This window comes from Dyadobacter sp. BE31 (assembly GCF_031457695.1).
GTDB lineage: Bacteria > Bacteroidota > Bacteroidia > Cytophagales > Spirosomataceae > Dyadobacter.
Genome location: NZ_JAVDXA010000001.1, coordinates 2,014,964 through 2,072,634, shown reverse-complemented (window position 1 = coordinate 2,072,634; position 57,671 = coordinate 2,014,964). Strand labels below are relative to the sequence as shown.

The window sequence follows — 57,671 nt, the reverse complement described above, 5'->3', positions numbered from 1 at the left end:
CTGTATGGACGAGGAATGGCGTGAGGACGGCCTGCGCCGCATGAAGAAAATGGCCGAAAGTATCGCCGAAGGCATGGGCGGAAGTTGTGAATTTGAGATTGTGAAAGGGTATCCATTCCTGAAAAACCATCCGGAGCTTACCCGTCGTACCAGAACAGCCGCAGTGGGTTATGTAGGAGCCGAAAACGTGATTGACCTCGACCTGTGGATGGCCGGCGAAGATTTCGCATTCTACTCACAGGTAGTCGACTCGTGCTTCTACCGCCTCGGAACGCGTAATGAGGCGCGCGGAATTATTTCCGGCGTGCACACACCTACATTCGATATCGACGAAAGCGCGCTCGAAATTTCGACCGGCCTTATGAGTTGGCTGGCAATTTCTGAGCTGAATGCTTAGGAATATACCTTTTGAAATAACTATTGAGTTTCAAAGTGATCACACCAAAGATGGCTTCCTTGAAAATGCCTTTCGACATTTTTGAGGCGCCTTTGGTGCGGTCGGTGAAGATGATAGGCACCTCGGTAATGCTGAAACCGTATTTCCACGAGTTGAACTTCATCTCGATCTGGAATGCGTAACCGATAAACCGGATATTGTCGAGGTTGATCGTGTTCAGCACTTTGGCCGTGTAGCAAATGAAGCCGGCGGTAGGGTCCATGATCGGCATTCCGGTGATCATCCGCACATAATAGCCCGCGAAATAGGACATCAGTACGCGGTTAATCGGCCAGTTGACCACGTTTACCCCGGTAATATAGCGGGAACCGACTGCTACGTCGTGGCCTTCGTTCGCACATGCATTGTAGAGGCGCACCAGGTCCTCGGGCGGATGCGAGAAGTCGGCATCCATTTCAAAAATATAATTATACCCTTTTTCGAGCGCCCATTTGAAGCCGTGGATGTAAGCGGTACCCAGGCCCAGTTTTCCCTTTCTTTCTTCGAGGTGAAGGCCCGAAAACTCCTTCATTAACTCCTTGACAACCCCTGCGGTGCCATCCGGCGACCCGTCGTCTATGATCAACAGATCAAACGGATGATTCAGGCTAAAAACCTTCCGGATGATGGCTTCAACATTTTCAAGTTCGTTGTAGGTAGGGATAACTACAATGCAATCGTTCACAGAAATTGTCCAGTTTAGAAGTTAAATGCGTAGTATAGAGCGCGATACAAAAATTTCAGAGCTTAATATTGTTATTTTTCTCCCGATCCTCAATTTTCTTGTTCACTTTTTCGTAAATGGTTGTCATGCGTTCGGGGTGGCTCATGTAGTAAGCGTAGCTTTCGCGGTAGGCCGTGGTATCAACTTTGTGTTTTTTCCAGATATCACTTTTCAAACGGTTGAAAATCATGAGCGACGAATCGAGCGATTTCAGCTGCAAACGGTTCACGCGCGACTCGGCCAGGTGGATGTCTGTCAGGATTACAGCCATTTTTTCTTCGGACAATGTCCCTTCCGGCGGCGTTTCATCCTCGGAACAGGCCGAAAACAGAAGCATAAAAAGGGCCAGGAGGCTTATACCGGTCGTGAATTTCATCGCAGGGCGTAGCTTACTATCAAAATACCTATCTTTGTTTTAGGTACACCAGACGACAAAGGTGGTGATTTTTTTGCAAAACTTATGTTTGAGCAGTTTCTGGGAAAGTTAAGGAAGTATGAAATCCGAATGCGGAAAGCGGTGACCAGCGAGCGTCACGGCAATTTCCACTCGGTCTTCAAAGGGTCCGGCCTGGAATTCGACGACCTGCGCTTGTACCAGTACGGCGACGACGTGCGGGCGATCGACTGGAACACTTCTGCGAAAGGCCACGGTACGTTTGTCAAGATTTTCAAAGAGGACAAGGAGCAAACGGCCTTCTTCATGCTCGACGTAAGCGCGTCGCAGCAGGTAGGGGAGATCAAGAAGCTTAAAATCGATATTGCGAAGGAAATATGCGGGGTGCTCACGCTCTCGGCCATTCAGGAAGCGAGCCGCGTGGGTTTGCTCTGCTTTTCGGATAAAAACGAGCGGTATATCCGCCCGTCCGACGGTATGAAGCACGGTTACGGCCTCATTTCGGAGCTTTATAAACTTGTTCCCGAATCGACGAAGACCAATATCGCCGAGGCCATTCTCGTGGCATTGAATGTACTCCGCCGCCGCAGCCTGATATTTCTGATCTCCGATTTTATCGATAGTAATTACCAGCACAACCTCAAAGCCCTCGCCCGTAAGCACGATCTCATCGTGATCCATTTGTACGATTCGAGGGAGGTAAATCTGCCCGGGCTGGGCATTATCCCGCTTTACGACGCCGAAAAGAAGACTACCGTGTGGGTGAATACTTCTTCGCGCCAGTACCGGGAGGAAATGGCCAACCGCTTCGGAAAAAGAAGTGCCGAGCTGCAACGGCTGTGCCACCAGAACCGCGCCGACTACATTTCCATCAATACCCAGGAGGATTATGTGCCGGCACTGATCCATTTGTTTAAGGTGAGGCGTTATACTAAAAGTTCGGCACCATCCAATGGCTAGGGTTTTTCAGGTATTCTTTTCGGTAGCAATAGGCTTTTTGCTTTGCTTTACGGGCATTGCAAGAGACGCGCACAAACAGCGGATCGCGCCCAAGGGGGTTTTCCAGACCGACAGCGTGGAAGTGGGTAAGCCTGTTTATTTCTCCCTAAGCGTACGCCACAGCCCCGAATCCGAGATTTTTTTTCCTGACAGCACCTACGATTTCTCGCCTTTTGAACTGGTGTCCCAAAGAACTTACGTGTCCAGCACCGACGCCCGCGGGACGCTCGATAGCGCGGTTTACCACCTCATTTCTTTCGACGTATCCAAGGTGCAGAAGCTGCGGTTACCTGTTTTTGTATTCCAAAAAAAGGATTGCACGGCCGTTTTCACGACAGCTGACTCGGTTTTGCTCATCAAAAGCAACAATATCGATCTCAGTAAAAAACCAGCACTGAAAGAAGAAACCCGGCTTGCTGCCCTGAGCCGGGAGTTTAACTTCTCGATGCTGATCGGCTCCGTCGCGTTGATTATCGGCGTGGTGGGAAGCATTTACTGGGTCTTTGGTCGCGATATTTACAAACAATGGCAACTGCTCAAATTGCAGCGCCGGCACCTGGAATACGTGCGATCTTTTAACCGTCTCATGCGTAGCGCGCGCGAAAAAGGGAATATCAAGGACGCCGAAAAGGCGATCATTATCTGGAAAAACTACCTCGAAAGGTTGGAGAAAAAGCCATTTGCGACTTACACCACAAGAGAAATTATTGATAACATGCCCGACGACGAACTGGCTGACGCATTGAAAAACATGGACAGTATTGTGTACGGGCAAGGGCGGTCGGGGAATATGGAAAGGTATCTCGAAGTGCTTAAAACGGGAGCTACACGCTTGTACAGGGCCAAAAGGAAGTTTGTATTAGACAGCCCCGTCGCATAATCCGGACATTGAATGGAAAACTGGTTTTCACTGGAATGGTTTGGATACAGCACGCTGAGGTCGTATGAATGGGTATATCCCTATTTCCTCTATTTGCTGCCGTTGGTCCCCTTCTTGTTTTGGTTGAGAAATGCATTACACCGCAAGCACAAGCAGCGGCTCACGATCACCTACACGTCGGTCACGGGTTTTCGTAGTTGGCTTACATTGCTGCGGTTTGTCCAGCCTATTTGCGTAGGCCTTGCGATATGCCTTATTCTGTTGGCGTTGGCACGGCCGCAGGTGGTTTCGGAGCGGAAAGACCAGTATTCCGAAGGTATTGATATTGTGCTGCTGCTGGATATTTCGGATTCGATGATCGAAAAGGATCTGAGCCCTAATCGCCTGGAAGCTGCCAAGCGCATGGCGCGGCAGTTTATCAAAGGCCGGTTGCAGGACCGCATCGGGTTGATCGTTTTTGCGGGAGAAGCGGTGTCGCTCTGCCCGCTTACGACCGATTATGAATTACTTTATGGCTTCCTGGACGAGGTGAATCCGAGCCTCATTCCCACGCCCGGAACGGCTATCGGTAGTGCACTGGCTGTGGCCGTAAACCGCATGCGTGATACGCCTGGGGAGAGCAAGGTAGCAATCCTGATCAGCGACGGCGATAATACTTCCGGTAACCTCGGCCCGACGACTTCCGCCCAGCTCGCGAATGCGTTTGGGGTGAAAGTTTATACGATTTCGGTGGGTCGGCCCAAAAAAATGTCGAAAGCAGACACCACAGCCCATGCAGGTGCATTAATGGATGAAGGTGAGCTGCAAAATATTGCTGGAATCGGTAATGGGAAGTATTTTCGTGCTACCGATAACACGACGCTGGAAACGGTTTTCAAACAGATCGACCAGCTCGAAAAAGTGAAGTCGCGGGACGTACTGTCGCGCGACGTGAAGGATTACTACCGCGTTTACCTCTATTGGGCGGTTACATTGCTGCTTGTGGCGATCGGGACGAAAAGTACATTTATGGCCAATATTCTGGAAGATTAATGCTGAAAGCTTATTACAATATCGACGCCATCGAGGCTGGGCTGGATGAAGTGGGGAGGGGCTGCCTGGCGGGACCGGTAGTGGCTGCGGCCGTGATTTTGCCGCGCGATTATAAGCATTCATTCCTCAACGATTCCAAGCAGCTCACGAAGGCGCAGCGTCTGGAACTGGAAAAGGAAATCATCCGCGAATCGGTTTCCTGGGCGGTGGCTGAGGTGGATAATGTTGAAATTGATAAAATCAATATCCTGAAAGCGAGTTTCCTGGCTATGCACCGGGCGGTAGACAAGCTGCGGGTGCGCCCCGAGCATTTACTGGTGGATGGAAACCGTTTTACGCCTTATCCGATGATCCCGCACACCTGCATTATCAAAGGCGATGCGCATTACCTTTCCATTGCGGCGGCTTCGGTTTTGGCAAAAAATTACCGGGACGAGCTGATGAGCAACCTGTCCCGGCAATTCCCGCATTATGGCTGGGAGCAAAACGTAGGGTATCCCACAATTCACCATCGCAAAGCGATTGTGCTCCACGGCCCTTGTTCCTATCACCGGATGACGTTCAAGCTGATTAAGGAAGAAGGCGATCAGTCGGTGGAAGAAACCGAAGATTTAGGCTTTTTGTAAAGTGGCACCGTGCTGCAAGGTTCGCCGAACATGAGGCTTTGCACGACGGGTTTCAAAAGTTTGCTTACCGCTACGTAAGCGGATACCGGCACATCTACCTTGCTACATCCTTTTACAACCACGCGTTTTCCCGCAAAGTCATTTGCATTCAGCTTGCCAATGGCGTCGGCGAAGAGTTTGTCTTCCAATGCATTCAAATCACCGAAAACAAATGCATTCGCGTACGGTTCGAGCTGCACGGCCAGGAGCATATAGGCCCAGGTGGGTACTATGGCGTCTTCAGAACAGATAATAGCCACATTTTTGCCCTGGTACTGTGCCCAGTCGTGGCTTTTGAGAAAGTCGCGGAAATCCTTTTCACGCAGGATCATGCCCTGCCAGAGGTTGTCTTTGATATCGTAAACAATGCGTTCGCCGGGGTGGTAGAGCTCTTCCAGGTCCAGTGAGATAATGCCGCTGGTAGCAACCCGGTTTACTATTTCGTCAGTTTCCATGCTAAAAATCCATTTACAAAAAGGCTAACAACAAAATGTGGCCGATTGTTTGGCAAACCTCCTAAAATCCGCAGTTCACTGTACCAATGTGCTGGCTTTCCGCGGCGCGGGAGACATGAAATCTTTCAGGTAGTAAGGCTCAAAGGACGCGACGTCCTCGAATTGGCCATTTTGGAATGCAATCGTGCCCAGCTGACCGACGGTTCGCGCAGATGGCTTAATATCGATCGCAGGGAAGACCGCATTGGAATGCTTTTCCAAAATCGGCTTGCATTTCGCAGCGCCATCTCCAAAGAACACGACCTGGCGCTTCGCCAGCAGGTCTTCAAATGAAGTTTCATTCATAATCACTGCCTGTGTTTCCTGCACAAATGCATTGTTTTCATCCAGAACCGCGGCGTAAACCTCCATTCGGCGCGCGTCGATCATCGGGCAGAACAAATGTCCCGGGTAGAACGGCGCGAGCTGTAAAGCCATTGCCTGCAATGTATTGATGGCGATCAGCGGCTTTTCGAGCGCGTAGCACAGGCCTTTGGCCGTGGATACGCCCACGCGCAGGCCCGTATACGAGCCGGGGCCTTTGGCGACCACGATCGCGTCGATGTCCGAAAGTCCGAATCCCGCGTGCGTAACGCTGTCACGCATGAGCGTGGTGAGCATGGCCGACGAGGATTTATCCGTAAAAAGATCGTAGGCAGCCAGCAAGCCGGTGTCGCTGTGAACGGCCACTGAGCATCCGCGGATCGAGGTGTCGATACTGAGTAAGAGCATATAAAAACAAAAAGCCCGCCGCGAGCGACGGGCCGGATGGTATTATTTCTTTTTCAAAATCTGGCTGTAACGCGCCGGGTCTTTGAAGAGTGCCAGCGCCGCTTTTACTTCGGGGTCTTCATTGAAAGATGCTTCCCGCATGCCTTTTTCCAGATAGTAATGCTTGATGATCTCTTCTTCCAGGATCTTTTTGATCTCCGGTTTGAAGATTTGCAGGTCATTATCCTTGCTGTGTGACAGTTTGGATTTCAATGCTTTCAGTTGATCCTCAATTACTTCCAGTGATTTCTCCTTTTTGGCAGAAGCTTCCAGGTCTTTCAGGTCGCGTTCTACCTGGGTGGTATAGTCGTATTCCTTGTCGCCCAGCCATTTCGTGAATGCGGCATAGTCTGCGTCTGTCAGTTGGAATTCCTTCGCGGATTTAATGGTCGGGTGCTCGAAATGGTATTTCACCGCATAATCGAAGAACAACCGGTTGCGACCCAGTGAAACGGCCAACGGAGAAAAGTTTTCCTTTTCCGTAATGATATCAGGCAAGATACCGCCGCCGTCGAATACCACGCGACCATTGCGCGTTTTGAACTCGGTCATGAGCGAATCGGGAATCTTGCCCACGCTGCCGTCGTCGTTGCGGTGGCTGTAATCGATCGCCTGGATACACCGGCCGCTTGGAATGTAATATTTGGCGGTAGTGATCTTCATTTTGGTATTGAATGAAAGGTCGCGTGTGGTTTGCACGAGGCCTTTTCCGTAAGTTCTCTGGCCGATCAGTACGCCACGATCATAATCCTGAATGACGCCCGAAACGATTTCCGCTGCCGAGGCACTGCGGTTATTGGTCAGCACGACAACGGGTATTTCGGTATCCAGTGCCGGGTTGTAAGCCGTGTAGGTTTTGTTCCACTCGCTCACTTTTCCTTTGGTCGAAACCACTTCTTCGCCCTTGGGAATGAATATATTCGAGATTTCTATCGCCATATTCAGCAATCCGCCCGGGTTATCGCGCAGGTCGAGCACGACGGATTTCATGCCCTTCCCTTTCAGCTCCTGGAATGCATTGCGGACTTCGCGAGAAGCGGTTGCTGTGAAGTCTTTCAAATCGATATAACCCACATCCTCGTTCAGCATCCCGTAGTAAGGCACGTTGGTCACCTTCACGATATCGCGGTTCAGCGTGATTTCGAGTGGTTTGGTAATACCGTAGCGTTTTACAGTAAGTTTAACGGCAGTTTGGGTCTGGCCTTTAAGCAGTTTGCCGGTATCAAAGTCTTCGCGAGTAGACAGGTCGATATCGTTGATTTTCGTAATCTCGTCGCCGAGCTGCAATCCTGCTTTTTGCGCGGGGGTGTCTTCGTACACCATCATCACGGTATGCTTGCCATCGGCGGAATTGACCATCGCCCCAATGCCGTTGTATTTGCCGGTGGTCATGGTCATGTAATCCTCGATGTCGTCCTCGGCATAATATACGGTGTACGGGTCGAGGGAACGCAGCATATTGTCGATGCTGGTCTTGATCAGCTGGTTGGGATTGATCTCATCGACATAGTACGCGTTCAATTCCTTGAAAAGCGTGGCATAGATGTCCAGATTTCGCGCGATTTCGAAAAGGCGGTCGTCCTGACGGAACGAAACGAATGCCAGCCCGCCTACGACAGGAGCTGCCAGCAAAATGGAACGAAGATACTTTTTCATCTATGTTCAGGAATTGGATTGTTCTTTGAGAAAGGCAGGCGGCAGCTTTTCAAGCTTTTTGAGTGACTGCTTCATGGCCGTTTCAATAACGTCGTACGAGGTTATTTCTTTTGCAAGATACAAAAAAGCAATGTAGGAAGGGCGCGTTTCGGCGGGTAATGCCACGAGCGCGGATTTGTGCAGCCGGTAAGTTTCACGGCAGCGTCTGCGGATCAGATTGCGGTCAACCGCTTTCTTGAAATTCCTTTTGGAAATGGAGAAAAGTACTTGTGGAAGCGGAGGGGGGGCTTCGGGGGCGTAGATATACAGCACCCTGAATGGATAAAGGTAGAACGTTTGAACCTCCGGGCTGCCCTTTTTGAAAAGCCTGCCGATGATACGGAGGTTACACAGCCGCTCGTTCTTACCAAATGTTTGTTTCAAGTTCTTGTAGAAAAAAATGTCTGATAAGTTCGTGATTTACAAACTTATCAGACTATGAAGACTATGTGTCCCAGACTCCCGTCCTCTACTCAAACCTTCAAGCGTGGCTTATTGCTTGTGACGTTTTTCGTCAGAAACAGTCAGTTTCCAACGGCCTTTTTTACGACGGCCAGCAACTACTTTGCGTCCGTTTGCCGTGGACATTCTTTCACGGAATCCGTGCTTGTTTCTCCTCTTGCGATTCGATGGTTGAAAGGTACGTTTCATCTCAGTATCAAATTATTGCGATATAAATCTCTGTCTACCCGTAATTTTGGCTTGCAAAGGTAGATAAAAAAATTAATCAAGTCAAAATTTCTGTATTTTTTTCAGAAATAGTCTGTTAGCGAGACTGTTTCTGACGGAACTTCTTCCTCAAAACGGTTCAAAAAACCAGTATTGGCATCGGTGGAAACCCCGGTGTCGGCACATTCCGTCGTTCATGCAAAGATACAACCAGGCACATTTTCAACACGGGCGGCGCGTGGCCGGTGGCAGGAATGCGGGAAAAGAAATTGTCAGGAATGAGAAGGGTGAGGCAACAAATGCCGGAATGGGGAACTGTCTGCAAAGGGCGGGACTGTCCTAGGCCGACATCAAATTATAGGCCGAATAGTTTTTAGTAAACGATTCGCGCACGTCTTCAATCTGATGCGTCAGAAGCCAGGTCCTGAAACGGATGGCATCCTCCGCCTCGTGGTGAACGATGCGTCCTCCCGAGAGCAAAAGCGTGAAAGTTTTGTGTGTTTGCAGAAAGCGGCGAATTTGCGCTGCACTATGGTCGAAGCCGGAGAAATAAGGGTTTGTCATAATCATATTCGCATGGCATCATGAATAAATCAACGGCAAGATACAAAAGTGTAGGTTTTGTTTTATAAAAATGTAGAATAAATTTAATACACACCCTTAATTCTTTCAAAAGTAACGAAAAAAGTGTAAAATAATATGTCACCGATGATAAATAGATTTTTATCTAACTGTTTATTGCAGAAAAGTAAATGATTGATAATGATAGGAATACGGCGAAATTCAGAAAGGGTGCTATTGTAGCTGCTCGCGGGAAGCGAGCGTGTCGAATACGAGATGAAATTCGCAGCCGTTGTGGTTGTCTACAAAAACAGAAAGGCCGATCAGTCGCGCCACTTCCTTGACGATCACAAGGCCGAAACCTTTCGGGGATGCATTGCCGTATGATTCGGAATGCGCAGAATCCGGGTTGTTGAACCATTCGCGGATTTCCTCATCGATGCCTTTGCCCGAATCCGCTATGACGAGGTGCACCGCATGGCCCGAAACATTCGAAAATATGCGGATCTGACCATTGCGGGCATATTTGCTCGCATTGTCGATGAGATTGTGGATCACTACCGACAGCAATTCCGGGTTGGAGCGGACGGTGAGGCCGGGCGGCACGTCGGTTGCCACATCGTTATTATAGAGCAGAAATACCTTTTCAAACAATTCCAGTTTCCGGGCAATCAACTCTGAAAGGTCTGTCTCTGACATTTCCACTTTATTGTGGTAAAGTGTCGTCCGCACATAGCTTAGCAGGTTGTCGAGGAAATTGGTCATCTGCACGAGGCTTTGCTCCAACGCATTGCCTACCTGGTTCAGCATTTCGCGTTGGCCCAATTCGTTGAGTTTGGGAATCTGCCGCGATGCCTGCGTAACATATTTCAGCGGCGCGCGCACGTCATGCGTAATGGATGCGATCAGGTGCGCCTGAATGTTCAATTGGCGGCTCAGCTCGGTTTGCGATGCTTTCAGGGCGGAGGTGCGCTCGGTAACTGCGCGTTCCAGGTCCTCATTTTGCCGTTGGATTGTATCAGTCCGCCATTTGGAAAAAGCGTAAGTCCCCAGCAGCAGCACGCACAGAAGCACTATCCGGAACCACCAGGTTTCAAACCATTTCGGCGCGACGATCAGAACCAGCTGTTTCGTGGTATAATTGTTCGGGCCAAATCCATTTGGTTTGCGGATCGAGAGCGTGTACCTCCCGCTGCTAAGGCCGTTGAATGCGACCTCTCCTGTCTCGGCGACTGGTAGCCACGAGCCGGTTTGACGGCTGTTCGATAGTTGATAATCGATCTGCGCGTTGTCGGCGGTCCCGAAATAAGGGGTTGACACCGAAAGTTTAATGAATTCAAAATTTTCGTCGAGCCTTAGGGTGTCCGAGTAGTCGAGCCGTTTTCCATTGTATTCTACCCCATCGATGAGCAATGTTTTGTTGGGCAGCTCGGGGCGGATCGCGGAAGGGTTGAAGTATACCAGTCCGTTGATGGAGGGAAGTGAGAAGAACCCATTGGGCAACGTAAGCGAGCAGGGGGTGCACCCGCCGTTGAACTCATTGGTGGGAAAGCCGTTTTTATAATCATAATACATATAGTACGGACTCCGCGAAATGTGCTGTGAATAGGCACGCAAGTCACTGATGCTGACCTGAAACAAACCCTTGTTGGTAGGTACCCAGAAAAACCCGTTTTTATCTTCTATAATGCAATGCGCCGATGCCAGATGCCTTTTTCTGTCGAGCGGGAACGTAGTAATACGGTTGTTTCTGAGCAGAAAAAGGCCTTTCTCCCACGTTGTTCCCCAAATTTCCGTCGTGTCGGCCACCCTTCGCACCATAAGCGAGCGAATGTGCCGGCCGGCGAAGTTTTTGATTTTTTCGGCACGGTACCCCGGAATCGAAAGGCGGTACAGGCCGTTGTGTGTCCCGACCCAGAAAACTTTTTCACGTAAGTCCCGCCTTTTTTCCTGCTGGATGTAGGAAATGGGAGCAGTGAGCCCGGCAATGCGGACGCTTGTCCATTTGAACGTCCGGATATCGAATTTCCGCAATTCTCCATGCCGGAAACCCGACCAGAGGTTCCCGTCGAGGTCGGCATAGGAAATGGTGACCTCTTTCCCGAAATACCATTTTCCCAGACTCCTCGACCCGTCCCGATCGAACAAGTGGCGGGTTCCGCCGCGTAGGCTGGTCCACAAATAGCCGTTTTTCATCAGGAATGGGTTCAGGCTGCTTATTTTTTGGATAGAAGGGAGTGTTGCAGCAGCTTTTGAGAAAATGTCGAACGTGCCCGAGCTGGTCAGGATGTAACGGTCTTTGTAGAGGCTCTGCTCGTGAAAGGAAAAGCCCTCGCTGCCCTTGAAAGCGGCAAAATGCTTTTTTGTAAAAAGGAATAGCCCTTTGGTATGGCTGCCGAGCATCAGCAGCCCGGTGTTTTTGTCGTAAAAAGAACTGATAATATTTTGCTTGCCGGTATCAAAACCTTCAATCAACATCCTGGTCGTAAAAAGGTCCTTTCCCAGCACGGACACGTCGTAGATTTTGTCTCCGAAAGCGATCAGCGGTGACTGGGCGAAGGTATTCCACAGGAGCTCAATGCCTGGGTAGTGCATTGTACTTCGGGCGGTTCCTGCCATATCACCGGAAATAGTAATGGGGTGTGGGCCTGCCTTGTCGATGCGCGAAATGCTTCCCTGCGACCGGTTTAACAGGTACAGCTCCTGCCCGACGGTAAAGTAATCGAGGACCTTTTGTGCAGCGTTGCGAACCCTGTATACTTGTTTGCCATGGTTAAAATAGGCCACTTCACTCGTGTCGCAGCGGAAATAGCGGTTTGGGCCTACTGTAAAAACGGCATTCTTCCAGTGGTCGTTGTAAATATGCCGGTTGGACAGCTCGAATGCCATGATCGTGCCCTTCTCGGGAGCATTGTACATGTCTGTGGCGCCGAATTTCTTTTGATAGGGGATGGTTTCGGTTATCTTGCCGTTCGCTATCTGGTGTGCGGTGTTGGTCTCGTCAAGAAAATAGAGTTTAAAATCTGACGGGCCTCGAAAGCTTTGAAAGAGATGGTTAGAAGCTAGTTTTGAGTTGGAATTCGTAAAAGTGTGAAAATGCCTTCCATCAAACCGCACCAGTCCGTCTTCTGTGGCCAGCCAAAAAAAACCAGCCTCGTCGCGTGCGATGGATTTGATGCTGTTTTGAGGTAAACCGGTTTCGGCGGTATAATGCGTAAGCCAGTAGTTGTCCGATTTAAATGCGATTTCCTGCGCTTTGGCAGGGGGAAGCAGGTAGTTTAAAGAAAGGATAATGCACAGCAATTGCAGCGCAAAGAAAATGCCGTTGAGAAATTTCAGGCGGAAATTGCGGCTCATCAATTCTTTATTGTGCAGGGATGGTGCAAAGTGCAAATAAATATCACAAACACAAAAAAGCCACCTTCTTTCGAAAGTGGCTTTGGCCTAGTAGCGGGAGCTGGACTCGAACCAGCGACCTTTGGGTTATGAGCCCAACGAGCTACCAACTGCTCCATCCCGCGGTGTCGTTGAATTGGAGTGCAAACATACAACAAATGTTTTACAGAAAACAACTATTTTTGTGAAAACTTTTTAAAAAAGTTTGCCTCTAACGTTCTGACATCGATTTTATGAGTTCATATTCAGTCGCTTCCGGTTTCGGATGGCGCATTCATCAGGTGCTGCTGATCAGGTTGCTCGGCATCATGATCCTGTTTACCGTTTGCCGGATTCTCTTTTATTTCTTCAATCAATCGTTTTTTCCGGATGTTTCGCTGGCATTAGCGCCGCGTTTATTCCTCGGCGGATTGCGTTTTGACCTCGTGGCGGTGCTTTATACGAATATTCTTTACGTGTTCCTGACGCTCATTCCTGTCACATTCAAGTACCGGCCCGCGTTCCAGAAGTTTCTGGATTACCTTTTTATCTTCACCAACAGCATTGCCCTGCTCGCTAACTGCGCCGATTTCATTTACTACCGTTTCACGATCAAAAGGAGCACGTGGTCGGTTTTGCAGGAGTTTTCGCATGAAAACAACATGCATAAGCTGTTCGGCGGCTTTCTGGTGAATTACTGGTATGTGGCGCTCGTATGGGTGCTGTTGGTGATGGCAGTAGTGTACCTTACGCGGCGCTGGCGGATTGGCGCTAAACCCTTGCGCCCGGCCTGGCAGATATTCCTCGTTCACAGTGTATTGATGACCGTTGCGGTTTTCCTTTTTATCGGAGGGGTGAAGGGTGGCTTCCGGCACAGTACCCGCCCGATCACATTGAGCAATGCGGGCGAATACGTCGACAAGCCGAAGGAGATGTTCATCGTGCTGAACACACCTTTCTGCATTTACAAAACCCTGAAAAGCTCCGATTACCAGCGGGCGGACTTTTTTAAATCGGAGCAGGAAATGAATGCGGTTTACTCACCGATCCACCATCCCGACCCGAATGCGCCCGCATTTCGTCCGAAAAATGTCGTGATCCTGATCTGGGAAAGTTTTGGAAAGGAAATGGTAGGGACATTTAACCGCGACCTGGAAAACGGTACCTACAAAGGCTACACGCCATTTATCGACTCCCTCATGCAGCACAGCAAAGTGCATTGGTATTCATTCGCGAATGGCGCCAAGTCGATCGAGGCGATTCCGTCGGTGCTTACGAGCATTCCGGGCATTATGGAGCCGTTCATTCTGACGCGCTACACGGATAACAAGCTTCCCAGCCTGCCCGAAATGCTGCAAGCGAAGGGCTACCACACCTCATTTTTCCACGGAGCGCCCAACGGTTCGATGGGTTTCAAGGCATTTACCAACCTGATCGGTATCAAAGACTATTATGGTAAAACCGAATACAACAACGATGCCGATTACGACGGTATCTGGGGCATTTGGGACGAAGAATTCTTGCAGTTCTGGTCCAAAAAGCTGGATACTTTTCAGCAGCCGTTCATGAGCACGTTGTTCACGGTTTCCTCGCACGACCCATACAAGGTGCCTGCGCGCTACCAGGGCAAGTTCCCGAAAGGCCCACTGCCGATTTATGAATGCATGGGTTATACCGACAATGCGTTACGCCGGTTCTTCGAATCAGCAAAAAATAAGCCCTGGTTCAAGAATACATTATTTGTGATTACCGCCGACCACGCGGCCACATTTGCGCATTACCCTAAGTACCAGACCTCGGTCGGAAACTTCTCGATCCCGATTCTTTTTTATGCGCCGGATGACGACACGATGACAGGAACGGACAGTTCCCGGCTCGTGCAGCAAATCGACGTTATGCCTTCGGTATTGAGTTATCTGCATTACGACAAACCTTATTTCAGTTTTGGAAAAAATGTCTTCGGGAACCCTCCGCTCAACTTCGCTGTCAACTATGATGGCGCCTATCAATGGTTCAATGGGCCATATGTTTTGCAATTTGATGGCCGGAAAACCGTAGGTTTGTATAAATATCAGGAAGACAAGCTTTTGAAAAATAACCTTGCAGGCCGGGTTCCGGAGGTTCAAGGGCCTATGGAATTGCAGGTTAAGGCATTTATCCAGCAATATTCGAACCGGATGCTGGACGACCGGCTGACGGTAACACCCTAGGTGCCACGTTTTTGGGAAGCTGAAAAAAGTGAAGAAGTAATTTTTATGGAAGAAAAAGCCGAAAATAATACCGAATTGCGAAACCACCGGGCTGGTTTCGTAAGCATTATCGGAAAGCCCAACGTAGGGAAATCGACGCTGATGAACGTGCTCGTGGGCGAAAGAATGTCGATCATCACCTCTAAGGCGCAAACGACCCGCCACCGCATTATCGGGATTTTGAATGGGAAGCACGAGGATATCCCGTTCCAGCTCGTGTACTCCGATACACCGGGGGTAATCAAGCCGTCGTACAAGCTGCACGACTCGATGATGACTTTTGTGAAAGGGTCGCTCGAAGATGCCGACGTGGTACTTTTTGTCGTAGAAATAGGGGAGAAAGCCGCCGAGCACGAGGTGTTGCCGCTGCTGAAACGTACCGAATCACCGGTGGTTTTGGTGTTGAACAAAATCGACTTGTCGAACGACGAGGAGGTGAAGCAGAAAATGGCTGAATGGGAGAACGAAATCCATCCCGCGGCTATTATCCCGATCTCCGCATTGGAGAAAGCGAATATCGGCACGTTGTTCGACGCCGTGGTGACGCGCCTGCCTTTCCACCCGCCTTATTTCGATGAGGATGAACTAACCGACAAGCCGGAGCGTTTCTTTGCTTCGGAAATCATCCGCGAAAAGATCTTCTTGAATTACCGCCAGGAAATTCCATACAGCTCCGAAGTAGTAATCACTGAATTTAAGGACAAGGACGACATCATTGTGATCCGCGCAGAAATTCTGGTCGAACGCAAAAGCCAGAAAGGGATCATTATTGGTGAAAAAGGGGAAATGCTGAAAAAAGTCGGTACGCAGGCCCGTCAAGACCTCGAAGACTTCTTTGGCAAGAAAGTTTTCCTCGAACAACACGTAAAAGTAGAGCCGGATTGGAGAAGTAAGGAGAATAAGCTGCGCCAGCTCGGTTATCAGGAATAAATTTTAAATAAAACGAATGAAGAGCAGGTGCCAGACCGGCTCGGATCATATTAATAGTAAGAAAATGGCAAATGTAATATCGATTGTTGGTCGTCCGAACGTGGGCAAATCCACTTTGTTCAACCGCCTTACTGAAAGCCGGAAGGCCATTATGGACAACCAGAGCGGCGTAACCCGCGACAGGCACTACGGTTACGGCGAATGGACCGACCAATATTTCACAGTAATTGATACAGGAGGTTATGTGGTAGGCTCGGAAGATATTTTCGAAGGCGCTATCCGCGATCAGGTGGAGCTCGCGATCGAGGAATCGACCGTGGTACTTTTTATGGTAGACACCATGACCGGCCTCACCGACCTCGATAAAGACTTCGCAAATGTGCTCCGCCGCTTCAATAAGCCGGTTTACCTCGTAGCCAATAAAGCCGAAACGACCGAGCGTTACCAATCAGCCGGTGAATTTTATGAACTAGGCTTAGGGGATGAAATTTTTGCGATTTCCGCACAAACCGGCTTCGGTACGGGTGAACTGCTTGATAAGGTAGTAACGCATTTTGAAACCGCAGGTATCGAAAACCCGGAAGAAGGCATTCCCCGCATTGCCATCATGGGACGCCCGAATGTAGGTAAATCCTCGTTCCTGAATGTACTTACCGGCACTGATCGCAGCATCGTTACCGACATCGCAGGCACTACGCGCGACGCAATCCACACGCATTACAATGCATTCGGAATGAATTTCATTCTGACCGACACTGCCGGGATCCGAAGAAAATCACGTGTGAAGGAAGATATCGAATTCTATTCGACCCTCCGCTCGGTGAAAGCGATGGAGGAATCGGATGTCTGCATTGTCCTGCTCGACGCTACATTGGGGCTTGAAGGCCAGGATATGAACATCATCGGCCAGGCTGACAAGGCCAAGAAAGGCATTGTGATCATGGTCAATAAGTGGGACTTGGTTGAAAAGGATTCCAAGACGGCCGATCAGTACAAAAAAGCATTGCTCGAAAAGCTCGCACCGATGAACTACATGCCGATCATCTTCGCGTCGGTTGTGGAGAAGCAGCGCATTCACCAGGTAATGGAGAAGGCAATGGAAGTTTATCAGAACAAAACCAAAAAAATCTCGACTTCGAAACTGAATGAGGTAATGCAGGCGGAGATCGAGAAATATCCGCCACCGGCACACCGCGGCAAGTATATCAATATCAAATACATGATTCAGCTGCCGACGCCTTCGCCGACATTCGTGTTTTTCAGCAGCCATCCCAAACACGTGAAAGAGCCGTATTTGCGCTATCTGGAAAACCGTTTGCGCGAGAACTTCGATTTTTCGGGTGTACCGATCACGATATTCTTCCGCGAGAAATAGGAGGGAAATGAGACAAGCAAGAAAGCGCCGGCGGGATTTTTTCCCGTCGGCGCTTTTGCAATTTATCCGTAACCAGCTACTGTTCAGCCGGAAATTTCTACGGTTCGTCTTTTTTAGCAAATCTCGAGCAACCTTTTATATTACTTTTACATCTGTTATCCGGCCAGCCACGGTACTTTGAGAGACTTCTGAAAGAATTTTCGAAAAAAATGTTAAAAACAAGGTACTATGTATTGCAAGATACCTAATGAAACATATATATTTGTAAGGTCAATTAGTTACACATAATTCCGCTGAATTCTTAACGATTGCATACAAGCCATGAAAACACTCAGAATCTTAATATTACTTACAATCATCAGCCTGCAAGCCAGCGCAACAGGCTATGTACACAACATGTTTGTAGCGCACAGAAAGTTGCAATCAGGCAAGGAATGTGTAACCGAAAGAGCAATAGCAAGGAAGGCCAAGCCTGCTTTGAAAGCGAAAGCACCCGTACAGGTGAAGCACGCCGGAGTGATCAAAAACACCAGCGCGGGCGCACCGGCTTCTCAAATCATGACATTGAATGCCCGCATTCTGGAAGCAGGACCCGCGGCATTATTTGAAAATGAATCCGAAGAAAATGAAGGTGAATCGATGGTAAGCAAGCTGGTGGGCGCGGTGAGATGTGTGATCTACACCTTTATCCCTAAGCTGGGCCATTCGTAAGCGATACTGTTATTTAGTGAAAGCAAAAAGCTGCGGGATCAACTCCCGCAGCTTTTTGCTTATTAGCCTACTGTATTGGTGAGTGTTCCAATCGGCTCGATGGTAATATGCACCACGTCGCCGGCTTGCAATGTGAAATCCGATGATGGCACGATGCCTGTTCCTGTCATGAGATAGGCGCCTTGCGGAAACGACATTTCGCGGTAAAGGAAATGCAGCAGTTCCTCGGGTTTGCGCTTCATTTGAGATAATGAAACTTCTCCATTAAATACTTCTTCGCCCGCCCGCACGATCGAAAGATCGATCACCGTGTCGGCCCCCAGCTTTTCTTTAAATACATAAAGACAAGGTCCTAATGCCGCGCTGCCGGTGTAGGATTTGGCCTGAGGCAAATACAGCGGATTTTCGCCTTCGATGCTTCGGGAACTCATATCGTTGCCGATGGTATAACCTACCAATGCACCTTCCGAAGTAGCGAAAAGAGTCAATTCCGGTTCGGGAACGTCCCAGGTTGAATCCTTACGAATGCGTACCGTACCGTGGTGGCCTACTACCCGCCATGCGGTCGATTTGAAGAACAATTCGGGACGTTCGGCTTCATACACGCGGTCGTAGAAACTGCCGCCTCCTGCTTTTTCGGATTCTTCCATCCGCGCCGTGCGGCTTTTGAAATACGTCACACCCGATGCCCACACTTCCTGGGTACCGATAGGCGCCAGCGCCTCGGGCATGGGGAAATCATCGCTGAATGTCAGGGGGATAAGGCTTTGCGTCTGGCCTTCGAGCCATTCGTACAGGTTATTCCTGTTCACCACGACATCCCAGTCGGTTTCGTGGAGGCGGTAGAAAATGTCCTCGTTTTCAAGGAGGATGCCATTTTCGGTCTTATATAATTTCATGAAATGCAGATTTTGGTTTTGCCTGAATAAGTCCCCCACGGGGCGTCTTTACTGATGAATACGGACAGGAAAGTGTTTCAGGCCACTGAAATTTGCGGGAAAATGAAGTGCAGGAATGGCTAGCTGCGCCACAGGCGCCGGTCAATTGGAATGCGCTCCTGAGCCATAAGCTTGATATCCGAAAACAGCGGGTGCTCGGGATGTAGAATAATATTGGAGGAAAACGGCACGATCACCGACGGAATGCCGATGGCCAGCACGTCGGGTTTGATGAGCCAGTCTTTCAGCCAGAATTGCGTCCGGCCATAGGTTTTGTCCTGCCAGAAGTCGGGCAGGTCTTTTCGTGCGTAATGCCTGATGTTGTCGGGTATTTCGATAGACGAAAGCCAGTATTTGGGGAGATCCTCGTAGCGTACGCCGGGTGCGTGTGCGAGGGTCTCTACCAACCCAAGCTCGGGAGTGGATGTAGTGTAAAGTACGCCAATACCTTTTGGGTTCCACCGCGCACCGAATAACCTGGCCCCTTCGGTAGAAAGCGCCTCATGCCGGTATTTTTCGCGTGTGATCCTGTATACCAATGGCATGGGTGACGCGATCAGGCGGGTAAACCATAATCGAGGCGGCCAAGCACATTATCCACCAGCCCGAAACCTGTAACGGTATCCATCATTTGCAATGGCGACTGCTCATTCAGCTCGACGATTGGCGTCCGCAGCCAATGCCTCACCACATGCTCCTTGCCTTCAAAGGTGTCCAGCGCATGAATAAGCACATTCCGGAGGAGCAAAAGGCGCTCTGATGCATCGGTACCAAGCCGCTTTTCCCCTTGAATGCGATGCAAATTACGCGGTGTCATGCCCAATGCATAAGCAATCTCATTGTCAGTCAGTCCCACGAGATCAGAAACTTCATCAGCAACGGAACGCAAAATTCCCTCCCGTGACGTTTTCACCACTGCATACTCAGAAGCGGGCTGTTTGCCGTAGGGGACAAATTCTTCCTCAAAAAACCGAACAGGTGTTGACATAACAATTTCAAGTGAAGTATGTCACTAAGTTAAGTGACATACTTTAAATTATCAAATCTTTTCTTTCAAAAACTCCGCAGTGTAATTCCCTTCGAGTTTCACCATTTCCTCGGGTGTGCCGGCAAAGGTGAGCTGGCCGCCATTTTCGCCGCCTTCGGGGCCTAGGTCGATGATCCAGTCGGCGCTTTTGATGACTTCCATGTTATGCTCGATGATGATCACGCTGTCGCCTTGCTCTACGAGTGCATTAATGGCTTTGAGGAGCTTTTTAATGTCGTGAAAATGCAAACCGGTGGTCGGCTCGTCGAAGATGAAGAGCGTTTTGCCTTTGTTGGACGAGCCTTTGCCGAGGAATGAGGCCAGTTTCACACGTTGCGCTTCCCCGCCCGACAATGTATTCGAAGATTGTCCAAGCCCCACATAACCCAGTCCTACTTCTTGCAATGGCAGCAGTTTATCCGCCAGTTTCGGCTCCGACTCCCTGAAAAATTCGATCGCTTCATCCACGGTCATATCGAGGATTTCGGCAACGTCCTTGTCCTGGTATTTCACTTCCTGCACTTCCTGTTTGAAACGCTTGCCATTACAGCCCTCGCAAGTGAGGTAAATATCGGCCATAAACTGCATTTCGATCTTCACCTGGCCCTCGCCCTGGCAAATCTCGCAGCGACCGCCGTCGACGTTAAAGGAGAAATGCGAAGGTTTGTAGCCCCGCGCCTTCGAAAGCGGCTGTTCCGACATCATCTGCCGGATATAGTCGTAGGCTTTAATGTAAGTAACCGGGTTCGAGCGCGACGACTTCCCGATCGGGTTCTGGTCGATCATTTCAACGGCTTCAATGCGATCGATGCTGCCTGTGAGCTCGTCGAAACGCCCTACGTCCTCGCTGAACTCGCCTTTGAGGCGCATTAATGCAGGGTAAAGTATCTTCCGGATCAATGTAGATTTCCCCGAACCACTCACGCCGGTCACAACGGTAAGGTTATTCAAAGGGATTCTGACGTCCAGCTCTTTTAAATTATTCTCCCGCGCCCCTTTGATTTCCAGGAAATGCAAAGACTTCCTGCGAACCGAAGGCACCGGAATAGAATCATTCCCCAACAAAAAGTCCAAAGTATGCGACTGCACATTCCCTTCAACAACCTCCTGACCATTCCTGACCCCTTGAACATCCCTGATCTCCTGACTACCAATGACTCCCTGACCATTCTTAACCACATGACTACCACTGACTTTCAACGCCTCAATATCACGCTGGTTACCCTGAAAAACCACATGGCCGCCACCAGTACCGGCTTCCGGACCGATATCGATAATCTGGTCGGCGGCGTGCATTACTTCTTCCTCGTGTTCTACCACAATCACGGTATTACCCAGGTCGCGGAGCGATTCGAGCACGCCTACGAGGCGCTGCGTATCACGCGGGTGCAAGCCGATGCTCGGTTCGTCGAGAATGTACATGGAGCCCACCAATGCGCTTCCCAACGAAGTAGCGAGTTTAATGCGCTGGAATTCCCCGCCGGATAATGTGCTCGTAAGCCGGTTCAGTGTGAGATAGCCCAGCCCCACGCGGTTCATATAATCCAATCGGGATTCGATTTCCGTCAGGACGCGGCGGGCGATCTGCCGGTCGTGGTCGCTGAGTTCGAGCTGCTTAAAGAAGCCGGAAACATCCTGGATCGGCATCAGTACCAGGTCGGTGATGGATTTGCCGCCGATTTTTACATACGAAGCATCCTTCCGCAAGCGTGAGCCACGGCAATCGGGGCAGGTGGTGCGGCCACGGAAGCGCGAGAGCATGACGCGGTACTGGATTTTGTGCGTTTGGGATTCGAGCTCAGAAATGAAGTCGTTGATCCCCTGGAAGTATTGGTTGCCGGTCCAGAGCAGCTCCTTTTGAGCAGGGGTAAGGTCTTTATAAGGCCTGTGGATCGGGAAATCGAACTTCACGCCGTTACGCACAAGCGGGATCAGCCATTCGCCCATTTTCTCGGTTCGCCAGGGCGCGATGGCACCGTCGTACACCGAAAGGTTTTTATCGGGAATGACCAGATCGGGGTCAATGCCTAATATTTTTCCAAAACCCTCGCACCTTTTACAAGCACCGTAAGGGTTGTTGAAGCTAAAAAGATTGACGGTCGGTTCTTCGAATGTGATGCCGTCGAGTTCGAATTTATCAGAGAAAACCCTCTTTTCACCCCCAACAATATGTACCGTGCAAGTACCTTCTCCTTCGAAAAACGCGGTTTGTACGGAATCGGAAAGGCGGTATTGCGTGTCCTCGTCGTTATGCCGGATCGCGGCGCGGTCGATGAGGATGGAAACCTGGTTACCGGCTTGCGGGAAATGGTCTGGTTTTTCCAGAATGTCTTCAATGGAAACCACCTCCTCGTTCAGCACAATGCGGTTATAACCTTTGGAAAGCAGGATGGTAAGTTCTTCGATTTGCGAGCGGCCGTCGCGGATGAGCAGTGGCGCAAGGATCATCACGCGCGTACCCTCGTCGTGCGCGAGCATGTAGTTCACGACATCCGTTACGGAATCTTTTCGGACGATTTCACCCGAAATCGGCGAATAGGTGTGCCCGATGCGTGCAAAAAGCAGTTTGAGATAATCATAAATCTCGGTGGAAGTGCCTACCGTCGACCGCGGATTACGGGTATTTACCTTTTGTTCAATGGCAATAGCCGGTGAAATGCCTTTAATGTATTCCACTTCCGGCTTTTCCATCCTGCCCAGGAACTGCCGTGCATAGCTGCTTAGGCTCTCCACGTACATCCGCTGGCCTTCCGCAAAAAGCGTATCGAATGCCAGCGACGACTTCCCGGAGCCGGAAAGGCCGGTAATGACTACCAGCTTATTGCGCGGGATCGCCACATCCACATTTTTCAGATTGTTTACACGGGCACCTTTGATGAGAATGTATTGTCTCGGATCCAGTTCATCGAACTGGTCGGCCTCGATCCGGGGCACAGCTAGTTGCATCATAGCGGGGTTATCGATGGATTATGATATTAGTTTGAATGATGATGTGATACTATTATAACCAAAAGCCGGGGCATTTAGTTTTCTTTAAAAACCTGGTTCGCTTTCGCAAATTTCATGCCGTTTTGGGCGGCTTCTTCAAATATCGGATCGGCAAAATGTCCGAAGTTGGGAACGTCGGACATGCAGTCGGTTAATGCGATGGTTTTGGCAGCTAGTGCCGGTGCGTATTGCACGATTTGCCGGATGCTGGTCGCAACGCAATGCGAGCGTGCTTCGCCGGCCACCAGTAGCTGGTCATATTCACCTAATTCTGCCAGAAAGCGTTGGTCCAGCTCTGTTTCAGGCGCATTGGCTACTGGTACCTGCGCTTTGAATACTCCGAAATGCTCGGTGAGCGGGTTAATGCCTTTCGAAACGGTGCGATAGTCGCGGCGGGTGCGGTGCGTCCACGCGAGTACGGCGCGCATGAGGGTATCGTCGATGGCGGCGCCTTTGGAGCCGACCAGGCAATGCTCCGGCCAGATGAAATGCTGGAATTCACCTTCTGTTTCGAGGGTTTGCAGATATTCCAATACATATTCGGGCTGATATCGCGGTACCCATTTACCTGCTTTCACCGATTGTGCGGATATCAAGGTGAACGGCGCGACCGTATTGCCGTTCTGATCTTCCCAGAAGAGCGGGTGCGCAATATCGAGCACCTTGTGGGTATCGAGTGTCAGGAATATCGCATCGATTTTGTCGCCCTCGAGTGCAATCAGGTTAGCAATGCGCTCCACGTCTTTTTCCGCTCCGGGCACATACAGGGTGCCGTTAGGGTCGCAGAAATCGTATTGAGCGTCGATGATCAGCAATGCGGTCTTTTTCATGGTGTGTTTAAAATTCGAGTTCATGCGGCAGCTCCATTTGGCGCGCGTACATTTTGGAACAGAGGCTGAAAACCAATTGCAGCATCCGGTTAGCGTCTTTGATATAATCGGTCCGGTAATCTTCGTCGAGTTTGTTCAGCCCGTTGAGGATCACCTGCGCCTTTTTGGCAATGTACAACGCACAGGTATCGGCGCGGGACGAATAAGTCCGCAGAATATCCGAATAACTTTCCAGGAACGTATTGAGCAGGAAAAGGTTGAGCTCGATGCCCCCGATCTTGTCTTTCGTGACTTTCACATGGTATGCAATGTCCGCGCTGAGGCTGCGCATGTCCATCAGAACCCAGCCGGGCGTGTTCTGGTTGAATTTCGATGTCCGCACAATCCGGCCCATGAGCTCTTCCCGCCGCTCGGGAATGGTAGAACTGTCCTCGATAAGCTCGAAATGCAGTCGGTCGCTCAGGGTTTTATCTTTCGTGATCAGTCTCAGGAGCAGTTTATCCTTTTCTTTGGCAGGCATTTGGATAATCGCCTTTTTGAGCTGTTCTGGTAACGCCATTCGGGTGCTTTTAATAACTTTTCGCTTAATTCCCGGCACAACCACGTAACTTTATGGCCCATAAACGGGCCGGGAAGCTTTTACAAAAATATAAAATACAGATACACATTATGATTTCAGTGGCTATGTGTACTTACAACGGGGCAAAGTTCTTGCCCGAACAGTTGAAGAGCATTGCTGATCAGACGGTTTCGGTGGACGAATTGGTTGTTTGCGACGACAGATCGAAGGACGACACTATTGAAATCATAAAATCTTTTGCTGCAACCAGCAAATTCCCCGTACGCATCCACGTGAACGAGCAGAACCTGGGCTCAACCCGGAATTTCGAGAAATGCCTTTCGCTGTGCGAGGGGGACGTCATTTTTCTCTGCGACCAGGACGACCGCTGGCGGAAGGACAAAGTTCAGAAGCAACTTGCTTTCCTGAATGCACATCCAAACCTGGACGCGGTGTTCAGCGATGCCGACAAGATCGATGACGACTCGCGACCGACCGGCGGTACCATCTGGGAGGAAATCGAGTTCAATCAAGCACGGCAGCAGCTTTGGCATAGCGGCAAATCACACGAAATCCTTTTCAATGGTTTTGTGGTAACCGGTGCCACACTGGCGATCCGGAAATCCGCCCTCGAACGGCTGATGCCGTTTCCTACCCATGTTCAGGATCTGATCCACGATGCCTGGATCGCCATGGTGCTGAGCCTCGAAGGTAAGATCGAATTCATACCCGAACCGCTGATTTCCTACCGCATTCATTCCAGCCAGCAGGTTGGGTTTGGTAATAAGGTGGAGAAAGTACAGCTGGCCGATCGCTTCAAGCGCGACCGGCGGTTGAAGTTGATCCCGCTGGAAGAAAAGGCCAACAAGTTGCACGAGCTGTATTTGCTCCTGCGTGCGCTTCCGTTCGTCCCGCGCGAGAAACTGCTCAAATTATATCTTTCACAAAAGCATTTTTACACCCGCGCCGGCCTGCCGGAAAGCCGTTTCAAACGACTTACCCCGGTGTTGGGCCAGCTCTTGCGGGGCTATTACCGGTTTAGCAGTAAAGACTGGTGGTTACCGGCGGTAGGGGATTTATTGGAATAAAGAACTGGATGATTATTGAAAATGGCTGAAAATAAGTCGTTGGTGGCGGTGGTGATACCGGTATATCAGGCAAACCTGACGGAGGCGGAACAGCTGTCGTTACGGCAATGCATGCAAGTGTTGGGCAATTACCCGGTGATTATCGTGAAACCTGAAAGCCTGGACCTCTCCGCATTTCAGCAGCGATATCCCTCGCTTAGTTTTCAATCTTTCGATGACAGTTTTTTCACAAATGTCGACGCCTATAACCGGCTGATGGTGTCTGTTGATTTTTACAAAACTTTCACCGCCTACGAATACATTCTCATTTACCAGCTCGATGCCTTCGTTTTTCGGGACGAGCTGAAAGAATGGTGCGCGAAGGGTTATGATTATATCGGAGCGCCGTCGCTGCACCAGCCTGAATTCGACACCATTCCTGCGGAATCCGCTCAGGATTTTGCTCATGCATTATCGACGCAGCGCGTCGTGCTGAACGGCGGGCTTTCGCTGCGGAGGATTCCTTCTTTTTTACGCTACTTAAAGATTTACAATATCTTTTATCCTGCCTGGAAAGGGAATGAAGATATGCTCTTCTGCCAGGAAGCGACGCGCCTCAAACCGATGAAACTCTTCATGAAGCTGCCCGAATGGCGGGAGGCGCTGCGTTTCGCCTTCGAGAAAAGTCCGGCGGCAAGCTATGAGCTCACGAACCATCAATTACCCTTTGCCTGCCACGCCTGGGAGCGCTACAGTGCGGCATTTTGGACGCCATTCATCCCTGTAAACCAGTGACTTCCTGCGTTTAACAATTTTTAACAAACTATCGTCGGTTTTCGGACGTTCTTGCTGATATTTAGGTAAAACCCCAATATCACTATGCATTTCAAATTGCTTTCGGCCAGTTTTGGAGCCATTTTACTATCCATCCATACCAGCTTCGGGCAAATTACTGAAAACCCCAAAGTAGAGGAATCGTCGGTCCCGTATGTAAAAATCAAAAAGGTGGAGCTGACGGACGCCAACACGGTTATTTACCTGCAATTTATCGAGCCCAAGGCGCAAAAACAGCCACAATTCCGTTCGCAACCCCGGATGTCGCCTTTTCCAGACTCGCGCGTTCCGCAATTTCCACAGCAAGGCATCGGTCAGAGCCAAATCTGGCTCGATCCCGAAACCCGGCTCTACAAGCCCGGTGAAATCGATAAAAAGTTCAAGTTCATCAGGGCTGAGAACATTACCACTACCACCAAAACGAGCGTAGCCAATGGCGATACCGTCGATTTTGTGGCCTATTTTGAAAGACTTACGCCGGGAATCGAGGAGTTTGATTTTTATGAAGGCCGTAGTTCAAATGGTAACCAGTCGTGGAATTTTTACGGTATCCATGTTAAAAACCCGCTCAAAAAGGAGCCTGCGAAATCCGCCAAACCGGTAGCAAAGGCAACGCCGCCTGCTAAAAAGCCGGCCGCTCAACCGGCCGCAAAAGCACCTCAAAAACCGGCTCCGGCCCCCGCTCCGAAAAAGGATGCTGAAATGGCCGTTTTGAAAGGCACGATTTACAATGCGAAAACGAAAGAGCCGATTGCGGCACAGCTCTCGTACATCGAAAACGGCGACACGCTGCAAATCCGGTCGTCGTCCGGAAAGTACCGTGTGGGTGTGGACCTGGGCGAACGCTACAAATTCCGCGTGCTGGCCCGCGGCTATTACGGGTCGTCGTTCAGCCTTACGCCCGGCGATTCAACCGGCAAATCATTCGATCAGGACGTATACCTGATGCCGCTCATAGTTGGTGAAACGATATTGCTGCCGAATATCTATTTCGAAACCTCCAAATACACGTTACTACCGGAGTCGTATGAAGAACTGAACCGTCTGGTAGACGTCATGCGGGACAGCCCGACCGTGAAGATCCGCGTAGAAGGTCATACCGATAATGTAGGTGATTTTGACAAAAACCTCGAACTCTCCCGCCAACGTGCGGAGTCGGTGAAAAACTACTTGATCGAAAAAGGCATTGAAAGCGACCGTATTGAAGCAAAAGGCTACGGCGGCACGCGACCAATCACAAAAGGCAGCGAAGAAGAGCGGAAAAAGAACCGGAGGGTGGAGTTTGTGATTACGGAAATGTAGTCCGGCAGCGGTTGTCTTTGTCAGGTGTGGTCATTAGTAGTCAGGTATTGTCATTGGTGGTCAAGTGTAGTCATTGGTAGTCAGGTATTGTCATCAACGGGAACCAAATTCTCCCTCCTGACTATTTCTGACAACACCTGACAACACCTGACCACTAATGACGGCGAAGCCTACCGCGCCTTGATAATATTCGTGAACTCACGTGATTTCAACGAAGCGCCACCTACGAGGCCGCCGTCGATATCCGGTGCAGCGAACAGCTCGGGTGCGCTGGCGGCTGTAACGCTTCCGCCGTAGAGGATCGAAATTTCGTCGGCTACTTCTGCACCATATTTGGACGCAAGGTGCGCGCGCAATGCTGCGTGCATTTCCTGCGCCTGCTCAGCCGACGCTGTAAGGCCTGTTCCGATCGCCCAGATGGGTTCGTAAGCAATCACAACTGATTTCAACTGCTCTTCCGAAAGGTGGAAAAGGCTTTCGGTCAACTGGTTTTTTACAAAACCGATATAATCTTCATTCTGACGCTGTTCGAGCGACTCGCCACAGCAGAAAATGGGCGATACGCCGAAAGAGAGTGCCGTATTTACTTTTTCAGCCAGCAATGCATTGGTTTCGTTGAAATACTGGCGGCGCTCGCTGTGGCCGATCAGCACATATTGTACACCGATCGATTGCAGCATTTGTGCGGAGATCTCACCGGTAAATGCACCCGAAACTTTATCGGAGCAGTTTTGCGCGGCCAATGCGAAGTTAGGCGCGTCCTCGATATATTTTTGAATCGTAGTAAGGTAAATCGCAGGAGGGCAAAGGATGATTTTTGCGTCATTACGGACCTCATCTTTGGCCATATTAACGAGTTCCGAAGTAAGCGCAACTGCTTCATCCAGAACCTTATTCATCTTCCAGTTACCGGCAACAATTTTTTTTCGCATGAGAAAATTTTTATTGTGGGAAAAAGTCATTTTACGCAACAAAAGTACCATATTTTCCTCATTTACATGATTATATATATGTGATCAAAAAAATGTCGAAAAGTTTGCACATATCGAGATTTTTTTGTGTTTTATTAATGCAAAAAGACCTATTTTTACTTGAATTAACCGATTGGACTGAATTCGATACTTAGCGTACACCGAAGAATATAAATAGAGTTTCAAGTCGTTTATAGTCAACGTGTTGAAATATGTCACCCCAGGATTAGAAAAATTAGCCATTTAAAGAAAGGAGGCCACGATGAAAACGTCTAAGTGGTTTATAGCAGCGATCATACTTTTTACTCACACCCTGACATTCGGCCATTCCAGCGACGTACCCCCTGTATCAGAGGAGAAGTATGGTTACTTTTTGGATAAAAACCATAAAACAGCACGCATTCCGTTCGAGCTGCACTCCAACCTGATATTACTCTACGCGAAGATCAACGACAATGATTCGCTGCGTTTTATCCTCGATACGGGCGTTAGTTCGATTATCATTACCGACCCCAACATCCTCAAAGCCGACAAGCTGCGTTTAACCCGGAAGGTTAACCTCACCGGTGCGGGCGAAGGCGCATCCATTTCGGCACATGTGGCGATAGACAACAAATTTTCGATGGGCAGGCTCAGGGCCAACCACCAGAACATCGTGATCCTCGAACAGGACTTCCTGCGCCTATCCGAGTATGTGGGCGTGCCGGTACACGGGATTTTCGGGTATGAGATCTTTAACAACTTTGTTGTAACCATTGATTTTGCCAAAAAGGAAATATTGCTGATGCGGCCGGACAGGTACAAGTACAAAACCAGTAAAGGCGATAAACACCCCCTCATTATTGAGGATACCAAGCCATTTACCGATGCCGTGACGCTTTTCGCCGATGGGCGCGAGCATCCGATCCGCGTGCTGATCGACACCGGTGCCGGGCATGCATTGCTGCTCAACAATACGCCCAAAGAAACTTTCCGCTTGCCCGAAAAGGTGATCCGTGCACAATTGGGTCGGGGGCTGAACGGCGTGATCAACGGAAACCTGGGCCGGGTCGATAAAATGAAGCTGGGCCGGTTTGAGCTCAATAATGTGGTAGCCTCGTTCCCCGACAGCATCGCATTCGGCTCGAAAATACGGGCCGGGGCTGAGCGGCAGGGGAACATCGGTTGCGAATTGCTTCGCCGTTTCAAGGTCACATTCAACTACGGCGAGCGCTACATGGTGCTCAAACCAATCCGGAGCCGCCTCCGCGAGAAATTTGAACATGACATGAGCGGTATGGAGATCCGCGCGGAAGGAAGGGATTTGCGCGATTACATTGTCAACCATATCGTGGCGGACTCTCCTGCGGCGCGCGCGGGCCTGATGGAGGGCGATCAGCTGCTGTTTATCGACGACCACTCCGCTGCCGAGCTGAATGTGAGTGAAGTATATAAGCTGATGCAGCGCGGGGACGGGAAAAACATAGACCTGCTTGTGAAACGTAAAGGCGATATTTTCTTTACCCAGATCACACTGCGCAGAATGATTTAGTACTTTTGGCCAAACTAATACCCGGCCATTTGAAACGCTTCATTATCACGGAAGACGGCTCGCATTCATTGTTCAGTGCGCAGTTCAATCAGCAATACCATTCTTTGCAAGGTGCCCTGAATGAATCGGAGCACATTTATATCAACCTTGGTTTGAGGCCGGCCCTTGAAAACGGGCCGGTTTCTGTTTTTGAAATGGGTTTCGGCACGGGACTGAATGCATTTCTCGCGTGGAAACTTGCCGATAGTCTTCAAAAGCAGGTTTTCTACACTTCCGTGGAGGCATATCCCGTTTCGTTGCTGGAAGCCTCACAGCTCAACTACGAAGAAGCGACCGGTGAGAAAGGCTTTATGCAGCTTCATCAGGCGCCGTGGGGCGAGGAGGTGGCCATTTCTCCTTTTTTTAACCTGAGGAAAGAAATGACCACCTTACAGGACTTCACGCCGGACCGGTTTTTTGACGTCATTTTCTACGACGCATTCGATCCGCAGGCACAGCCGGAGCTCTGGACAGAAGAAATTTTCACCAAAATAGCAGCCCAAACCAAGCCCGGCGGCGTATTAGTGACATATTCGTCAAAGGGCATCGTTAAAAGGGCATTGGCCGCCGCAGGTTTTAAAGTGGAGCGGCACAAGGGCCCCGGCCGGAAAGCGCATATACTCAAAGCCGTTAAACTCTGACATTCATTAGCATTAATACACATGAATTACCAAAGCATTATTAGCCAGGAACTGAAAGAAGCACAATCCGTTCTCGACAACTTCCTGAGCGACCCGGAACAAATTGAAAAGATCGAAAAGGCAGCCGGACTGATGGCCGACGCCATTATCCATAACGGCAAAATCCTTTCCTGCGGCAACGGCGGCTCGCATTGCGACGCCATGCATTTCGCCGAGGAACTCACCGGCCGCTACCGCGACAACCGCCGCGCATTACCGGCCATCGCAATCTCCGATGTGAGCCATTTGAGCTGCGTCAGCAACGATTTTGGGTACGAATATGTGTTTTCGAGATATATCGAGGCATTGGGCCAGCCGGGCGACGTGCTGCTGGGCCTAAGTACTAGTGGAAATTCAGCCAATATTATCCGTGCCGCCGAGGCTGCAAAGGCGAAAGGCATGAAAATCATCATCATGTCGGGCAAGGACGGCGGTAAGCTCGCGGGCGTGGCCGACGTCGAGATCCGCGTGGCGCATTTCGGTTACGCCGACCGCATTCAGGAAATCCACATCAAGGTCATCCACATTTTCATGCTGCTGATCGAAAAAATGGTGCTGCGGGATTGACGCGTGTGCGGCAAGGCGACGTCAGGTACTGGTCAGGAGTAGCCAGGAGGTCATTTGTGGTCAGGTGTAGTCGAGTATTGTCAAGTATTGTCAGGAAGTAGTCAGGTGTAGTCAGAAGGTTGTCAGGTGTAGTCAGAAAATTATCGGGCACTGGTAAGGATAGTCATTTGTTGTAAGGTGGTGTTATTTTTCACAGGAAGTTTGTTTATTGAGAAACAATCATTTCAATATCTAACCACAAATTGCCATTCCTAATTACACTTGACAATGCATGACTACACATGACCACACCTGACTATTCATGACAAATCCCTGACTAAAATACATGCGTTACACATCCAGCACACCCATACCGTTATGAACGTCCGTCCATCCGCTATCATTCTCGACAACGACAAGATCCTCACCCTGCGCTACCAGTACGGCGAAAAGGAAGTATTCGCATTGCCCGGCGGTAATCCCGACCCCGGCGAATCGCTCTCGGACGCGCTCGCACGGGAGCTGATGGAGGAATTGGGCGTGGAAATAGAAGTTGGCAAAATGGTCTCCTGCGGGGAGGTAATCTGGCAGGAGGTGCGGAAAGAGACCCTGCACATGGTATTTAACGCAAAAATAACAAAGGGATCCCCGGCACTTGACCCGGTGCATACCACGGCCCTCGAAATCGTATGGCTTCCGGTGGCATCGCTTGGTTCCAGGCATTTGTATCCCAATGTCGGCCCGCAGATCGCCGCATTCTGCAATGAGGAGCTGCATTCGGGGCACATCGGCGTGATCGACCAGCCTTACGTGCGCTCATAAACGGGTTAGTTGGGGGCAATACTTCTTCGTTCGTTTCTATAAGACAGAAACATACCGTACTTTTGCGTTTTTAATAGGCAGCAGGGTAAATGGAAAACGAAAAGAAGGAGAAATTATCCAACTTCTTACTAAGACGGGCGGATCGGGATGTATTGTCAAGAGGGCGTTCCATTTATAGCAGTGGCGGCTTAAAAGTTTCCAAACTCGATTATAATGGCCCCGGTAATGCTGAGTTCAAGGTCAAAAGCGACTATTCGATCCAGTATTACCAGATTTTCATCCGCGACTTTCTCACACCGCAGATAAACACCGAATGTTCGTGCCCCGACAAAGCCGGGCTGTGCAAACACCGCGTGGCGAGTATTTTGTACATTCTCGACAAGATGCCGACGATCAAGCAGGTTGTCCACGAAATGGGCAACACGACGATCGAGCTACAAGAAATCCGCGAAATACAGCTCCGAGGCATGGTGCTCGACGAAACCTGGCAAAACCGTGAAAACGTAGGCCCGGTGGAGATCGTATCTGCCAAGGAAGGCGAGGCGGAATGCCAGGTGACGGATAAAGGGCAGGAGTATATGACCACTTTCCGGCGCGTAAAAGGTACCCGGCAGGTTCAGACGACCTGTACTTGTAACCAGAAACTTTGGGTGCCACTCTGCGAGCACAAGCTCGCGGCATTGCTCAAACTTCGCGAGGAGTTGGGCGAAAAAGCATTCGAAGTAATGCGCGATCTGACCGTCGAGAAGAGTAATTTGCTCGCTGAATATGGTTATTCCCTCGAAGACGCATTCAAAGATAAATTCGAATTCCGGCTGGATGAGGACGGCGGGCTGCATTTGATCAAGCTCGATCCGGCGATTCAGAAAGTGGGTGCTTACCAGGATTGGCAGTCGCTCCGCGAGCGCATATTGCCCGTGCAGGAATCTTCATTTGCCGTGACGCTGACGGACAATGGCCAGGACGACGAGGATCGCGTGTCCATTTTTGTGTTTTGGCCAAAAGGAAAAAATCACCTGCTGGACATCGGTTTCGGGGTATTTTCGGTCAAATTCAGTTCCAAATCCGAGAAGGTTACCAACATCCGCAACATTGCCGGAGGTTCTAGCCACTATTATAATGCGGATGAAATCCCGGTACTCACGGAGTCGGACGCGCGCCTGGTGCGCATGGCGAAGCATTGGGAGGAGGGTTTGCAGAAATTCATCCGCAAGCAAGGCTGGGCTTACAATGCCTACCTGCATTTCGATGATGTAGAAGCAGACCAGCGTTACGAAGCGCGTAACTATGTAGGCAAGCAGCTTACCCGGGTTTTCAACGACCTCGACGGCGACCGCCTTTTCCTCGCCGATGGCGACTACGTGACCAGCAACCACCAGCTTACGCAACTGGAACTGCACCGCGAGCCGGTAAAACTGTTTTTTGTCCTCACCGAAGACAAGGAGTTCATCACGCTCAATCCTTACGTCGAGATCAAACCGGGCACTCCGCTGGAATTGCAGAAAGTGGTGTCGCTCGACAGTTTCTGGCTGGGGCTTTATAACGAAAAGACATTGTTCCGCTGGGCGGGTATCAGCGAGGCCGAAATGGTCGCTTACCTGAGCCAGAATGGATTTAAAATACGGGTTAAGAAAGATTTCGGCGACGATTTCCTGAAAAACTGGATCATTCCGGTCTCTGAGAAATTCGACGTGATTTTCCAGACGCGGCACGAAATACAAACTTCACCGCTGGTCTTCCAGAAACCGAAGTTTTACCTGAAAGAAGACGAGGCAAACCTGCTCATCGTGCCTTCCTATGTGTATCTGGAAGAAAATGGTAAAACCGAGCGTCGGCCCGGCGAAGAACTTGAACTCTTGCACGACCAGCGCCGTACGAGAACAAGCTTCGATAACAACCAGATTACCATGCTTGAACGTGATGTTCAGGCTGAAAATGCGATTTGGGATTGGACGAAAGCGCTGCATCCGAATTTCGAGCATCAAACCGGCCAACCGTTCTTCTATGTGCCTTTCGAACAGGTGATGAAGGATGGCTGGCTGTTCAACTTTGTGGATGCGGCCAAGAAGAAGCATTACGAGATTTTCGGGTTTAAGGACCTGAAAAAAATGAAGTTCAACCCTAACCGCGGGACGGTAAAGGTGCACACTTCGTCGGGTATCGACTGGTTCGATATGAAGATCGAGATCAGTTTCGGCGATCAGACTGTATCGCTGGCGGATGCGAAAAAGGCATTACTCAAAAAGCAGAACTATATTCAGTTGCAGGATGGCTCGCTGGGCGTGCTACCCGATGAATGGATCGCGAAGCTAGAACCGCTCATGCAGTTTGGCCGTGTGCAGGATGATCAGATCCATTTGTCCAAAATACATTTCTCGCTGATCGATGAGCTCGTTTCGGAGATCGATAACGAGGATGTGTTCCGCGAGCTTTGGGAGAAGAAGCAGAAACTGCTCAATTTTAAACAAATCCCGTCGGTACCACTTCCGCAGAACATCGAGGCGACACTTCGCCAGTACCAGGAAGAGGGGTATAAATGGCTGCATTTCCTTGATGAGTTCCAGTGGGGCGGCTGTTTAGCGGATGATATGGGTTTGGGGAAAACACTGCAAATGCTCACCTTCCTGCAAAACCAGAAAAACCTGGATCCGGAATATACGAACCTTGTCGTAGTTCCTACTACCTTGATTTTCAACTGGCAGGCAGAGGCTGCAAAATTCACGCCGGATCTGAAATTGTACGTTCACCGGGGGATGGCAAGAAGGAAAGACATCGAGTTTTTCCGGGAATATGACATTATCCTCACCACTTACGGTACGATGCGCAGCGATGTGGAGCTGCTCCGTCAGTTTGATTTTAACTATATTATTCTCGACGAAGCGCAGGCTATTAAAAACCCGGATTCGCTCACGTCAAAGGCCTCGCGCCTGCTACGCGCACGCAACCGCCTTACCATGACGGGTACACCTGTGGAAAACAATACATTCGACCTGTACTCTCAGTTCGAATTCCTGAACCCCGGAATGCTCGGCCATGCCGATTTCTTCCGGACGGAATATGCGACGCCGATCGATAAGTACCAGGACAAGGAAAAGGCTGCCGAACTGCGGAAACTCGTGTACCCATTCATGCTGAAACGCACGAAAGAAGAGGTCGCAACCGATTTGCCGGATAAAACCGAGACGATCCTCTTCTGCGAGATGGGTAACAAGCAGCGGAAGGTTTACGATACATTCCGCGAGCGCTACCGACAGGAAATTGCGGAAAAACTCGCAACGGAAGGTCTTAACAAGAGCAGTTTCCTCATTCTGGAAGCCCTGTTGAAGCTGCGCCAGATTTGCGACTCGCCGTCTATTTTGTCGGGTGACGAAGATTTTGGAAACGAATCGGCGAAACTCGAAGAAATTACTCGTGAAATCGAAGAGAATGCTTCGAATCACAAAATATTGATATTCAGTCAATTCCTGGGCATGCTGGATCTGATTCGCAAGCATTTGGAAAAAATGAATATCCCTTACGAATACCTCGACGGCCAGACAGTCGACCGTGCGGGACGTGTGAACCGCTTCCAGAACGACTCTACTTGCCGCGTGTTTCTGATGAGCCTCAAAGCGGGCGGGGTAGGGCTTAACCTTACCGAGGCGGATTACGTATACCTCGTTGACCCGTGGTGGAACCCGGCCGTGGAGCGCCAGGCGATCGACCGTACGCACCGCATTGGGCAGACGCGCAAGGTATTTGCCTATAAAATGATTTGTAAGGATACGATTGAAGAGAAAATTCTGCTGTTACAGCAACGTAAGCAGGATTTGGCAGAAGATTTGGTGGGCGGAGAATCCGGCTTTATCAAGAAACTGAGCCAGGAAGATATTATGGGGCTTTTCAGCTAACATCGGATGAAGCTAAATTACTGAATCGAATGTAGGTTCAGTAATTTAGCAGTTTGCTGCCAGCCGAAATGTGCAGTAATCTTTGGTTAACCAATCTGGCCGTAGGATCTGATTTCGCCGAATCGGCCGATGCGAACTCGAATGTTTGTGAATCGGTCAGCTCGGCATATTCCGGCGCTGAGGTGCTTCCATCCTTTGGAGCAAGTGGCGAAGAATTGTACATTTTTTCTACACCTGTATGCTTGGCCGTTCCATACCGGGCTTCTTTTTGCATTACACACAGAACCAGTAAAACTGAGGCAATTAGAAGAGTAATTCTATTTTTCATGTCCAGAGATGTCTATTGTTCAGGGTTCTAAATCAGACAACACTTTCACAAAGAGCAAATTTCGCGCCAGAAGGTTGGAACACAGTTTCAAATGGTGACAAAAAAAGCCCGTTTCCGCTGAGAAACAGGCCTTTTTTTAAATATTCCAATGCATTACTGGACTATTGCGGTGAATTCAATCTCAACAAGGTAATCGGCCGATACCAATTTGCTGATTTCGTAGATACCTGTGGTAGGTTTAATGGCGCCGAAATACGCACCATGTGCGCGGGCGATGTCCTCAAAAAGGGTAATATCCGTGGTAAAAATGCGCGTGCGGACCACATCTGCCAGGCTGGCGCCCGCATCCTGCAATACTTTTTCGATGCGCTCGATGATATTGTTCGTCTGCGCATAAGCGTCATCAGCCTTCACTTTATCGCCATCCACGATAGCAACCGTTCCGGCAACCTCGATGATATTTCCGATCCGAACCGCCCGGCAATACCCCATTTTGTCTTCCCAAGGGGATCCAGAGAGTATATTTTGTCTTGACATATTAAGTTGTTAAAAATAGAAATTACCCAAAGTTAAGGATCAATCGCTTGCGAGAAGCCTCCTGAACCGGCGTTTTACACTTGCTGATTGACAAAAGCAATCTTTCAAATCCTTGAATTCGGCATCCTTTAATCTGCCAACAACTTTGTAATCGAGCCCCTCTACCGGGTAAATATCCTTCAAAACAGCGATCTCGTACTCGTCGATTTGTTGTCCGTAAACAAACGTATCCAGTGGAAACGCCCAGTTGTTGGCTGTGACTGGTAAGCCTGCTTTGAAAACGAAGCAGTTAAAACATGCCTCGGGGACTTCGATACAACCATAGGTTTCCAAAGAAACTGTTGGCCTGAAATCGCGGCTCGATGGAAGGCTTGCAAGGATTGCACTGGCACCGATCGTTTTCAGGACGATGAAATATTTAGCTTTGGGAGCGTTATCGTTCTTGAAATAGAACAGATCGAAGTAAAGAATGTCACCCTCTCCGCCCATCTTGTTCAGATTTTAAGCGACTTTGTATTCCGTAAATAGCTTAGCTGATCCTGATAGATTTCCTTTTTCAATGGCATACTTTCCAATAACCTGGAAAAGTCGATAGGGATTTCGGTGGAATTCAAGTGACCGGTTTCAAGGTGCTCCAACACACCATTTTCCTGCGCAGTAATATACCAGAGCGAATGCTTGCGGTGCGTGAGCTGAATAAGGTCCGCAGCGGAAGTAGTCTGAAATGTTTCAACAATATGCTCCAACAATTCTATCTCATTGTCAGAAAACTCGTCATCGGAAAAAGCTGATTTGGGAGTGATGAAAACAGATCCGTCTGTAATAGTTCGTGTAATATAATTTGCCAGCAATACAGGTTCATCGGAAGACAAATCGACAAAAACATCACGCGATACCGGGCCTAGTTTCCACACCGAAAAATCCAGGTTGAAGAATGGCAATCCATAAGTCCGTACCGCATATTCCTCGATCAGGTAAATCAATTTCAGCAGCTTGGTTTTCGATAACGGCTTGATTCGTTCGGCAAGGTAAACAACCGCATTGCCTAGCTTGTCAATCTCCGAATTTGAAAAGGGTTGCAGCATGTATATGTCGAAATAATGTTGGCTAAATTACAGTGAGTAAACAGATTCCCCCCAAATCTCGTTCATGGAAAAGGCCTCTCACTTTCCCAAACCGCCAGCGCCAGCCGGATTTGTCCGTAGTCGTACCGTTCGTTCAGCAATTCGAACAAGGGTTTTAGCGGGTCATTTTTTCCTATGTGAATTTCTTCTGCTGCTGCGACGATGGTTTGGTATGCCGTGGGCTCGATGAGTGATTTCAGATCAACGCCGTGGCCATCTTCTTTGAGTTTTACCAAATGCGAGATGATGGTTACCGGGTTAAGGTTGCGCTTTTCGGCAATCACCTTGACGGAATAGCCCTCCTTGTAAAGATCATAGGTTTCCACGAACGTCATTCCTTTCACAATGCGCGTGCCGGGCGCATTATTTTCTCTTGCGAAATTGAGGATTTCGTTGATGAATGCCTCTCCGTAGCGCCTGAATTTTTCGGCCCCCACCCCGGAGACGGCTTTCATTTGTGCTTCGGAAATAGGCTTTTTCTGGGCCATTTCGGAAAGGGAAGCGTCGCTGAAAACAACGTAGGGAGGCACGCCCAGCGTGTCGGCCAGCTGCTTGCGAAGCTGGCGGAGGCGCTCGAAAAGGGCGTCACGGATGATTTCCTGCTTTGGTTTTTCCTTCGGTATCAGCTCCTCTTCTTTTGCTTTGCGTTCGGCGAGCGGGATGAACTTCACGAGTTCGATTTGCCGCTCGCCTTTCAAAACCTGCCAGCTTACCGGGTTCAGTTTAAATGAATGCGCCTCGTCGTAAGCAATGTCCATCACGCCGGAGTTGAGCATTTGGCTCAGGTATTCCGACCATTCATCGCCCCGCAGCTCGTGCCCGACGCCGAAAGTTGGTAGCCGCTCATAGCCGTGTTGCAGGATATTCCGGTTGCGGCTGCCGCGGAGAATGTCGATGAGCATACCCATGGCTACCTTTTGCTCCGTGCGGGCGATGCCCGACAACGCTTTTTGCGCGATAATGGTCGCGTCGAAGCGGGTGCGCGGATTGCGGCACACGTCGCAGTTGCCGCAATCATGATCGACAGGCTCGTTGAAATAGCTCAATAGAATGCGCCGGCGGCAAATGTCGGCTTCGGCATATTGCTTCATCCGGTTCAGTTTGGCATGCAAAAGCTCCTTTTGCTCTGCCGACTGGTCCGAATTGTTGATCATATCCTGCCGGGTGATGATATCCATGTAGCTGTAAAATAGTACCGTGTCCGCACTGGCGCCATCACGGCCCGCCCGCCCGATTTCCTGGTAAAAGCTCTCCACATTCGACGGCAAGTTATAATGGATCACCCAGCGGACATTCGATTTATCGATCCCCATTCCGAATGCGATCGTGGCGACGATGATTTGAATATCATCCCTCAAAAAATTCTCCTGCACCTGCGAGCGCTTGTCGCCCGTCATGCCCGCGTGGTAGTACGCGACGCGGAAGCCTGCTTTTTGCAAGCTGGCCGCCACGGTTTCGGTACCTTTCCGGCTTAGGCAGTAAATAATGCCTGGCTGGCCTTCATGCTTCTTAATGAAACGCTGGATTTGCTCGATACGCTTTCTTCCCGGCAGCACATTAAGGCTCAGATTGGGCCTGTCGAAGCTGGAAATGAAGGTTTCGGCGTGTTCGATATTCAGCTGTTTCAGAATATCGCGGCGTGTGACGCGGTCGGCGGTGGCGGTGAGCGCTACAATCGGGACGTCGGGGAAGCGAACTTTCAGCAGGTTCAGTTGGCGGTATTCCGGCCGGAAGTCGTGGCCCCAGGACGAAATACAGTGCGACTCATCGATGGCAAATAGCTGCACATTCCATTCGCGCAGCAAATCGAAGGTATTACCGGCAAAAAGCCTTTCCGGCGCGATGTAGAGCAGTTTCAATTCCCCCAGCTTGATTTGCCACATGATCTGGTCCTGCTCGGCACCTGAAATGGTGGAATTAAGGAAAGCAGCGGTAATGCCGTTCCCGCGCAACGCCTCTACCTGATCTTTCATGAGGGCGATCAGCGGAGAAATTACCACGGTAAGTCCCTCCCGGAGCACAGCCGGGATTTGGAAACATACCGATTTACCACCGCCTGTGGGCATGAGCACCATGCAATCGCGGTTGGCCATGATGGTGTCGATGATTTCGGATTGCTGGGGGCGAAAGGAGTCGTATCCGAAATATTTCTTTAATGCTTCAAGTTTGTTAATGGACATGGTGTACTGATTAATGGTATTTACTTCAAAAGAATTTCCTTTCGCGGTGCAAAAATAGGGCTTCAAAACTGATACATCACCTGTACTTTTGCCTCGCTTCGCTTGTTACCGTTAATTTCGTTGAGTCCTGAACTGATCTTTTCAATGTCCGAATACCGCGTTTGCGACCATCGGAGCCATATTTTAAGCTGTTTTGTAATGGTATACCGCAGCATTAAATAATGTCGGGTACCGGTGTTATAATAGGCCGGGATCGAGAATGCGTAGAGCATATCTTTTTCATACACATATTGCCGGCTGTCGTAATCGTCGGTTTTGAAAAATGCTGTGTGACCGCTGATTTCCAGTCTGGAAAAATGCCAGGTCACGTCCTGCACGATCGTGAAGCCGTTTGAGCCTTTGGAATGCCCGTTTTTCAACCCGCCATATTGCAACCGGGTCCGAAACGCGCATCGGAGCGGAATTTCGTAATCGATATTGAACATGGCTGTCCGTTTAATAGATCGGATAAGCGATGGATTATTGTCCTCGGCCGTAGGATCATTAACCTGCTTATGCTTTTCGTGAAATAGCCAATATGCATTCAACCGCTTCGAAGGTTTCCAGAGCAAATGCAGGAAATAATCGAAGCCGTTGGATGGTTTATCGACCTGGTATTTCAGCCACGGGAACCGGAAATAATCAAAATAGGCACTCCACTGCCATTTCCGCGAGGGCGACCAGCGCATTCCGGCATAGGCGCCGCGCTCATTGATGGGCCGGGTGGCTTCGCTGATAGGGTTACCATAAAATGTATGAAAGTGGCGGGCATAATGTCGCGCCATTACCGATACATCGACCTTCCTGCCAATGCTGGCAATGAGGCCGCCGATAGCGCCCGTGCCGCCGCTTTTTGACATGGCGGTTTCGGCAAAAAAGTGCATGTTTTGCCAGCGGTAATCACCATGCAGGCCTGCGATCAGGTTTTGTTTTCCCGAAAAATCATACCGGTTGTATGCCAAATCGCGCTTTTGGATAAATGAATTATAGCCCGTGCGAAGCATTACCAGCCCGATCTGCCCTGTTTGAGAGGGTAACTTGTGCAATAAATGCAAGCCGATATTCTGCTCGCGGAGTACATTGTGTTTTCCGATTTCCGAAGGGGTGCGGTGGTAACCGGTGACGGGTAGGGAAGTGGTAATGCCGGAATGAACGCTGTCCGGCTCCTGGGTGGCGTCGCGTTTGGTTTTGGAGATCAAAAGGGTGACGTCGGTGCGCGCACTAATGCCGACAGTGGCTGCAATGCCCCGGAAAAAGTTGGCTTCGGTAGCGGAGGTGTAAGGTTTGAGACCGGTTGTACTTCTGTAAACAGTTCGGATCACCTCAGAGCCTTTGCCCAGTGAAAATCCTGCACCGGTGATCATTCCCTGCCCGGCTTGCATTTGAAAATCGCCGATGATCAGGTTTTTGAGCCTTCCCCGGTTGCGGATTTGTGCATGAAAAGAAGTATAATCGATGCCAAAAATCTGCCTGTGCGCATTCCAGTGCCATATTTCTTCGCCAGCATCTTTTTCCAATGTAATCCCAAAACTATACGCGCCGCTCCGTGCATTGCGGTAACGGAGATAGCCATTGAAAGGGGGGCCCTGATAGCGCGTAGTCGCATTCGAGTTGGAATCCGGCGGTGCGAAGCCCTTCTGCCGCTCCATTAATTTACCCGAACGAACCATTAGGAAATGCTGTCCCGGATTTTTCAATGCATCCCGAATGGAAACCGCTTGGGCGCTGATTGTTACAAATGGCAGCAGCCTTCGAATCGTGTAAATATCAAACCCTGAAATGGCTTGTAACTCATAAAGCGACAACAAGGCGCCCGCTTTTGCGCGATAGTCGAAAAAGGAGCGGAGCTGCTCTTCACTTAAAATAAATGTTGCAGCCAGATCGTCGGGTGTGGCGGTGTTGAGGTCGAGCGGACTGGTATAAAGCTGCAAAAGTGCCTCGTAAAGTTCTTCCGAATCGTCGGGCGGGACAGGGAAGAGTTCGGAGATGAACTGGTTGATGTCGATATCAGGCCGGGGCGGTTCCTGAGCAAAGGATAGAAAAGGAATGCAAATGCCGAGCAATGCAGTTGCCCACAGGGAATAGCCGGCAGGAAACCCTTGAAGATCAAAAGCGTATGTGGTTTTCATCGATCTCAGCATACGCTTTTGATATGAATGAAAAGGTTAGAAGGCTTTCAGACTTAAATCCAGACTCCGCGCCTGATGCGTGAGCGCACCGCTGGATATCCCATCCACACCGGTTTCGGCCACTGCGCGTAATGTTTTTTCGGTAATGTTGCCGGATGCCTCCGTTTCGTATCGCCCTCCGATCCGCTTCACCGCTTCCCGCAGGTTATCCAGCGAAAAGTTGTCGAGCATGATAATATCGACCTGGCCAACACGCAATACCTCGTCAACCTCTGCAAGGTTCCGCGTTTCGATCTCGATTTTCATCTTCCGGCCGGTTTCTTTCAGGTATTTGTTAGCTCCGGTAATGGCCGCTTCGATGCCGCCGGCGTAATCCACGTGGTTGTCCTTCAACATAATCATGTCGTAAAGACCCATCCGGTGGTTCACCGCGCCGCCGATTTTCACCGCCATTTTTTCAAACAGCCTGAAATTAGGGGTCGTTTTGCGGGTATCGAGCAGTTTTACGGGCAAATCCTTGATCAAATCCGACATCTGCCGTGCATAAGTGGCGATACCGCTCATGCGCTGCATAATGTTGAGCACCAGCCGTTCGGCTTTCAGGATCAGACGGGCGTTTCCTTCTACCGTAAAAACAATGTCTCCTGTTGATACGACAGAACCGTCAAAAAGTAACACATCAATTTTCGGAAGGGGGTAACCGTAATATTTAGCGGTTTCATCGAAGATAATCTGCGCCACTTCCACACCCGCGAGCACGCCGTCCTGCTTCACCAGCAGCTTCGCGCGCTTGGTGGCATTTTCGGGTACGCTGGCGAGGGATGAATGGTCTCCGTCGCCGATATCTTCCAGCAATGCAAGCCTGAGAAGATTCCGGAGTTCGTGGGGGTCAGTTTCCATTTTAGTAGAAATTAAAATCAGTAGGTTTGTTGCCGGTAGGCCATATTATAGCGGATGGCAATCGAAAAGATATTGGAGTTGGTGGCGACCTTCGCGTCCTGTGAGGTTACTTTCCGCATCAGGTACCGGCCATCAAGGAACAGATTGTGGGCCAGTGAATACGACAGGCGTAAATCGGTAAATAATGTGGTCGCTTTAATGCCCTGGCCGATTTTCTGGTTCAGGTTACCTTCGTCGCCTGGCCGTCTCGTTTCATAACTCTTCGAAATATCACCACCATAATTGAGAGAAGGATCGTTGCTGGGATCTTTACCCTGCATGGCCGACATAACGGTACCGTAAATCGACAGCCTTGGCGTGGCTTTGTAGCGTATAATGCCTAGATATTCCCGGAAATTGGCTCCCAGCGGGTGCGCGAGCGCCTGCCCGTAATGCATGTAGTTGCGCCCGCCGTCCTTGTGCGAGTACGTGTAGGGACGCACGACGTTGTATTCTGCCTGTAAGTCGAGATTAGGTATGCCAAATGCATCCACATATTTGGCACCGAGCTGGAAGCTGTATTTGTTAGTCCACGAGCCGCTGCCATTGAAAAGGTATTTGGTCAAAAACTCATCGAGCACAAACTGACTGTAAATGGAAGCGGTTTTGCCCACGAGCCAGCGGAAGTCGAAGCCGAGCAATGCGTTGTCCTGGCTACCGATGTAGGATTCTACGTAACGGTAGAAAATAATGGGGTTCAAATAGTTAAGGTCATAACCGCCGCCTACCGAGTCACGGTTGAAAACTTCTGCTTCGAACACCCCAAAATTAATTTTGTCTGTCAGGTTAACACTCAAATGGTGGATAGCAGCGAATTTCTTTTTTCTTAAAAACTCGGAGAAACCATCCTCGGCGCCATCAATCATGCTGGTCCAGAGGTTGGTATAATGGAAGCGGCCGAGCTGGGTATCCAATCTTAAAAACAAATAAGGGCTGCTGTTGTCGGAAAGGATCAGCGAGCGGTAGCCACTGCCGAAAGTGTTGTAATCGTGCCCGAATTTTACATTGATGGCTTTCAGCGGACGGAAAGTAATGTAGCCGCGGGCCGAAAGGAAATCGTTGCCGTGGTTCCGCGTCGCTTTTGCCAAGCCTTCGCCCGGGAAGCTGTATTTCGGCGCAAATGCATTCACATAGCGCGGGAACCGGCCCTGGTTATCGGAAACGAATGTATAAAAGCCTAGCTTATCATTGATCATGCCCCGGATCTCGACTCCACGACCGGTAAACCACAGCGTCTGATGCGACGTGGTGTCGTAGCTGTTGTCTTTTCCGATGAAATTGGTGGTAGTAAAATTGAAATGCAGGTCGAAGTCCTTGTTGTGAATGCTGTACAGATCGGCAGGATGGTTGAAAAACTTGCGCTTCTGTCCTGGCGGCGGCGATTTGAACCAGCCCAACCGCGCCAGCTTGTTGTATTTGGTCGAATCGGTGGAGATCATTCCCTTCGTCCATTCCCAGCTGTCCTCCCGCATGTAATCGATCGTTTCCCAGTCGCGGTCGGTCAGGTCAACGGTGCCTTCTTTTAATATGGAGTCGGTAAGTGCAACTACGGCTTTACGTTCAAACGGCTTGGCATTGAAGTGAAAACCTTCGGAAAATTTGCCCCTTTTGATTTCCAGACGATCGATGAGATGATAATAGTCGTCGTTTAGCGGAACGAAAGCACTTTGCGCGTGTACGTAAGCCGAGGATACCAGTGTTAAAAACAGTAATTTAAAAAGCCGGATAATTCCTTGATACATAGGCAACAAAAATCTACTACGACCGCAATTGGAGCTTTTGCACGTAATTTTTAGAAATGGTGTTCCAAATTACGTCAATGAATTTGTATTATCTTGCATGGAGTAGTCTAAAAAACTGTCACTCCCATGTTTTTACTTTCCCAAAAACCTTCCATAGCAGATCATTATCTGGCCGAATTGCGTGACGTAAATTGTCAGAAAGACCGGATGCGATTTCGCCGGAATATGGAACGGGTAGGAGAGCTGCTGGCTTATGAAATGTCCAAAACGCTCACTTTCAAAACGGAGAAAGTAGAAACGCCGCTCGGTACCGCACCGTGCCGGTCGATGTTGCAGCCCGTCGTGCTGGCTACCATTCTGCGCGCCGGGTTACCGTTCCACCAGGGCTTTCTGAATATTTTCGATAAGGCCGATAATGCATTTATCGGGGCCTACCGCGGGCATCATATCAATGCGGAGGAGGAATTTACGGTTGAGATGGACTACATTACCAGCCCGGATCTGACGGGTAAAATCCTGGTGATGATCGATCCGATGCTGGCAACCGGCCGCTCCATGGAGAAGGTTTACCATGCATTGCTGCGCTTCGGCATTCCTTCACAAACCCATATTGCTTCCGTGATCGCCAGTCCCGAGGGCGTTCAATATCTGCAAGAAAGAATCCCGCAATGCCGCCTCTGGCTCGGTGCCGTGGATCAGAAGCTGAACGAACAATATTATATAGTGCCAGGCCTCGGCGACGCCGGCGACCTGGCTTTTGGCGAGAAATAGCCCCTGCAACGCTCAGTTCAGCAATTCATCAAACATAATGGACACATAGTACGTGCTGCCCACGTTTGGACTGCCGTATGACTGGAAGTACGATTTCCCGAACAGGTTCGTGCCGCCCAGCTTGATGATCGATTTGATCGCAGGCACTTTCCAGCTAACCTGCGCATCGAGGTTGCTGATTGCCGGCACCCTTGTGTTCGAGAATACCGGCACGTCGGTGGTTGTAGGTACGACGAAGCTCGATTCCCACAAAAAGGCCTGCTGGTAACGGTACACGACATTGAATCCCCAAGTGTTAGAGCTGGTAATGCGGCGGCCAAGGCTCACATTATACCGGTATTTAGGAGTATTGAATTGCGAATACTGCACTTCAGGCGATGGAGTAAAGTCTTTCAACTCATTGTTCGCCACATTACCGCCGATGTTGAACCCTTTCGGTAATGCATAATTCAGCCCGATCGCGAAGCCCCGTGTGGTAATTGTCTCGGTTGTATTCACGGTTCGCGCGTATCCCTGATAGCTGCCCACACCAATGCCTGATTCGATAGGCAGGCCTGGCGCGGCAGCAGCCGTCGGCACAACGATCACCGTTCCGCCAATGAGGTTTTTGTATTTGCTGATATAATAATAGGCATCGATAAAGAGCTTTTTCGCTATAATGCCTTTATAACCAATCTCATAGGAGGCAATGCGCTCCGGTTTCAGTTTTACCGGCTGGTATTTAGGCAGTTTCCCCAATGCGTATGCCTTCGCCAGATCGGGCACCAGTGCCGGAACCTGGGTAGCGAGAATACCCGGCAATTGCGCCGACAGTACGCCCGGAAGCGTTTGATTGACCCCCGCCTTAATAGCAGCCTGAATCACTGCCGGGTCGTTCGGAATGGTTCCAGCGGCTACTCCTGCATTTACTTGTGCCGTCACCGCCGTGGTAACCTGTTGTGTAATGGCTGCGGTAGCCTGTTGAGTCACTACCACGGTAGCATATTGTTGTGCGCTTTGGATCACCGACGGGTCACTCTGCACAACGGCGGTTACTGCGGCCTCGGAAAGGTTTTGCCGGAGAATGCCGCTCGAAAGGTTATAACGTGAATCAAACTCAGGCAAGCCGCCTACCAGCGTTCCAGACGGCGTCCGAAGGTCGATGTACTGATTCTGCGTGGTGGGGATACGGAAGCCGGTTTGGTAAGAAAGGCGGATGTTGTGCTCCCCCAATGTTGTCACCGCCGATACCCGGGGCGTGAACTGGCCGTCGAAGTTCTCGTTTTTGTCGTAGCGGATCGAACCGGTCAGTTTCAAATGGTCGGAAAGCAGGTTTTTGCCGGCTTGCACGAATGCGCCCCATTCATTAATAGGTATCGTGCCGTTGCGGCCTTCTTTGGTATCGGAAAATAATGTCCCGGCTGATCGGAGCGTGTAAAGGCGGTAGTTGGCTCCGGCGATCAGTTCCAGGAAGTGGACCTGGTTTTTGAAATTATAGAAACCTTCCGCATGGTACATATTGGTTTTATCCGCAAAACCGCCCCCGCCGTTCACAATCGGCATATTCCGGTATTTGTCCAGCATCTGATTAAAAGCAGCGCTGCCCGGTTGCGGCATCCCCTGGTCGGCAAACTGCCGTGCGGCTATGTGTGCATCTGCCTCCGCCGCGCCCGCATCACGCGCCTGTACGAAGGCGCCCACGTACTGCCCGAACCAGGTATTATTTGGTTTGATCTCGCCGAGCATCGAAACCGCAGCGAGGCCTGCGAGGTACGACTTGCCGGAACGCTCCTGTGTGGTGTATGCCCGCACGGTAAAATTGTCGCCGCGAAGTTCTAGTTTGGCCTGGGTAAGGTTAAAATCACGCAATGAGTAACGGCCGGTACCGGTATAAACCGTCGTTCCATAGCCATAATTGACTTGTGCAATGGCCTCTACCTTTTCGTTCAGGCGATAATGTAATGCGGCATTAGCCTTGAAACTTTTGGTATCGTAATCCACTAGGTCCCGCTCGCGAATCCCGGTGCGGCTGACAAAAATATTGGGCACAAGGCCTACCTTATCTTGAGCAATTTGCCCAGACGCAGCAAGCGCTTTCGCTACCGCATTGATATTCGTCTGGATTTCATCGCCGTACACGTTCGTCCCGTCGTAATCCAGGTCGGTACCTTTTCCGCGGCCAGGATCCGCATTACCGCCCACGTTCAGGTTGGTGTAATTGGTGGCTTCCCAGTCCTTCGCCTGGATGTACGAAAGGTTTACTTTGAAGGCGAACTTGTTATTGAATGCTTTTGCATAGCGAATAGTAGCCTCTGCAAATGGGGTAGTGGCTTTCGAGCGATTCTTTTCATGCATGATACCGCCTTTGAGGTTCGCGCTCAGGCCCTGGTAGAGGAATGGGCTTTTGCTGTTCATTAATATCAACCCGTTTACCGCATTGGGGCCGTACAGCGCCGAGGCCGCACCGGGAAGTACCTCCACGCTCTCTACGTCGAGCTCCGACATGCCGATGATATTGTCCAGCGGAAAATTAAGCCCCGGGGCCTGGTTGTCCATCCCGTCGATCATCTGCACGGTACGGGGGTTACCCGTCGCACCGAAGCCGCGCATATTGACGGATTTAAACAAAACCCCCTGCGTCGTCATGTCGATGCCTTTCAGGTTCGCGAGGGCGTCGTAAAAATTGGTGGCAGGCGTGTCGCGAATGCCCCGTATGTCGAGTTTTTCGACTGCTACCGGCGATTTCATCACACTTTCCTCTACACGGGAGGCCGAAACCACTATTTCCTTGCCGAGCACAGGCTGTTCCACCATTTTGATATCCAGGTTCGACATGCTGGCAGTGACGGCAATTTCCTGGGTTTGAAAGCCGACCGAACTGACAATGATAGTAAATGGCGGATTGGAGGTGGTACTCAGGGAAAACTCACCTTTTGTGTCTGTAATCGTGCCGGCTACTTTACCTTGTATACGAATGCTGACGCCGGCGAGTGGTTCCTGGGTAACCGATTCGGTGACCTTGCCTGTCAAACTAATCTGCGCGAAAGAATGTTGGCAAAACAACAATAAGAAAAACAAGAGAGGCAGATTTCCGGGGGATGCAGAAGTTCGGATCATGGTTGCTTAGTGGGTTGATGTCTGTAACAAGTTACTAAGAATTCGATTTTGTTTACATAATATCCAATTAATTCTTTAGGTATTCATAAAACAAAAATACAGGTCATCGGAAACTAAATAATTCGACGATGTGAAAGAAATTTAATGCATTGGCGAAAGATGGCCATCTGGGCCATGAACTAACTTTCCGGGACTTTTCCGATGACCGGATTGAGCATACTGACTCTTTATCATTAGTTTTGAGGGATTTTATTTAACGTTATAACAAACATACCTTACACAACACAGATGCAGGATACTTATGTGATAATCATGGCAGGCGGCGTAGGAACCCGTTTTTGGCCGTTCAGCCGGACGGATTTCCCGAAGCAATTCCATGATGTGCTTGGCACAGGAAGGACGCTGTTGCAGCAAACGGTCGATCGATTCGACGGCGTTTGCCCTATTGAGAACATTTATATCGTAACCAGTCAGGAGTACAAGGGTCTGATCAAACAGCAGATCCCCGAGCTCACCGACGACCAGATCCTTCTGGAACCGCATCGCCGGAACACCGCACCGTGCATCGCTTACGCGTGCTACAAAATCGCAGCCCGCAACCCGAACGCGAACGTAGTGGTAGCACCTGCGGACCATATTATCCTGAAAGAAGAAGTTTTCAAGGATACGATCAAAGTGGCGCTGGGAGCGACCCGCAACGAGGATATCTTGGTTACGCTGGGCATCCAGCCGACCCGTCCTGACACGGGTTATGGCTATATCCAGTATATCCCGGATAAGCTGACTGTCAAAAAAGTGAAGTCGTTTACCGAAAAGCCGCATCTGGAACTAGCATTGCAGTTCCTCGACAGCGGTGATTTTGTGTGGAATGCCGGTATTTTCGTCTGGAATGTCAATGCATTTAAAAAGGCGCTGACCCGGTTCCAGCCTGACATTGCTGAAATTTTCCAGGGCGGGGTAGAACATTACTACCTCGATTCGGAGGATTCGTTCATTCAACGCGCCTACCAGCACTGCGGTAGCATTTCCATCGACAACGGCATTATGGAAAAGGCGGCCAATGTGCATGTCGTACTGGCAAGCTTTGGCTGGTCGGACCTGGGAACGTGGAAATCGATGTATGAAGTTTCGGAAAAGGATGAAAACCTGAACGTTACGGACGGGAACCTGATCCTGCATAATACCACGAACTCTATCATCAAAACGCCGAAAGACAAGCTGGTAGTTGTGAATGGCCTCGATGGTTTCATTGTCGCGGAATTCGACGGCGTGCTGCTGATCTGCAAAAAAGATGATGAACAGAAGGTGAAGGAATTCGTGGCGCAAGCCAAGGAGCTGGATCCCAAATATGTTTAATGCGGTTGATTATTAATGCATACCGCTTGAAAATCCAGGTCAATTTGGCCTGGATTTGTTGTTTTTAAATTTGTAAATTTGATTAGTGTTGAATCAAAACAATGCTCGCTATGTCTGACCAAGAAATGAAAACCGAGGCAATTCGCCTGATAAACGAAATAGACGCAGATCGTATGGAGGATTTGTTGTCTTGCCTTCGTGTGTTCAGAGAGCAGCAAGACTATGATGATAGTGCCTATCGCAACTCTCCCGAAGTAATCGAACAACTCAACAGATCTCTACGCGAAGCCAAAACTGGTCCTCTTTACACAAATGAGGAAGTTTTTAAAGAAATAAGGCGTGGCTTACGAGATAGAATGGACAGATCCAGCAAAGGAAAACTTCTCTGAAATAGTAGGTTATCTATTCGATACCTGGGGAGAGGCCAGTGCAGAAAAATTTACCGCTAAGCTAGAAGCTAGTTTGGCGATTCTGGAACAATTTTCTTTTGCCGGAAAACAACACGATCACATACCGGCAGTTCACGAACTTGTCATTAGCAAACATCACAGCTTGTTCTATATTGTACACGACAGGAAGGTGATGGTTATAAATATTCTAAATTCAGCGAGAAGAAGGCATTAGTGCCGCTAGCGGATTTTCATTTAGGGCGAATTCACCCAAAATGAAAATCATCCCTTCAACACCTTCTCAATCTCAAAAAACCGCACATCCGCCTTCACATGCTCCAAAATGCGCTGCGAGCGCTCGGGCCGGGCGTCGGTGATGAAAACCTGAGCTAAAAAACCGGTATCAATGAGCTCAATAATTTTGTGAATCCGCCGGTCGTCGAGTTTGTCGAAAATGTCGTCCAGGAGCAAAATGGGCGTTTTGCCTTTTTCTTCTTTTAAAAGTTCGAATTGCGCGAGTTTCAATGCGATGAGGAAGGACTTCTGCTGGCCTTGCGAGCCGAATTTTTTGAGGGTAACCCCGTCTATTTCGAATACATATTCATCCTTATGCACGCCTTTGCCTGTGCGTTGTGCGTGCAGGTCGCGGCTGCGGTTGCGGCGGAATTCGGTAGGGAAATCGGAGCTGGCGACTTCGCTTTCGTAGATTACATCCACTTTTTCGTGGCCGCTGCTGAGGAATTCGTAGTATTTGCAGAACAGCGGGATGAATTTTTGCATGAACGTCGCGCGGTGCTCGTGAATGCGCTGCGAGAGGACGATCAGCGGCTCATTGTAGGTTTCGAGCAGGTCTTCGTCGAGGTAATTTCTTTCGGCGAAGAGCTTTAAAAGGCCGTTCCGCTGGGTGAGTATCTTATTGTATTGCAGGAAATCGCCGAGGTAACCGGGTACGGCCTGGCCGAGTACGCCGTCGAAAAAACGGCGGCGCTCCTCGCTGCCGTCGCGAATGAGATCCGTGTCGTCCGGGGCGATGAGTACCACCGGGAACAGGCCGATATGGTCGCTCAGACGGTCATAATGCTTTTTATCGGCCATGAAAACCTTGCGTTGGCCGCGTTGCAGGCTGCATGTGATCTGAATGTGCTTGTCATGCTCGTTGAAAACGCCGTCGATGAGGAAGAAATCAGCCGTGTGGCGGATACCCAGCGCGTCCTGGTTGTGAAATGCGCTCTTGGTAAGCGTGAGGAAATAGATCGCGTCGAGCAGGTTGGTTTTGCCGCTGCCGTTCTCGCCCACGATACAGTTCACATGTTTTCCAAAAGTGAAGGCCTTCTCCTCATAGCTTTTAAAGTAGGTAAGACGGAGCTTTTCTAGCCACATGAACTTCTTTGTTATTTAGTTTATGCTTATTTTCGCACATCATTGCGTGAGTACGGCAAAACAGACTCTGTTCATACCATAACTTTAAGACAAAGTTCTGTCTTTATAAACGAGAACCAAATACATGGCCACCGTTACTGAGAAAAAGAAAGCATCAGCCCCCAAAAAGTTACAGCATCCGAAGGAGCAATACATGTTCTGGTTCGAGAATATGCTTTTACAACGCCGTTTTGAAGAAAAATCGGGCCAGTTGTACGGTCAGCAGAAGATTCGTGGTTTTTGTCACCTCTATATCGGCCAGGAAGCTTGTTCTTCCGGCGCGGTGAGTGCCCTGAAAAAAGGCGACAAGTACATTACCGCTTATCGTGACCACGGTATCCCTCTCGCATTGGGCACGAGCCCGAACGCGATCATGGCAGAGCTTTTCGGCAAGAAGACCGGTACTACCAAAGGTAAGGGCGGTTCCATGCACATTTTTGATAAAGAAGTAGGCTTCATCGGGGGCCACGGTATCGTTGGCGGCCAGATTCCCCTGGGTGCAGGTATCGCATTCGCTGAGAAATATAACAAAACCGATAACCTGTGTATCTGTTACTTCGGTGACGGTGCGATCCGCCAGGGTTCATTCCACGAAACGCTGAACATGGCGATGAGCTGGAAGCTGCCTGTGATCTTCGTCGTTGAAAACAACGGTTACGCAATGGGTACTTCCGTGGCGCGTACTTCCAACGTTACCGAGCTGTACACCCTGGGCGAGGCATATGATATTCCTTCCGAGCCTGTTGACGGTATGAGCGTTGAGGCGATCCACGAAGCGGTTTCCCGCGCGGCGGAACGTGCACGCAAAGGCGACGGACCTACTTTCCTTGAATTCCGTACTTATCGCTACCGCGGACACTCGATGTCCGATCCTCAGAAATACCGTTCGAAAGAGGAGGTAGAAGAATACAAACACCGCGACCCGATCGAGCAGATCCGTGCGGTGATCCTCGAAAACAAGATTGCTACCGAAGAGGATCTCGAAAATATTGATAAAAAAGTAAAAGATATCGTTGCCGAATCCGTGCAGTTCGCCGAGGAATCGGAGTGGCCGGATCCGAAAGAAGCTTACACGGATGTGTACGTTGAAAACGATTATCCTTTTGTAATGGACTAATCCATTCAAAAACACGTGAATTAAAAACCCGCCGGACTACTTCGACGGGTTTTTTAAGTAATTTCAGCTTTTCGTAAACAGGGAGTGATCCTGTTTTTTAGTTTCCACGTAGATTGAGTTCTAGTAATAATTTAAAATATGTCCCTGGATCAGGATTTTGATAACGAAGAAGAGGAAGGAGAAGGCAAAGAGATGTCGTTTCTGTCGCATCTCGAAGAACTAAGATGGCATGTTATCCGCGCCGGTGCTTCGATTCTGGTATTTGCGATCCTCGCTTTCGTATATATTGAAGAGCTTTATCACTACGTTATCATCGCTCCCTCCCGAGCGGATTTCTGGACATACAAGCAGCTGTGTAAGCTCTCCGAAATCGTTGGTTATGAGGATCTGTGTATCAAAGCACTGAATTTCAAATTGCAGGCAATCGGGATGGGCGACCAGTTTACGATGAGTATGACCTCGTCGGTAATCGCCGGGTTGGTATTTGCATTTCCCTACGCATTCTGGGAGCTTTGGAGGTTTATAAAACCAGGATTGAAGCCTTCCGAGCGGAAATCGGCACGTGGAGCGGTGTTCTATGTAACATTCCTGTTTTTTTCCGGTGTGCTTTTCGGTTATTACGTGGTAACGCCACTGGCGATCAACTTCCTGGCTAACTTTACGCTGGACCCTTCGATTATCAACGAATTCAGCATTTCTTCCTACATATCGCTGGTAGCAACGCTTACGTTGGCCTGCGGTGTGGCATTCCAGTTACCGATCGTGGTATTTGTTTTATCTAAAATCGGGGTGCTTACGCCTTCTTTCATGCGTGAATATCGCAAGCATTCGATGATCGTAATCCTGATCGTTGCGGCTGTGATTACTCCGTCGCCGGATATTTATAGCCAGATCCTCGTGGCCATCCCGCTCTTCATGCTTTATGAGATCAGTATCATGGTTTCGGCGAAAGTGGAACGTGAAAAATTGCGGGAAGAGAAACGCCTCGCGAAAATGGGCGGGACAACAACCGAAGATTGATTTCAATAAAAGATATTAAGCAATGAACCGCTTACAGACCTCGGCCAACCGGTCGAGGTCTTCTTTTTGGTGCAAACTGCTGATCGCAATGCGCGTAACGGGCGCATCGGCTGGCGAGGGGTAGGGGAAGCAGGAGGCCATAATGCCGTTTGCGAGCAAGTGATCGAATAATGCGGCGTTGGAAGAGCAGAATACGGGATAACCCGCGATGGATTTGAAAAGCAAGGTGTTTCCGATTTGCTGCCCGAGCCGGAATACATTGTTCAGTAATTGTGCGAGTTGCTGCTCGTAAATACGGTCTTTCAAAAGTGCTTTCAACGCATATGCGTATGCAGGTGCGGGCGGTGACGCGCCGGCGTACCACGGCGATTTGCGGAGTGTGTCGATAGCGCCTTTCGCACCCCAGATTGCGCCTGCGGGAATGCCCAATGCTTTATTTAGGGAAGACACAAAAATCGTCTGGTGTAAAATTGCTTCGGAAAGCTGAGCGGAGATTCCTTTGCCACCAGTGCCGACTACGCCCAATGAATGCGATTCGTCGACAACCAGCCAGACTTCCGAAGGGTTTTTCAATGCATTGAATATAGAAAAGTCGAATGCGCTGACCATTGGTGAGCCCACCGCATCTGAACAGATTACATGGATCGTCCCGGATGGCGTACCGTTGATTTTTTTCACCGTTTGCTCGGCCCATTCCTTCCAGTGCAATTCGGTACGCTGAAATGTATTGCCCCACAATGCCGGATGGACACCTGGTGCGTAATGATAAGTGAAGCGGTTGGAATTGGAATGGCCGTCGGCGATAGGCTCAATCACTTTCATCAGTAATTGCCCTGCCCACATTCCCGATGAAACGATTGCAGCAGCCGGAGCTTGCAGGAAATCAGCTAGTTGTACTTCGGTCTCTTCATAAATGTCCAGCCTCAAACTATTGTTTCTTGAACTTCCATAATGATTTCCGAAAGTTTCCGTAGCTGATTGCAGATGTCTACGAAAGTCTTCGTTGTGTCCCATTCCGAGGTAATCCGTGCCGCTGAACCACAGAAATTCCCTTCCGTCGGTGGTTGTGACGGTCCTGCCGGGAAGTTTACTGGTGTGGTAGGTGTTCACAGCGAAACCTATAAGAATTCTGGTTTCAATGCTGCGCCGGTGCCGTTGCCCCGGGCGTAGATCACCTTGCCAAAGTCAAAGGTCACACCGGTGGCAGGGTCGTTGCGGATGAGCAGGGAGCCGTCCATATCCACGTAGTCCAGCAATGGGAGCAAATGCGCGATTGCCGAAATGCCTACGCTCGTTTCCGTCATGCATCCGACCATCGTTTTCATACCCAACGACCGGGCTTGCGCGATCATCCGGAGCGCGGCCGTCGGCCCGCCGCATTTGGTTAGTTTTATATTAATGCCGTGAAAAAGGCCGTGACATTGCTCGACATCCTCCTCGACAATGCAGCTTTCATCGGCAATGACCGGCAATGCGCTCGCTGCAAAAACCTTTTTCATTCCCTCGATATCGTCAGCAGGGAGCGGCTGCTCGATAAATTCAACGCCCAATACTGCAAGTTGCGGTGCGAGCTCGATCGTTTTCTCCGCTGTCCAGCCGCAATTGGCGTCCACGCGGAACAGGGCGTCGGTATTTTTTCTCAGTTCCTGAACAATGCGGAGATCCTCGTTCGTACCCAGCTTGATCTTGTAAATGGGCCACGGCAATTCTTTCATTTTCTCGACCATTTTTTCGACCGTATCGATACCGATCGTAAAATTGGTCATAGGGATATGATCGGGGGACAAACCCCAGCTTTCGTACAGTTTCTGACCTTTCTTTTGGGCGAAATAATCCTGTGCGGCTTCGTCCAATGCACATTGTGCGAAAGAATTGTCCCTGAGAAGCGGATGTACCATGGTCCAGAGATCTTCGGCGGAGCCATATTTTCCTTTTTCGACAATGTCTTTAACCATATCCAGCGTCGCGATCATATTACCGATCGTAATGCCGTAATAGGGATTGGAAGTAGCTTCGCCGAAACCGGAATGGACGCCGTCGCTGAGCTGGACGATCAGCGTTTGCTGGACATCGCGCGAGTCGTGCGCGATTGTGAAGGTATGTTTGAGTTGAAGGTCAAAAGTGTGGTACGTAAGGCGCATAGGGTGTCAGAAATGAAGATTTATAGGGCCTAGTTTCGCATATCGAGCCCCCACGATAGTTTGCTTCTCAATGTATTCAAAAAACTGTCGTCTTTCATCTTGATCAACCGCGCAATGAACCCGGCCTTGCGCACGAGCAGCTGCGTGTTCTCATCCACAATGCGCGAGCGTGCGTCGAGCGAAACGAGGAAGTTGCTGCTGCGGCTTTTTACTTCAAGGCGGATCACGGCGGTATCTTCCACCACCAAGGGGCGCACGTTCAGGTTGTGCGGGCTGATGGGCGTCACGATGAAGTTTTGCGAATGCGGCACCAGTACGGGGCCGCCACAGCTTAATGAGTAGCCTGTGGAGCCGGTGGGTGTGGAAATGATAAGTCCGTCGGCCCAGTAGGAGTTCAGGAACTCGTCGTTGAGGTAAGTATGCACGGTGATCATCGACGACGTATCGGTTTTGGTGATCGTAAAATCGTTCAAACCGAAGTTGAGGCCGTCGAAAAGATCGATATTCGACTCTACTTCCACCAGCGTCCGCTCATCGATCCGGAACTGGCTGTTTTCGAGCGCGGAAATCATGTCGGTAATGCGCTCGGGTGATACCGTGGCCAGAAAGCCCAGGCGACCTACATTAATACCGATCGCGGGCGTCTGGCGCTTGCCTACGTGCGAAATGGTTTCAAGCAGTGTGCCGTCGCCACCCATGCTTACGATCAGGCGGGGGTCGAAAAGCTCTTCGGGTTTCTCATAAACCAGTTCGGAATAATGCGAAATGCCGGCCTGATCCAGAAATGTCCTGAATGACTTCGAAAGCTGGACCTCAACTTTTCTGCGAGCCAGTTCATCGAACATGTTTTCAATGAACGGCCTTGCGGACTCATTAAAGTTGCGTCCGTGAATGGCGATTTTCATGAAGAAAAAATAAAACTTGTGGTTTCAGCCGAAAGATACACGACAAATGGTGCGATTCAAAAGCCGAATGCACATTTGAGGTGCAGGCATTGGGCACGGGTGCTAGGTGGCCAGATAGCGTAAAAGCATATCGAGGCGCTCCTGGTCGAGGCTTTCGATCGGGTCGTTGGCGTGCGCTTCTTCGATTTCGTACCCGAAGCGTTCCAGCGTAGCGATGATGGGGGTAATATGCGTCCGGTTCAGTTTCAAGGTTAACCGGGCCTCATTGGTTGGGTTATAGACTTCTCCCGACGAATAGTAACTGCTCAGGATTTTGACGCCGTTGGATTCTATCAACCGGCTTATTTCCGAAAGCGAGTAGCTCCTTTCGGCGATTTTAAGGACAATCACGGCGCCTTTTTCCTGTACGCCCAGCTCATTCACGAAATGTTCGACCAGGTCGCTCACAAGAATAC

General features: G+C 49.9%; 53 protein-coding genes and 1 tRNA gene (2 of these 54 running past the window's edge). 23 read left to right on the top strand and 31 right to left on the bottom strand.

What is annotated here, in order from left to right:
• Positions 1-397: the final stretch of a M20 family metallopeptidase gene (locus tag J2Y43_RS08850; protein ID WP_309992517.1), read on the top strand. Its footprint begins 797 nt before the window's first position; the window shows 397 of its 1,194 coding nt (coding positions 798-1,194); its start codon lies beyond the left edge, outside the window; its stop codon occupies positions 395-397.
• Here J2Y43_RS08850 and J2Y43_RS08845 read toward each other — a convergent pair.
• A complete protein-coding gene (locus tag J2Y43_RS08845; protein ID WP_309992521.1) occupies positions 360-1,121 on the bottom strand; it encodes a polyprenol monophosphomannose synthase in 762 nt (253 codons plus the stop codon). The two genes, J2Y43_RS08850 and J2Y43_RS08845, sit on opposite strands and share 38 nt — an antisense overlap.
• A 55-nt stretch (positions 1,122-1,176) precedes the next feature.
• Positions 1,177-1,536, bottom strand: a complete 360-nt coding sequence (locus J2Y43_RS08840) for a DUF4296 domain-containing protein (protein WP_309992523.1) — start codon at positions 1,534-1,536, stop codon at positions 1,177-1,179.
• Between the two features lie 84 nt (positions 1,537-1,620).
• Between J2Y43_RS08840 and J2Y43_RS08835 the strand changes: the two genes are divergently transcribed.
• The 4 genes from J2Y43_RS08835 to J2Y43_RS08820 are packed head-to-tail and all read left to right on the top strand — an operon-like array spanning position 1,621 to position 5,091.
• Entirely contained in the window at positions 1,621-2,514 is an 894-nt protein-coding gene (locus J2Y43_RS08835) for a DUF58 domain-containing protein (protein WP_309992526.1), read from the top strand.
• Positions 2,507-3,433, top strand: coding sequence for a hypothetical protein (locus tag J2Y43_RS08830; protein WP_309992529.1), 927 nt, complete (start codon positions 2,507-2,509; stop codon positions 3,431-3,433). Before J2Y43_RS08835 ends, J2Y43_RS08830 begins: the two co-directional genes overlap by 8 nt.
• Before the next feature lie 12 nt (positions 3,434-3,445).
• A complete protein-coding gene (locus J2Y43_RS08825; protein WP_309992531.1) occupies positions 3,446-4,465 on the top strand; it encodes a VWA domain-containing protein in 1,020 nt (339 codons plus the stop codon).
• Entirely contained in the window at positions 4,465-5,091 is a 627-nt protein-coding gene (locus J2Y43_RS08820) for a ribonuclease HII (protein ID WP_309992533.1), read from the top strand. Before J2Y43_RS08825 ends, J2Y43_RS08820 begins: the two co-directional genes overlap by 1 nt.
• Here the strand turns inward: J2Y43_RS08820 and J2Y43_RS08815 are convergent.
• From J2Y43_RS08815 to J2Y43_RS08780, 8 genes are all read right to left on the bottom strand, one after another.
• Positions 5,052-5,585, bottom strand: a complete 534-nt coding sequence (locus tag J2Y43_RS08815) for a DUF2480 family protein (protein WP_309992535.1) — start codon at positions 5,583-5,585, stop codon at positions 5,052-5,054. The genes J2Y43_RS08820 and J2Y43_RS08815 overlap by 40 nt on opposite strands.
• Positions 5,586-5,660: 75 nt before the next feature.
• Positions 5,661-6,356: a tRNA (adenosine(37)-N6)-threonylcarbamoyltransferase complex dimerization subunit type 1 TsaB gene (tsaB, locus tag J2Y43_RS08810; protein WP_309992538.1), complete on the bottom strand. Its 696-nt coding sequence runs from the start codon at positions 6,354-6,356 to the stop codon at positions 5,661-5,663.
• 42 nt (positions 6,357-6,398) lie between these two features.
• A complete protein-coding gene (locus J2Y43_RS08805; RefSeq protein ID WP_223406239.1) occupies positions 6,399-8,051 on the bottom strand; it encodes a S41 family peptidase in 1,653 nt (550 codons plus the stop codon).
• 6 nt (positions 8,052-8,057) lie between these two features.
• A complete protein-coding gene (locus J2Y43_RS08800) occupies positions 8,058-8,474 on the bottom strand; it encodes a ribonuclease P protein component (RefSeq protein WP_309992541.1) in 417 nt (138 codons plus the stop codon).
• Positions 8,475-8,582: 108 nt separating this feature from the next.
• Entirely contained in the window at positions 8,583-8,741 is a 159-nt protein-coding gene (gene rpmH / locus J2Y43_RS08795; RefSeq protein ID WP_015813300.1) for a 50S ribosomal protein L34, read from the bottom strand.
• Between the two features lie 357 nt (positions 8,742-9,098).
• Positions 9,099-9,323, bottom strand: a complete 225-nt coding sequence (locus J2Y43_RS08790; RefSeq protein ID WP_223406243.1) for a hypothetical protein — start codon at positions 9,321-9,323, stop codon at positions 9,099-9,101.
• Positions 9,324-9,554: 231 nt separating this feature from the next.
• Positions 9,555-12,677, bottom strand: a complete 3,123-nt coding sequence (locus J2Y43_RS08785; RefSeq protein WP_309992549.1) for an ATP-binding protein — start codon at positions 12,675-12,677, stop codon at positions 9,555-9,557.
• A 91-nt stretch (positions 12,678-12,768) separates the two neighbouring features.
• Positions 12,769-12,841 (bottom strand) — tRNA-Met (locus J2Y43_RS08780).
• A 108-nt stretch (positions 12,842-12,949) separates the two neighbouring features.
• Between J2Y43_RS08780 and J2Y43_RS08775 the strand changes: the two genes are divergently transcribed.
• From J2Y43_RS08775 to J2Y43_RS08760, 4 genes are all read left to right on the top strand, one after another.
• Positions 12,950-14,905: a sulfatase-like hydrolase/transferase gene (locus J2Y43_RS08775; RefSeq protein WP_309992552.1), complete on the top strand. Its 1,956-nt coding sequence runs from the start codon at positions 12,950-12,952 to the stop codon at positions 14,903-14,905.
• 45 nt (positions 14,906-14,950) lie between these two features.
• Entirely contained in the window at positions 14,951-15,874 is a 924-nt protein-coding gene (gene era / locus J2Y43_RS08770) for a GTPase Era (RefSeq protein ID WP_223406249.1), read from the top strand.
• A gap of 64 nt (positions 15,875-15,938) precedes the next feature.
• Positions 15,939-17,249: a ribosome biogenesis GTPase Der gene (der, locus tag J2Y43_RS08765; protein ID WP_015813305.1), complete on the top strand. Its 1,311-nt coding sequence runs from the start codon at positions 15,939-15,941 to the stop codon at positions 17,247-17,249.
• A 321-nt stretch (positions 17,250-17,570) separates the two neighbouring features.
• On the top strand, positions 17,571-17,960 hold the full coding sequence (locus J2Y43_RS08760; RefSeq protein ID WP_309992558.1) for a hypothetical protein: 390 nt from the start codon (positions 17,571-17,573) through the stop codon (positions 17,958-17,960).
• Positions 17,961-18,022: 62 nt separating this feature from the next.
• Here J2Y43_RS08760 and J2Y43_RS08755 read toward each other — a convergent pair whose 3' ends face one another.
• The 6 genes from J2Y43_RS08755 to J2Y43_RS08730 all read right to left on the bottom strand — a co-directional run bounded on the left by J2Y43_RS08755 (position 18,023) and on the right by J2Y43_RS08730 (position 24,302).
• On the bottom strand, positions 18,023-18,859 hold the full coding sequence (locus J2Y43_RS08755) for a fumarylacetoacetate hydrolase family protein (RefSeq protein ID WP_309992561.1): 837 nt from the start codon (positions 18,857-18,859) through the stop codon (positions 18,023-18,025).
• 119 nt (positions 18,860-18,978) lie between these two features.
• Positions 18,979-19,443, bottom strand: coding sequence for an RES family NAD+ phosphorylase (locus J2Y43_RS08750; protein WP_309992564.1), 465 nt, complete (start codon positions 19,441-19,443; stop codon positions 18,979-18,981).
• An 11-nt stretch (positions 19,444-19,454) separates the two neighbouring features.
• A complete protein-coding gene (locus J2Y43_RS08745) occupies positions 19,455-19,886 on the bottom strand; it encodes an antitoxin Xre/MbcA/ParS toxin-binding domain-containing protein (protein ID WP_309992568.1) in 432 nt (143 codons plus the stop codon).
• Between the two features lie 51 nt (positions 19,887-19,937).
• A complete protein-coding gene (locus tag J2Y43_RS08740) occupies positions 19,938-22,874 on the bottom strand; it encodes an excinuclease ABC subunit A (RefSeq protein ID WP_309992570.1) in 2,937 nt (978 codons plus the stop codon).
• 74 nt (positions 22,875-22,948) lie between these two features.
• The gene (locus J2Y43_RS08735; RefSeq protein ID WP_309993005.1) at positions 22,949-23,743 is read right to left on the bottom strand and encodes a nicotinamidase; all 795 of its coding nucleotides are present in this window, start codon (positions 23,741-23,743) and stop codon (positions 22,949-22,951) included.
• A gap of 7 nt (positions 23,744-23,750) precedes the next feature.
• Entirely contained in the window at positions 23,751-24,302 is a 552-nt protein-coding gene (locus J2Y43_RS08730) for a hypothetical protein (RefSeq protein WP_106599387.1), read from the bottom strand.
• Between the two features lie 110 nt (positions 24,303-24,412).
• Here J2Y43_RS08730 and J2Y43_RS08725 point away from each other — a divergent pair, with 110 nt between their 5' ends.
• The 3 genes from J2Y43_RS08725 to J2Y43_RS08715 all read left to right on the top strand — a co-directional run bounded on the left by J2Y43_RS08725 (position 24,413) and on the right by J2Y43_RS08715 (position 27,505).
• The gene (locus tag J2Y43_RS08725; protein WP_309992574.1) at positions 24,413-25,390 is read left to right on the top strand and encodes a glycosyltransferase family 2 protein; all 978 of its coding nucleotides are present in this window, start codon (positions 24,413-24,415) and stop codon (positions 25,388-25,390) included.
• Positions 25,391-25,411: 21 nt separating this feature from the next.
• A complete protein-coding gene (locus tag J2Y43_RS08720) occupies positions 25,412-26,164 on the top strand; it encodes a DUF5672 family protein (RefSeq protein WP_309992578.1) in 753 nt (250 codons plus the stop codon).
• Positions 26,165-26,248: 84 nt separating this feature from the next.
• Entirely contained in the window at positions 26,249-27,505 is a 1,257-nt protein-coding gene (locus tag J2Y43_RS08715) for an OmpA family protein (protein WP_309992582.1), read from the top strand.
• A 170-nt stretch (positions 27,506-27,675) separates the two neighbouring features.
• On the opposite strand, the gene tpiA is transcribed toward J2Y43_RS08715, so the two are convergent.
• The gene (tpiA, locus tag J2Y43_RS08710; RefSeq protein ID WP_223406274.1) at positions 27,676-28,437 is read right to left on the bottom strand and encodes a triose-phosphate isomerase; all 762 of its coding nucleotides are present in this window, start codon (positions 28,435-28,437) and stop codon (positions 27,676-27,678) included.
• 301 nt (positions 28,438-28,738) lie between these two features.
• Between tpiA and J2Y43_RS08705 the strand changes: the two genes are divergently transcribed.
• From J2Y43_RS08705 to J2Y43_RS08685, 5 genes are all read left to right on the top strand, one after another.
• Positions 28,739-30,007 (top strand): aspartyl protease family protein, encoded by a 1,269-nt coding sequence (locus tag J2Y43_RS08705; protein ID WP_223406276.1) that lies wholly within the window; start codon positions 28,739-28,741, stop codon positions 30,005-30,007.
• 29 nt (positions 30,008-30,036) lie between these two features.
• Positions 30,037-30,687 carry a tRNA (5-methylaminomethyl-2-thiouridine)(34)-methyltransferase MnmD gene (mnmD, locus tag J2Y43_RS08700; RefSeq protein ID WP_309992587.1) on the top strand — a complete coding sequence of 217 codons (651 nt, stop codon included), beginning with the start codon at positions 30,037-30,039 and terminating at the stop codon, positions 30,685-30,687.
• Positions 30,688-30,708: 21 nt separating this feature from the next.
• Positions 30,709-31,293: a D-sedoheptulose 7-phosphate isomerase gene (gene lpcA / locus J2Y43_RS08695; RefSeq protein WP_309992590.1), complete on the top strand. Its 585-nt coding sequence runs from the start codon at positions 30,709-30,711 to the stop codon at positions 31,291-31,293.
• Positions 31,294-31,650: 357 nt separating this feature from the next.
• Positions 31,651-32,094 carry an NUDIX domain-containing protein gene (locus tag J2Y43_RS08690; protein ID WP_309992592.1) on the top strand — a complete coding sequence of 148 codons (444 nt, stop codon included), beginning with the start codon at positions 31,651-31,653 and terminating at the stop codon, positions 32,092-32,094.
• Positions 32,095-32,183: 89 nt separating this feature from the next.
• Complete coding sequence (locus tag J2Y43_RS08685) at positions 32,184-35,984, top strand: SNF2-related protein (protein ID WP_309992594.1); 3,801 nt, start codon at positions 32,184-32,186, stop codon at positions 35,982-35,984.
• Between the two features lie 37 nt (positions 35,985-36,021).
• Here J2Y43_RS08685 and J2Y43_RS08680 read toward each other — a convergent pair whose 3' ends face one another.
• From J2Y43_RS08680 to J2Y43_RS08645, 8 genes are all read right to left on the bottom strand, one after another.
• Positions 36,022-36,312, bottom strand: coding sequence for a hypothetical protein (locus tag J2Y43_RS08680; protein WP_309992596.1), 291 nt, complete (start codon positions 36,310-36,312; stop codon positions 36,022-36,024).
• 153 nt (positions 36,313-36,465) lie between these two features.
• Positions 36,466-36,849, bottom strand: a complete 384-nt coding sequence (locus tag J2Y43_RS08675; protein ID WP_223406288.1) for a RidA family protein — start codon at positions 36,847-36,849, stop codon at positions 36,466-36,468.
• Between the two features lie 39 nt (positions 36,850-36,888).
• Positions 36,889-37,338, bottom strand: coding sequence for a hypothetical protein (locus tag J2Y43_RS08670; RefSeq protein ID WP_309992600.1), 450 nt, complete (start codon positions 37,336-37,338; stop codon positions 36,889-36,891).
• A gap of 5 nt (positions 37,339-37,343) precedes the next feature.
• Positions 37,344-37,934 (bottom strand): Panacea domain-containing protein, encoded by a 591-nt coding sequence (locus J2Y43_RS08665; protein ID WP_309992604.1) that lies wholly within the window; start codon positions 37,932-37,934, stop codon positions 37,344-37,346.
• A gap of 62 nt (positions 37,935-37,996) precedes the next feature.
• Positions 37,997-40,153, bottom strand: coding sequence for a DNA helicase RecQ (gene recQ, locus J2Y43_RS08660; protein WP_309992607.1), 2,157 nt, complete (start codon positions 40,151-40,153; stop codon positions 37,997-37,999).
• Between the two features lie 62 nt (positions 40,154-40,215).
• The gene (locus J2Y43_RS08655) at positions 40,216-42,321 is read right to left on the bottom strand and encodes a helix-hairpin-helix domain-containing protein (RefSeq protein ID WP_309992609.1); all 2,106 of its coding nucleotides are present in this window, start codon (positions 42,319-42,321) and stop codon (positions 40,216-40,218) included.
• A 36-nt stretch (positions 42,322-42,357) separates the two neighbouring features.
• The gene (nadC, locus tag J2Y43_RS08650) at positions 42,358-43,221 is read right to left on the bottom strand and encodes a carboxylating nicotinate-nucleotide diphosphorylase (protein ID WP_309992611.1); all 864 of its coding nucleotides are present in this window, start codon (positions 43,219-43,221) and stop codon (positions 42,358-42,360) included.
• 17 nt (positions 43,222-43,238) lie between these two features.
• A complete protein-coding gene (locus J2Y43_RS08645) occupies positions 43,239-45,002 on the bottom strand; it encodes a capsule assembly Wzi family protein (protein ID WP_309992613.1) in 1,764 nt (587 codons plus the stop codon).
• Between the two features lie 126 nt (positions 45,003-45,128).
• On the opposite strand from J2Y43_RS08645, the gene upp reads away from it, so the two are divergent.
• A complete protein-coding gene (gene upp, locus J2Y43_RS08640; protein ID WP_309992616.1) occupies positions 45,129-45,773 on the top strand; it encodes a uracil phosphoribosyltransferase in 645 nt (214 codons plus the stop codon).
• Positions 45,774-45,785: 12 nt separating this feature from the next.
• Here the strand turns inward: upp and J2Y43_RS08635 are convergent, their stop codons facing one another.
• Positions 45,786-48,869, bottom strand: a complete 3,084-nt coding sequence (locus J2Y43_RS08635) for a carboxypeptidase-like regulatory domain-containing protein (protein ID WP_309992619.1) — start codon at positions 48,867-48,869, stop codon at positions 45,786-45,788.
• Positions 48,870-49,157: 288 nt separating this feature from the next.
• Between J2Y43_RS08635 and J2Y43_RS08630 the strand changes: the two genes are divergently transcribed.
• From J2Y43_RS08630 to J2Y43_RS08620, 3 genes are all read left to right on the top strand, one after another.
• Positions 49,158-50,225 carry a sugar phosphate nucleotidyltransferase gene (locus J2Y43_RS08630; protein WP_309992622.1) on the top strand — a complete coding sequence of 356 codons (1,068 nt, stop codon included), beginning with the start codon at positions 49,158-49,160 and terminating at the stop codon, positions 50,223-50,225.
• 110 nt (positions 50,226-50,335) lie between these two features.
• On the top strand, positions 50,336-50,614 hold the full coding sequence (locus tag J2Y43_RS08625; protein WP_309992625.1) for a hypothetical protein: 279 nt from the start codon (positions 50,336-50,338) through the stop codon (positions 50,612-50,614).
• The gene (locus J2Y43_RS08620; RefSeq protein ID WP_309992627.1) at positions 50,565-50,849 is read left to right on the top strand and encodes a type II toxin-antitoxin system RelE/ParE family toxin; all 285 of its coding nucleotides are present in this window, start codon (positions 50,565-50,567) and stop codon (positions 50,847-50,849) included. The genes J2Y43_RS08625 and J2Y43_RS08620 overlap by 50 nt, the downstream gene beginning before the upstream one ends.
• Positions 50,850-50,896: 47 nt before the next feature.
• Here J2Y43_RS08620 and recF read toward each other — a convergent pair whose 3' ends face one another.
• Entirely contained in the window at positions 50,897-51,994 is a 1,098-nt protein-coding gene (gene recF / locus J2Y43_RS08615; RefSeq protein WP_309992629.1) for a DNA replication/repair protein RecF, read from the bottom strand.
• Positions 51,995-52,118: 124 nt separating this feature from the next.
• Between recF and pdhA the strand changes: the two genes are divergently transcribed.
• Together pdhA and tatC are read left to right on the top strand one after the other, a co-directional pair.
• Entirely contained in the window at positions 52,119-53,150 is a 1,032-nt protein-coding gene (gene pdhA, locus J2Y43_RS08610; RefSeq protein ID WP_223406313.1) for a pyruvate dehydrogenase (acetyl-transferring) E1 component subunit alpha, read from the top strand.
• A 138-nt stretch (positions 53,151-53,288) separates the two neighbouring features.
• Positions 53,289-54,170 carry a twin-arginine translocase subunit TatC gene (tatC, locus tag J2Y43_RS08605; RefSeq protein WP_223406315.1) on the top strand — a complete coding sequence of 294 codons (882 nt, stop codon included), beginning with the start codon at positions 53,289-53,291 and terminating at the stop codon, positions 54,168-54,170.
• A gap of 15 nt (positions 54,171-54,185) precedes the next feature.
• Here the strand turns inward: tatC and J2Y43_RS08600 are convergent, their stop codons facing one another.
• From J2Y43_RS08600 to J2Y43_RS08585, 4 genes are all read right to left on the bottom strand, one after another.
• Entirely contained in the window at positions 54,186-55,280 is a 1,095-nt protein-coding gene (locus tag J2Y43_RS08600; protein ID WP_309992635.1) for an aminotransferase class I/II-fold pyridoxal phosphate-dependent enzyme, read from the bottom strand.
• A gap of 8 nt (positions 55,281-55,288) precedes the next feature.
• Positions 55,289-56,311 (bottom strand): dipeptide epimerase, encoded by a 1,023-nt coding sequence (locus J2Y43_RS08595; protein ID WP_309992637.1) that lies wholly within the window; start codon positions 56,309-56,311, stop codon positions 55,289-55,291.
• A gap of 29 nt (positions 56,312-56,340) precedes the next feature.
• Complete coding sequence (locus J2Y43_RS08590; RefSeq protein WP_309992639.1) at positions 56,341-57,216, bottom strand: NAD kinase; 876 nt, start codon at positions 57,214-57,216, stop codon at positions 56,341-56,343.
• A 102-nt stretch (positions 57,217-57,318) separates the two neighbouring features.
• Positions 57,319-57,671 carry the 3' portion of a CBS domain-containing protein gene (locus J2Y43_RS08585; RefSeq protein ID WP_309992640.1) on the bottom strand. Its footprint extends 319 nt past the window's final position, so 353 of the gene's 672 nt are visible here — the last part of the coding sequence; its start codon lies beyond the right edge, outside the window; its stop codon occupies positions 57,319-57,321.

Coding starts and splice junctions, on each gene's coding strand:
- recF (WP_309992629.1), bottom strand. CDS start 51,994: ATGTGGCTAGAAAAGCTCCGTCTTACCTACTTTAAAAGCTATGAGGAG.
- era (WP_223406249.1), top strand. CDS start 14,951: ATGGAAGAAAAAGCCGAAAATAATACCGAATTGCGAAACCACCGGGCT.
- J2Y43_RS08670 (WP_309992600.1), bottom strand. CDS start 37,338: ATGGGCGGAGAGGGTGACATTCTTTACTTCGATCTGTTCTATTTCAAG.
- J2Y43_RS08690 (WP_309992592.1), top strand. CDS start 31,651: ATGAACGTCCGTCCATCCGCTATCATTCTCGACAACGACAAGATCCTC.
- J2Y43_RS08805 (WP_223406239.1), bottom strand. CDS start 8,051: ATGAAAAAGTATCTTCGTTCCATTTTGCTGGCAGCTCCTGTCGTAGGC.
- rpmH (WP_015813300.1), bottom strand. CDS start 8,741: ATGAAACGTACCTTTCAACCATCGAATCGCAAGAGGAGAAACAAGCAC.
- J2Y43_RS08590 (WP_309992639.1), bottom strand. CDS start 57,216: ATGAAAATCGCCATTCACGGACGCAACTTTAATGAGTCCGCAAGGCCG.
- J2Y43_RS08675 (WP_223406288.1), bottom strand. CDS start 36,849: ATGTCAAGACAAAATATACTCTCTGGATCCCCTTGGGAAGACAAAATG.
- J2Y43_RS08680 (WP_309992596.1), bottom strand. CDS start 36,312: ATGAAAAATAGAATTACTCTTCTAATTGCCTCAGTTTTACTGGTTCTG.
- J2Y43_RS08830 (WP_309992529.1), top strand. CDS start 2,507: ATGGCTAGGGTTTTTCAGGTATTCTTTTCGGTAGCAATAGGCTTTTTG.
- J2Y43_RS08740 (WP_309992570.1), bottom strand. CDS start 22,874: ATGATGCAACTAGCTGTGCCCCGGATCGAGGCCGACCAGTTCGATGAA.
- upp (WP_309992616.1), top strand. CDS start 45,129: ATGTTTTTACTTTCCCAAAAACCTTCCATAGCAGATCATTATCTGGCC.
- recQ (WP_309992607.1), bottom strand. CDS start 40,153: ATGTCCATTAACAAACTTGAAGCATTAAAGAAATATTTCGGATACGAC.
- J2Y43_RS08820 (WP_309992533.1), top strand. CDS start 4,465: ATGCTGAAAGCTTATTACAATATCGACGCCATCGAGGCTGGGCTGGAT.
- J2Y43_RS08725 (WP_309992574.1), top strand. CDS start 24,413: ATGATTTCAGTGGCTATGTGTACTTACAACGGGGCAAAGTTCTTGCCC.
- pdhA (WP_223406313.1), top strand. CDS start 52,119: ATGGCCACCGTTACTGAGAAAAAGAAAGCATCAGCCCCCAAAAAGTTA.
- J2Y43_RS08790 (WP_223406243.1), bottom strand. CDS start 9,323: ATGACAAACCCTTATTTCTCCGGCTTCGACCATAGTGCAGCGCAAATT.
- J2Y43_RS08775 (WP_309992552.1), top strand. CDS start 12,950: ATGAGTTCATATTCAGTCGCTTCCGGTTTCGGATGGCGCATTCATCAG.
- J2Y43_RS08685 (WP_309992594.1), top strand. CDS start 32,184: ATGGAAAACGAAAAGAAGGAGAAATTATCCAACTTCTTACTAAGACGG.
- J2Y43_RS08655 (WP_309992609.1), bottom strand. CDS start 42,321: ATGAAAACCACATACGCTTTTGATCTTCAAGGGTTTCCTGCCGGCTAT.
- J2Y43_RS08730 (WP_106599387.1), bottom strand. CDS start 24,302: ATGGCGTTACCAGAACAGCTCAAAAAGGCGATTATCCAAATGCCTGCC.
- J2Y43_RS08665 (WP_309992604.1), bottom strand. CDS start 37,934: ATGCTGCAACCCTTTTCAAATTCGGAGATTGACAAGCTAGGCAATGCG.
- J2Y43_RS08785 (WP_309992549.1), bottom strand. CDS start 12,677: ATGAGCCGCAATTTCCGCCTGAAATTTCTCAACGGCATTTTCTTTGCG.
- J2Y43_RS08625 (WP_309992625.1), top strand. CDS start 50,336: ATGTCTGACCAAGAAATGAAAACCGAGGCAATTCGCCTGATAAACGAA.
- nadC (WP_309992611.1), bottom strand. CDS start 43,221: ATGGAAACTGACCCCCACGAACTCCGGAATCTTCTCAGGCTTGCATTG.
- J2Y43_RS08705 (WP_223406276.1), top strand. CDS start 28,739: ATGAAAACGTCTAAGTGGTTTATAGCAGCGATCATACTTTTTACTCAC.
- J2Y43_RS08825 (WP_309992531.1), top strand. CDS start 3,446: ATGGAAAACTGGTTTTCACTGGAATGGTTTGGATACAGCACGCTGAGG.
- J2Y43_RS08645 (WP_309992613.1), bottom strand. CDS start 45,002: ATGTATCAAGGAATTATCCGGCTTTTTAAATTACTGTTTTTAACACTG.
- J2Y43_RS08760 (WP_309992558.1), top strand. CDS start 17,571: ATGAAAACACTCAGAATCTTAATATTACTTACAATCATCAGCCTGCAA.
- J2Y43_RS08720 (WP_309992578.1), top strand. CDS start 25,412: ATGGCTGAAAATAAGTCGTTGGTGGCGGTGGTGATACCGGTATATCAG.
- J2Y43_RS08745 (WP_309992568.1), bottom strand. CDS start 19,886: ATGTCAACACCTGTTCGGTTTTTTGAGGAAGAATTTGTCCCCTACGGC.
- J2Y43_RS08835 (WP_309992526.1), top strand. CDS start 1,621: ATGTTTGAGCAGTTTCTGGGAAAGTTAAGGAAGTATGAAATCCGAATG.
- J2Y43_RS08840 (WP_309992523.1), bottom strand. CDS start 1,536: ATGAAATTCACGACCGGTATAAGCCTCCTGGCCCTTTTTATGCTTCTG.
- tsaB (WP_309992538.1), bottom strand. CDS start 6,356: ATGCTCTTACTCAGTATCGACACCTCGATCCGCGGATGCTCAGTGGCC.
- J2Y43_RS08755 (WP_309992561.1), bottom strand. CDS start 18,859: ATGAAATTATATAAGACCGAAAATGGCATCCTCCTTGAAAACGAGGAC.
- tpiA (WP_223406274.1), bottom strand. CDS start 28,437: ATGCGAAAAAAAATTGTTGCCGGTAACTGGAAGATGAATAAGGTTCTG.
- J2Y43_RS08735 (WP_309993005.1), bottom strand. CDS start 23,743: ATGAAAAAGACCGCATTGCTGATCATCGACGCTCAATACGATTTCTGC.
- tatC (WP_223406315.1), top strand. CDS start 53,289: ATGTCCCTGGATCAGGATTTTGATAACGAAGAAGAGGAAGGAGAAGGC.
- J2Y43_RS08750 (WP_309992564.1), bottom strand. CDS start 19,443: ATGCCATTGGTATACAGGATCACACGCGAAAAATACCGGCATGAGGCG.
- der (WP_015813305.1), top strand. CDS start 15,939: ATGGCAAATGTAATATCGATTGTTGGTCGTCCGAACGTGGGCAAATCC.
- J2Y43_RS08815 (WP_309992535.1), bottom strand. CDS start 5,585: ATGGAAACTGACGAAATAGTAAACCGGGTTGCTACCAGCGGCATTATC.
- J2Y43_RS08630 (WP_309992622.1), top strand. CDS start 49,158: ATGCAGGATACTTATGTGATAATCATGGCAGGCGGCGTAGGAACCCGT.
- lpcA (WP_309992590.1), top strand. CDS start 30,709: ATGAATTACCAAAGCATTATTAGCCAGGAACTGAAAGAAGCACAATCC.
- J2Y43_RS08715 (WP_309992582.1), top strand. CDS start 26,249: ATGCATTTCAAATTGCTTTCGGCCAGTTTTGGAGCCATTTTACTATCC.
- J2Y43_RS08595 (WP_309992637.1), bottom strand. CDS start 56,311: ATGCGCCTTACGTACCACACTTTTGACCTTCAACTCAAACATACCTTC.
- J2Y43_RS08635 (WP_309992619.1), bottom strand. CDS start 48,869: ATGATCCGAACTTCTGCATCCCCCGGAAATCTGCCTCTCTTGTTTTTC.